Origin of the sequence: Enterobacter sp. PP-008-ECC_S150 (genome assembly GCF_045257065.1) — a bacterium.
Taxonomy (GTDB): Bacteria; Pseudomonadota; Gammaproteobacteria; order Enterobacterales; family Enterobacteriaceae; genus Enterobacter; species Enterobacter chengduensis.
Map to the genome: position 1 here is coordinate 1 of NZ_JBJHHG010000022.1, position 56,946 is coordinate 56,946.

General features: G+C 56.9%; 52 protein-coding genes, 6 tRNA genes and 1 rRNA gene (1 of these 59 only partly in view). 44 read left to right on the forward strand and 15 right to left on the reverse strand.

Going from position 1 to position 56,946, the window contains the following annotated elements; genetic code table 11:
• The 3 genes from rrf to ACJBF3_RS20635 form a co-directional block, all read left to right on the forward strand.
• Positions 1-113, forward strand: a 5S ribosomal RNA gene (gene rrf / locus ACJBF3_RS20625); the annotation flags it as partial.
• A gap of 56 nt (positions 114-169) precedes the next feature.
• Positions 170-246, forward strand: a tRNA-Asp gene (locus ACJBF3_RS20630).
• 53 nt (positions 247-299) lie between these two features.
• Positions 300-375, forward strand: a tRNA-Trp gene (locus ACJBF3_RS20635).
• Between the two features lie 97 nt (positions 376-472).
• Here the strand turns inward: ACJBF3_RS20635 and hdfR are convergent.
• The gene (gene hdfR / locus ACJBF3_RS20640) at positions 473-1,294 is read right to left on the reverse strand and encodes an HTH-type transcriptional regulator HdfR (protein WP_045330345.1); all 822 of its coding nucleotides are present in this window, start codon (positions 1,292-1,294) and stop codon (positions 473-475) included.
• A gap of 118 nt (positions 1,295-1,412) precedes the next feature.
• Between hdfR and ACJBF3_RS20645 the strand changes: the two genes are divergently transcribed.
• Positions 1,413-1,751: a DUF413 domain-containing protein gene (locus ACJBF3_RS20645; RefSeq protein ID WP_023309658.1), complete on the forward strand. Its 339-nt coding sequence runs from the start codon at positions 1,413-1,415 to the stop codon at positions 1,749-1,751.
• Between the two features lie 29 nt (positions 1,752-1,780).
• On the opposite strand, the gene ACJBF3_RS20650 is transcribed toward ACJBF3_RS20645, so the two are convergent.
• The gene (locus ACJBF3_RS20650) at positions 1,781-3,301 is read right to left on the reverse strand and encodes a YifB family Mg chelatase-like AAA ATPase (protein WP_045330343.1); all 1,521 of its coding nucleotides are present in this window, start codon (positions 3,299-3,301) and stop codon (positions 1,781-1,783) included.
• Between the two features lie 341 nt (positions 3,302-3,642).
• On the opposite strand from ACJBF3_RS20650, the gene ilvL reads away from it, so the two are divergent.
• The 7 genes from ilvL to ilvA all read left to right on the forward strand — a co-directional run bounded on the left by ilvL (position 3,643) and on the right by ilvA (position 10,193).
• Positions 3,643-3,741, forward strand: coding sequence for an ilv operon leader peptide (ilvL, locus tag ACJBF3_RS20655; RefSeq protein WP_001311244.1), 99 nt, complete (start codon positions 3,643-3,645; stop codon positions 3,739-3,741).
• 86 nt (positions 3,742-3,827) lie between these two features.
• Positions 3,828-3,878, forward strand: a complete 51-nt coding sequence (gene ilvX, locus ACJBF3_RS20660; RefSeq protein ID WP_166792073.1) for a peptide IlvX — start codon at positions 3,828-3,830, stop codon at positions 3,876-3,878.
• A 2-nt stretch (positions 3,879-3,880) separates the two neighbouring features.
• Positions 3,881-5,527, forward strand: a complete 1,647-nt coding sequence (gene ilvG, locus ACJBF3_RS20665; RefSeq protein ID WP_045330339.1) for an acetolactate synthase 2 catalytic subunit — start codon at positions 3,881-3,883, stop codon at positions 5,525-5,527.
• Positions 5,524-5,787, forward strand: coding sequence for an acetolactate synthase 2 small subunit (ilvM, locus tag ACJBF3_RS20670; RefSeq protein WP_045330336.1), 264 nt, complete (start codon positions 5,524-5,526; stop codon positions 5,785-5,787). The genes ilvG and ilvM overlap by 4 nt, the downstream gene beginning before the upstream one ends.
• Positions 5,788-5,805: 18 nt before the next feature.
• On the forward strand, positions 5,806-6,735 hold the full coding sequence (gene ilvE / locus ACJBF3_RS20675) for a branched-chain-amino-acid transaminase (RefSeq protein WP_023326297.1): 930 nt from the start codon (positions 5,806-5,808) through the stop codon (positions 6,733-6,735).
• Positions 6,736-6,795: 60 nt separating this feature from the next.
• Complete coding sequence (gene ilvD, locus ACJBF3_RS20680; RefSeq protein ID WP_045330334.1) at positions 6,796-8,646, forward strand: dihydroxy-acid dehydratase; 1,851 nt, start codon at positions 6,796-6,798, stop codon at positions 8,644-8,646.
• Positions 8,647-8,648: 2 nt separating this feature from the next.
• Positions 8,649-10,193, forward strand: a complete 1,545-nt coding sequence (ilvA, locus tag ACJBF3_RS20685) for a threonine ammonia-lyase, biosynthetic (RefSeq protein ID WP_088475394.1) — start codon at positions 8,649-8,651, stop codon at positions 10,191-10,193.
• A 38-nt stretch (positions 10,194-10,231) separates the two neighbouring features.
• Here ilvA and ilvY read toward each other — a convergent pair whose 3' ends face one another.
• Positions 10,232-11,122: an HTH-type transcriptional activator IlvY gene (gene ilvY / locus ACJBF3_RS20690; protein ID WP_045330332.1), complete on the reverse strand. Its 891-nt coding sequence runs from the start codon at positions 11,120-11,122 to the stop codon at positions 10,232-10,234.
• A gap of 150 nt (positions 11,123-11,272) precedes the next feature.
• Here ilvY and ilvC point away from each other — a divergent pair, with 150 nt between their 5' ends.
• Positions 11,273-12,748, forward strand: coding sequence for a ketol-acid reductoisomerase (gene ilvC / locus ACJBF3_RS20695; protein WP_021242831.1), 1,476 nt, complete (start codon positions 11,273-11,275; stop codon positions 12,746-12,748).
• A gap of 86 nt (positions 12,749-12,834) precedes the next feature.
• Here the strand turns inward: ilvC and ppiC are convergent, their stop codons facing one another.
• Positions 12,835-13,116 carry a peptidylprolyl isomerase PpiC gene (gene ppiC, locus ACJBF3_RS20700; protein WP_008501570.1) on the reverse strand — a complete coding sequence of 94 codons (282 nt, stop codon included), beginning with the start codon at positions 13,114-13,116 and terminating at the stop codon, positions 12,835-12,837.
• Between the two features lie 85 nt (positions 13,117-13,201).
• Here ppiC and rep point away from each other — a divergent pair, with 85 nt between their 5' ends.
• Complete coding sequence (gene rep, locus ACJBF3_RS20705; RefSeq protein ID WP_028014817.1) at positions 13,202-15,226, forward strand: DNA helicase Rep; 2,025 nt, start codon at positions 13,202-13,204, stop codon at positions 15,224-15,226.
• Between the two features lie 56 nt (positions 15,227-15,282).
• Here rep and gppA read toward each other — a convergent pair whose 3' ends face one another.
• Complete coding sequence (gene gppA / locus ACJBF3_RS20710; RefSeq protein ID WP_045330330.1) at positions 15,283-16,767, reverse strand: guanosine-5'-triphosphate,3'-diphosphate diphosphatase; 1,485 nt, start codon at positions 16,765-16,767, stop codon at positions 15,283-15,285.
• A 6-nt stretch (positions 16,768-16,773) separates the two neighbouring features.
• Positions 16,774-18,042 carry an ATP-dependent RNA helicase RhlB gene (gene rhlB / locus ACJBF3_RS20715; RefSeq protein WP_045330327.1) on the reverse strand — a complete coding sequence of 423 codons (1,269 nt, stop codon included), beginning with the start codon at positions 18,040-18,042 and terminating at the stop codon, positions 16,774-16,776.
• A 144-nt stretch (positions 18,043-18,186) separates the two neighbouring features.
• Here rhlB and trxA point away from each other — a divergent pair, with 144 nt between their 5' ends.
• From trxA to ACJBF3_RS20800, 17 genes are all read left to right on the forward strand, one after another.
• Complete coding sequence (gene trxA / locus ACJBF3_RS20720; RefSeq protein WP_006179218.1) at positions 18,187-18,516, forward strand: thioredoxin TrxA; 330 nt, start codon at positions 18,187-18,189, stop codon at positions 18,514-18,516.
• 346 nt (positions 18,517-18,862) lie between these two features.
• Positions 18,863-20,122 (forward strand): transcription termination factor Rho, encoded by a 1,260-nt coding sequence (rho, locus tag ACJBF3_RS20725; RefSeq protein ID WP_008501566.1) that lies wholly within the window; start codon positions 18,863-18,865, stop codon positions 20,120-20,122.
• Positions 20,123-20,363: 241 nt separating this feature from the next.
• The gene (gene wecA, locus ACJBF3_RS20730; protein ID WP_045330319.1) at positions 20,364-21,467 is read left to right on the forward strand and encodes a UDP-N-acetylglucosamine--undecaprenyl-phosphate N-acetylglucosaminephosphotransferase; all 1,104 of its coding nucleotides are present in this window, start codon (positions 20,364-20,366) and stop codon (positions 21,465-21,467) included.
• A 13-nt stretch (positions 21,468-21,480) separates the two neighbouring features.
• Positions 21,481-22,527 carry an ECA polysaccharide chain length modulation protein gene (gene wzzE, locus ACJBF3_RS20735; protein ID WP_045330317.1) on the forward strand — a complete coding sequence of 349 codons (1,047 nt, stop codon included), beginning with the start codon at positions 21,481-21,483 and terminating at the stop codon, positions 22,525-22,527.
• Between the two features lie 56 nt (positions 22,528-22,583).
• Entirely contained in the window at positions 22,584-23,714 is a 1,131-nt protein-coding gene (gene wecB / locus ACJBF3_RS20740; protein WP_045330315.1) for a non-hydrolyzing UDP-N-acetylglucosamine 2-epimerase, read from the forward strand.
• A complete protein-coding gene (wecC, locus tag ACJBF3_RS20745) occupies positions 23,711-24,973 on the forward strand; it encodes a UDP-N-acetyl-D-mannosamine dehydrogenase (protein ID WP_045330313.1) in 1,263 nt (420 codons plus the stop codon). Before wecB ends, wecC begins: the two co-directional genes overlap by 4 nt.
• A complete protein-coding gene (rffC, locus tag ACJBF3_RS20750) occupies positions 24,970-25,647 on the forward strand; it encodes a dTDP-4-amino-4,6-dideoxy-D-galactose acyltransferase (protein WP_045330310.1) in 678 nt (225 codons plus the stop codon). Before wecC ends, rffC begins: the two co-directional genes overlap by 4 nt.
• 4 nt (positions 25,648-25,651) lie before the next feature.
• A complete protein-coding gene (rffA, locus tag ACJBF3_RS20755) occupies positions 25,652-26,782 on the forward strand; it encodes a dTDP-4-amino-4,6-dideoxygalactose transaminase (RefSeq protein ID WP_045330307.1) in 1,131 nt (376 codons plus the stop codon).
• A 1-nt stretch (position 26,783) separates the two neighbouring features.
• The gene (wzxE, locus tag ACJBF3_RS20760; RefSeq protein WP_045330304.1) at positions 26,784-28,034 is read left to right on the forward strand and encodes a lipid III flippase WzxE; all 1,251 of its coding nucleotides are present in this window, start codon (positions 26,784-26,786) and stop codon (positions 28,032-28,034) included.
• Positions 28,031-29,110, forward strand: a complete 1,080-nt coding sequence (locus ACJBF3_RS20765; RefSeq protein WP_045330301.1) for a TDP-N-acetylfucosamine:lipid II N-acetylfucosaminyltransferase — start codon at positions 28,031-28,033, stop codon at positions 29,108-29,110. The genes wzxE and ACJBF3_RS20765 overlap by 4 nt, the downstream gene beginning before the upstream one ends.
• On the forward strand, positions 29,107-30,459 hold the full coding sequence (wzyE, locus tag ACJBF3_RS20770) for an ECA oligosaccharide polymerase (protein WP_045330299.1): 1,353 nt from the start codon (positions 29,107-29,109) through the stop codon (positions 30,457-30,459). The genes ACJBF3_RS20765 and wzyE overlap by 4 nt, the downstream gene beginning before the upstream one ends.
• Positions 30,460-30,471: 12 nt before the next feature.
• Positions 30,472-31,212 carry a lipopolysaccharide N-acetylmannosaminouronosyltransferase gene (gene wecG, locus ACJBF3_RS20775; RefSeq protein WP_045330297.1) on the forward strand — a complete coding sequence of 247 codons (741 nt, stop codon included), beginning with the start codon at positions 30,472-30,474 and terminating at the stop codon, positions 31,210-31,212.
• A gap of 197 nt (positions 31,213-31,409) precedes the next feature.
• Positions 31,410-32,795 (forward strand): amino acid permease, encoded by a 1,386-nt coding sequence (locus ACJBF3_RS20780; protein ID WP_045330294.1) that lies wholly within the window; start codon positions 31,410-31,412, stop codon positions 32,793-32,795.
• 102 nt (positions 32,796-32,897) lie between these two features.
• A tRNA-Arg gene (locus tag ACJBF3_RS20785) sits at positions 32,898-32,974 on the forward strand.
• 64 nt (positions 32,975-33,038) lie between these two features.
• Positions 33,039-33,114: transfer RNA gene (locus tag ACJBF3_RS20790), tRNA-His, on the forward strand.
• 22 nt (positions 33,115-33,136) lie between these two features.
• Positions 33,137-33,222: transfer RNA gene (locus ACJBF3_RS20795), tRNA-Leu, on the forward strand.
• Between the two features lie 46 nt (positions 33,223-33,268).
• Positions 33,269-33,345: transfer RNA gene (locus ACJBF3_RS20800), tRNA-Pro, on the forward strand.
• 505 nt (positions 33,346-33,850) lie between these two features.
• Here the strand turns inward: ACJBF3_RS20800 and ACJBF3_RS20805 are convergent.
• The 5 genes from ACJBF3_RS20805 to hemC all read right to left on the reverse strand — a co-directional run bounded on the left by ACJBF3_RS20805 (position 33,851) and on the right by hemC (position 39,331).
• Positions 33,851-35,062 (reverse strand): MFS transporter, encoded by a 1,212-nt coding sequence (locus ACJBF3_RS20805; protein WP_045330290.1) that lies wholly within the window; start codon positions 35,060-35,062, stop codon positions 33,851-33,853.
• Between the two features lie 171 nt (positions 35,063-35,233).
• Positions 35,234-36,433, reverse strand: a complete 1,200-nt coding sequence (gene hemY, locus ACJBF3_RS20810) for a protoheme IX biogenesis protein HemY (protein ID WP_047723317.1) — start codon at positions 36,431-36,433, stop codon at positions 35,234-35,236.
• A 2-nt stretch (positions 36,434-36,435) separates the two neighbouring features.
• Complete coding sequence (gene hemX / locus ACJBF3_RS20815; RefSeq protein ID WP_045330280.1) at positions 36,436-37,632, reverse strand: uroporphyrinogen-III C-methyltransferase; 1,197 nt, start codon at positions 37,630-37,632, stop codon at positions 36,436-36,438.
• A gap of 20 nt (positions 37,633-37,652) precedes the next feature.
• Positions 37,653-38,393 carry a uroporphyrinogen-III synthase gene (gene hemD / locus ACJBF3_RS20820; RefSeq protein ID WP_045330279.1) on the reverse strand — a complete coding sequence of 247 codons (741 nt, stop codon included), beginning with the start codon at positions 38,391-38,393 and terminating at the stop codon, positions 37,653-37,655.
• Positions 38,390-39,331, reverse strand: coding sequence for a hydroxymethylbilane synthase (gene hemC / locus ACJBF3_RS20825; RefSeq protein ID WP_045330277.1), 942 nt, complete (start codon positions 39,329-39,331; stop codon positions 38,390-38,392). Before hemC ends, hemD begins: the two co-directional genes overlap by 4 nt.
• A gap of 350 nt (positions 39,332-39,681) precedes the next feature.
• Here hemC and cyaA point away from each other — a divergent pair, with 350 nt between their 5' ends.
• On the forward strand, positions 39,682-42,222 hold the full coding sequence (gene cyaA / locus ACJBF3_RS20830) for a class I adenylate cyclase (protein ID WP_406545244.1): 2,541 nt from the start codon (positions 39,682-39,684) through the stop codon (positions 42,220-42,222).
• A 138-nt stretch (positions 42,223-42,360) separates the two neighbouring features.
• On the opposite strand, the gene cyaY is transcribed toward cyaA, so the two are convergent.
• The gene (cyaY, locus tag ACJBF3_RS20835) at positions 42,361-42,681 is read right to left on the reverse strand and encodes an iron donor protein CyaY (protein WP_032644796.1); all 321 of its coding nucleotides are present in this window, start codon (positions 42,679-42,681) and stop codon (positions 42,361-42,363) included.
• A 135-nt stretch (positions 42,682-42,816) separates the two neighbouring features.
• Between cyaY and ACJBF3_RS20840 the strand changes: the two genes are divergently transcribed.
• The 8 genes from ACJBF3_RS20840 (at position 42,817) to corA (ending at position 49,776) form a co-directional block, all read left to right on the forward strand.
• On the forward strand, positions 42,817-43,020 hold the full coding sequence (locus ACJBF3_RS20840) for a lipoprotein (RefSeq protein ID WP_032646076.1): 204 nt from the start codon (positions 42,817-42,819) through the stop codon (positions 43,018-43,020).
• A 35-nt stretch (positions 43,021-43,055) separates the two neighbouring features.
• Positions 43,056-43,880 carry a diaminopimelate epimerase gene (gene dapF / locus ACJBF3_RS20845; protein WP_008501545.1) on the forward strand — a complete coding sequence of 275 codons (825 nt, stop codon included), beginning with the start codon at positions 43,056-43,058 and terminating at the stop codon, positions 43,878-43,880.
• Positions 43,877-44,584, forward strand: coding sequence for a DUF484 domain-containing protein (locus ACJBF3_RS20850; protein ID WP_045330274.1), 708 nt, complete (start codon positions 43,877-43,879; stop codon positions 44,582-44,584). The genes dapF and ACJBF3_RS20850 overlap by 4 nt, the downstream gene beginning before the upstream one ends.
• Positions 44,581-45,483: a tyrosine recombinase XerC gene (gene xerC / locus ACJBF3_RS20855; protein WP_045330271.1), complete on the forward strand. Its 903-nt coding sequence runs from the start codon at positions 44,581-44,583 to the stop codon at positions 45,481-45,483. The genes ACJBF3_RS20850 and xerC overlap by 4 nt, the downstream gene beginning before the upstream one ends.
• Positions 45,483-46,199, forward strand: a complete 717-nt coding sequence (gene yigB, locus ACJBF3_RS20860) for a 5-amino-6-(5-phospho-D-ribitylamino)uracil phosphatase YigB (protein ID WP_045330268.1) — start codon at positions 45,483-45,485, stop codon at positions 46,197-46,199. The genes xerC and yigB overlap by 1 nt, the downstream gene beginning before the upstream one ends.
• A 107-nt stretch (positions 46,200-46,306) precedes the next feature.
• Entirely contained in the window at positions 46,307-48,469 is a 2,163-nt protein-coding gene (gene uvrD, locus ACJBF3_RS20865) for a DNA helicase II (protein ID WP_406545245.1), read from the forward strand.
• 149 nt (positions 48,470-48,618) lie between these two features.
• Positions 48,619-48,675 (forward strand): YsgD/CorL family protein, encoded by a 57-nt coding sequence (gene ysgD, locus ACJBF3_RS20870; RefSeq protein WP_212743980.1) that lies wholly within the window; start codon positions 48,619-48,621, stop codon positions 48,673-48,675.
• A gap of 150 nt (positions 48,676-48,825) precedes the next feature.
• Positions 48,826-49,776, forward strand: a complete 951-nt coding sequence (corA, locus tag ACJBF3_RS20875) for a magnesium/cobalt transporter CorA (RefSeq protein WP_008501540.1) — start codon at positions 48,826-48,828, stop codon at positions 49,774-49,776.
• An 84-nt stretch (positions 49,777-49,860) separates the two neighbouring features.
• Here corA and rarD read toward each other — a convergent pair whose 3' ends face one another.
• Together rarD and yigI are read right to left on the reverse strand one after the other, a co-directional pair.
• Positions 49,861-50,757 (reverse strand): EamA family transporter RarD, encoded by an 897-nt coding sequence (gene rarD / locus ACJBF3_RS20880; RefSeq protein WP_023309622.1) that lies wholly within the window; start codon positions 50,755-50,757, stop codon positions 49,861-49,863.
• A gap of 51 nt (positions 50,758-50,808) precedes the next feature.
• A complete protein-coding gene (yigI, locus tag ACJBF3_RS20885; protein WP_045330259.1) occupies positions 50,809-51,276 on the reverse strand; it encodes an acyl-CoA thioesterase YigI in 468 nt (155 codons plus the stop codon).
• A gap of 163 nt (positions 51,277-51,439) precedes the next feature.
• Here yigI and pldA point away from each other — a divergent pair, with 163 nt between their 5' ends.
• The 3 genes from pldA (at position 51,440) to rhtC (ending at position 54,911) form a co-directional block, all read left to right on the forward strand.
• Complete coding sequence (pldA, locus tag ACJBF3_RS20890; protein ID WP_045330257.1) at positions 51,440-52,309, forward strand: phospholipase A; 870 nt, start codon at positions 51,440-51,442, stop codon at positions 52,307-52,309.
• Between the two features lie 90 nt (positions 52,310-52,399).
• A complete protein-coding gene (gene recQ, locus ACJBF3_RS20895) occupies positions 52,400-54,229 on the forward strand; it encodes an ATP-dependent DNA helicase RecQ (RefSeq protein ID WP_045330254.1) in 1,830 nt (609 codons plus the stop codon).
• 61 nt (positions 54,230-54,290) lie between these two features.
• A complete protein-coding gene (gene rhtC / locus ACJBF3_RS20900; RefSeq protein ID WP_032644787.1) occupies positions 54,291-54,911 on the forward strand; it encodes a threonine export protein RhtC in 621 nt (206 codons plus the stop codon).
• On the opposite strand, the gene rhtB is transcribed toward rhtC, so the two are convergent.
• Positions 54,908-55,528: a homoserine/homoserine lactone efflux protein gene (gene rhtB / locus ACJBF3_RS20905; RefSeq protein WP_008501533.1), complete on the reverse strand. Its 621-nt coding sequence runs from the start codon at positions 55,526-55,528 to the stop codon at positions 54,908-54,910. The genes rhtC and rhtB overlap by 4 nt on opposite strands.
• Positions 55,529-55,637: 109 nt before the next feature.
• Between rhtB and pldB the strand changes: the two genes are divergently transcribed.
• Both pldB and yigL read left to right on the forward strand, forming a co-directional pair.
• A complete protein-coding gene (pldB, locus tag ACJBF3_RS20910) occupies positions 55,638-56,630 on the forward strand; it encodes a lysophospholipase L2 (RefSeq protein ID WP_045330252.1) in 993 nt (330 codons plus the stop codon).
• A 31-nt stretch (positions 56,631-56,661) separates the two neighbouring features.
• Positions 56,662-56,946: the 5' end (the start) of a sugar/pyridoxal phosphate phosphatase YigL gene (yigL, locus tag ACJBF3_RS20915; protein ID WP_045330249.1), read on the forward strand. The gene runs 516 nt beyond the window's last position; 285 of the gene's 801 nt are visible here — the first part of the coding sequence; its start codon is at positions 56,662-56,664; its stop codon lies off the right edge, out of view.

Here is a 56,946-nt window from a genome sequence, read left to right on the forward strand (position 1 = left end):
GGCGGCTTTAGCGCGGTGGTCCCACCTGACCCCATGCCGAACTCAGAAGTGAAACGCCGTAGCGCCGATGGTAGTGTGGGGTCTCCCCATGTGAGAGTAGGGAACTGCCAGGCATCAAATTAAGTAGTAAGCCGGTGCATAAATCCGGTGGTTACAAGCAGTCTTCGGTGGAGCGGTAGTTCAGTCGGTTAGAATACCTGCCTGTCACGCAGGGGGTCGCGGGTTCGAGTCCCGTCCGTTCCGCCACTTATTAAGACATTAAGCCTGCCTAACTGGCAGGCTTAATGGCAAAAAACTTTAGGGGCGTAGCTCAGTTGGTAGAGCACCGGTCTCCAAAACCGGGTGTCGCGAGTTCGAGTCTCTCCGCCCCTGCCATATATAATCCTTTGCTTCGGCAAAGGATTTTTTTTGCCTGAAATACGGCAGAAAACGTTCTTCTTAATTTCAGCCAGCATCCCTGCTGGCCGTTATATCAATCCATTACATTGATTTTTAGAAGATCTTTTATCTGCGATTGCTTATCGCTGTTTTGCAGCCAAATCGCATACAGCGGCCTGGTGAGCGTGGTGGAATCCATCACGGTGTGCAGCCCCGCTTTAGTGTTTGCCCAGCGAACAGGTAGCCAGGTACACCCTTTCAGCAAGGGTAGCTGCTGGCAGGCGATCTCTGCAGAGCTGGTCGTTAGTTGCGGAACATCATCTGGCGCAATCAATCCCGTCTCGTGCTGCTGGAAATCCGGCCCCCATTCCAGCCGTAAATAGGTCAGGTCTGCCTTCATCATCGAAGGTTCAGAGGCATAAAGCGCCAGGCCAAACTGACCCACAATCTGGCTGCTAAATTCGTCCATCTTGGGGGCTTCAGTTGTGATCAACAGATCAAGCTGGCGCTCATGAAGTTGCTTAACCAGCGACTGCCGCTGTGCAATTCTCGCTTCGAATTGCAGGTGCCCATGGGAATGATACAGCCGGGTAAGCCACTGACTTAGCATGCATTCCCACAGAGAAGCGCTGGCACCTATCGAGAACTCATTGTGCCTCGAGGTATGTGCTACCTCTTTACGTGCTGCCTGCCAGGTATTCATGAGCGTTTCTGCGTAAGGCAGCAGTTTCTCACCCGCCGGCGTTAAGCGAATATTGTTGCGATGGCGGGTAAAAAGATTCACACCCAGTTGATTCTCCAGCTGTCGAATACGAAAACTGACCGCTGACTGCGTCAGGTAAAGGGCTTCAGCTGCTCGCCCAAAGTGGCGCGTTCTGCTCACTTCAAGGAAAGTTTTAAGCAATTCCGTATCCACATCTTTCTCCGCAAAATTATTTGTCGTTATGATTTAAATGTTTTGTTTTACACTCTGTCAAGCGTAACTAATACTCCGCGCCATAAATAGCTCGGCCAAAGAATTAGGAGCGTGTAGGATGGCGGAAAGCTTTACGACGACTAATCGTTTTTTCGACAATAAACATTATCCGCGCGGGTTCTCTCGTCACGGCGATTTCACCATCAAAGAAGCTCAACTGCTTGAGCGCCATGGTTATGCCTTTAACGAGCTGGATCTGGGTAAGCGTGAACCTGCTACCGAAGACGAAAAACAGTTTGTTTCTGTTTGCCGTGGTGAGCGTGAGCCGGAGTCTGAAGCGGAACGTGTATGGATCAAGTACATGGCACGCATTAAGCGTCCAAAGCGCTTCCATACCCTGTCTGGCGGCAAGCCGCAGATGGAAGGTGCAGAAGACTACACCGAGTCTGATGACTAAAATGAAGAGAAGGGGCTACGGCCCCTTTTTTATGCCAGTAGTTTCTGCAAATGCAGCAGCAAACGATCGATGGCTCGGTAGCTCAGCGCCTCCTGCAGGTGTTTCCTCTCAATGTCAGTACATCCCTCCACGTCAGCAATGGTTCTGGCCACTTTTAGCAAACGCTGCCACGCACGTATAGACAGCCCAAAGCGCGTTAACGTCTCCTCAAGCCATACTGCATCCTCACTGTTAAGTGACCAAAACTGCCGGATCCCAGTATTATCCAGCCGCGCATTCAGCTTGTCCTGACGAGCGTATTGCCGCATCTGGGCAGCCATCACCCGCTCGCGTACCACTGCTGAGCTCTCCCCCGTTATGCCCGTTTGCCTGAGCAGGCCCGGCGGAGGAAGCGGGATTTCGAGGGATAAATCGAAGCGATCGAGGAACGGTCCGGAAAGCTTTCCCAGATAGCGCAACGTTTGTTCTGGCGTACAGCGGTTATGGTTGCCCTGGTAATGCCCCGTCGGGCTGGGATTCATCGCCGCGACCAGCTGAAACTGCGCGGGATAGCTTATTTTGGCGCGCGTGCGTGAGATATGTATCTCGCCGGATTCAATGGGCTCCCTCAGTGCATCCAGCACGCGGCGCTCAAACTCTGGCAGCTCATCGAGAAACAGAATGCCATGGTGTGCCAGCGAGATCTCTCCCGGCCCGGGGATAGACCCTCCGCCGACCATCGCCGTCAGTGAAGCGCTGTGATGTGGGGAACGAAAAGGGCGACGTCGCCACTGTTTTTGCAACGACGTAGAACCGATCAGGCTGTATATGGCGGCGCTTTCCAGCGCTTCACGATTATTGAGCGGTGGAAGCAACCCGCTCAACCTGCTTGCCAGCATGGTTTTACCCGTACCCGGCGGACCAATCAGCAGAAGATTGTGTCCACCTGCAGCCGTAATCTCCAGCGCCCTTTTCCCTTGCTCCTGCCCCATAATCTCGCGGAGATCCTCCGGAGCATCCGCGATAACATCATCACATTCCTCCGGCTCGGACAGTTCATGTCGCCCCTCGAGCCAGGCACACACTTCCTGTAAATGCCCCGCGACGAGACACCCTTTCTCGGCAATAAGACTCACTTCTAATGCGTTTTCATTGGCCACAATGATTTGCCGCCCTGCTCGTATGGCCTCCAGCGCGCCCGAGATCGCACCGGGAACGCCTCTTAACGCGCCTGTAAGCGCGAGTTCGCCAACGAACTCATACGAGCCTAGCCGTGTCGTATTAAGCTGCTCAGAAGCCGCGAGAAGGGCAATTGCGATAGGTAAATCGTATCGTCCCCCCTCTTTAGGAAGATCGGCGGGGGCAAGGTTGATAGTGATCTTCTTCGCGGGGAAGGTATAACCGCTATTTATTATTGCGCTGCGAACGCGATCCCTGGCCTCTTTTACCGTTGTTTCTGGCAACCCGACGAGCGTGAGTCCAGGCAGGCCATTACTTAAGTGAACCTCGACGGAAATCAGCGGTGCCTTCACCCCGAGCGCCGCACGCGTATAAACAACTGACAGTGACATTTGCACTACCTCCTGGTGTGACTATGCCAGCGCCTTTTTTGCCTGTTTAGCGTCATTTAGCGAATTTACGCTGCCTGTTCAGAGATTTTTAGCGCTTACTGCAACCCTTGCATAACCGTGGAAGCCTCCTCGCATACTGTAAAAAGTGCCGTTTTGTCGGTTAGAACTGCAGCAAAAAAATGAAAAAAATTCATTATCTATTTTCCGTATATAAAACAACGGTTTTAAGAAAAATGATTTGCGGGCTAATCAAATCCGTCATAAATAAATCTTGTGTTTAATTTAAAAACTGTGATACCTCTTTAGGTATTCCTTCGAACAAGATGCAAAAAGAACTGAAAATGACAGCCCTTCTACGAGTGATTAGCCTGGTCGTGATTAGCGTGGTGGTGATTATTATCCCACCGTGCGGGGCTGCACTTGGACGAGGAAAGGCTTAGAAATCAAGCCTTAACGAACTAAGACCCCCGCACCGAAAGGTCCGGGGGTTTTTTTATGACTAAAAAACGTAAATGAGGAGCAGAGAATGACGACTAGCACAAAATTCTGTTTCTCCCGATTTATGACGGGGAACTAACTATGAATGGGGCACAGTGGGTAGTACATGCGTTGCGCGCGCAGGGAGTCGAAACCGTATTCGGTTATCCGGGTGGCGCAATTATGCCGATTTACGATGCACTGTATGACGGCGGCGTGGAACATCTCTTGTGCCGACACGAGCAGGGCGCAGCGATGGCGGCCATTGGCTATGCCCGTGCGACCGGTAAAACCGGCGTGTGCATGGCGACGTCAGGCCCGGGCGCAACCAACCTGATCACCGGCCTGGCTGATGCGCTGCTGGACTCTGTTCCTGTTGTCGCCATCACCGGGCAGGTGGCATCTCCCTTCATCGGTACCGACGCCTTCCAGGAAGTGGACGTCCTCGGTTTATCGCTGGCCTGCACCAAACACAGCTTCCTCGTCCAGTCTCTGGAAGAGCTGCCGCGCGTGATGGCAGAAGCGTTCGACGTGGCAAGCTCCGGTCGTCCTGGTCCGGTTCTGGTCGATATCCCGAAAGATATCCAGGTGGCATTTGGCGATCTGGAACCGCACTTCTCTACCGTTGAAAACGACAATGCGTTCCCGCATGCAGAGGTTGAAGAGGCCCGTCAGATGCTGGCGCAGGCGAAACAGCCGATGCTGTACGTCGGCGGTGGCGTAGGCATGGCGCAGGCCGTTCCCGCCCTGCGCGAATTTATCGCAACTACCCAGATGCCAGCGACCTGCACGCTGAAAGGTCTCGGCGCTGTCGAGGCGGATTATCCCTACTATCTGGGCATGCTGGGGATGCACGGCACCAAAGCGGCAAACCTGGCGGTGCAGGCATGCGATCTGCTCATCGCCGTCGGCGCCCGTTTTGACGACCGCGTCACCGGCAAGCTGAATACCTTTGCGCCGAACGCTAAAGTTATTCATATGGATATCGATCCGGCGGAGATGAACAAGCTGCGTCAGGCGCACGTTGCGCTGCAGGGCGATCTCAACGCGCTGTTACCGGCATTGCAGCAGCCGCTGGACATCAGCGCATGGCGTCAGCACACCGCAGAGATGCGCACCGAGCACGCCTGGCGCTACGATCATCCTGGAGATGCTATCTACGCGCCGCTGCTGTTGAAGCAGCTGTCCGACCGTAAACCGGCAGATAGCGTCGTCACTACCGACGTCGGTCAGCACCAGATGTGGTCCGCGCAGCACATGACCTACACCCGCCCGGAAAACTTCATCACCTCCAGCGGGTTAGGGACGATGGGCTTTGGTCTGCCGGCAGCCGTTGGCGCGCAGGTTGCCCGACCGAACGATACCGTTATCTGTATCTCCGGTGACGGCTCCTTCATGATGAATGTCCAGGAGCTCGGCACCGTTAAGCGCAAGCAGTTGCCGCTGAAAATCGTCTTGCTCGACAACCAGCGCTTAGGGATGGTCCGCCAGTGGCAACAGCTGTTCTTCCAGGAGCGTTACAGCGAAACAACGCTCACCGATAACCCCGATTTCCTCACCCTGGCCAGCGCCTTTGGCATTCCTGGCCAGCACATCACCCGTAAAGATCAGGTTGAAGCGGCGCTCGACACCATGCTGAACAGCGATGGGCCTTACCTGCTTCATGTCTCAATCGATGAACTCGAGAACGTCTGGCCATTGGTACCGCCAGGTGCCAGTAACTCACAAATGATGGAGAAATTATCATGATGCAGCATCAGGTCGCCGTACAGGCTCGCTTCAACCCGGAAACCTTAGAACGCGTTTTGCGCGTGGTGCGTCATCGTGGTTTTCAGATTTGCTCTATGAATATGGAGACGGGCACCGACGCGCAGAACATCAGTATCGAATTAACCGTTGCCAGCCCGCGGCCGGTCGACTTACTGTTTAGTCAGTTATCAAAGCTGGTAGACGTTGCCCATGTTGCCATCTGCCAGAGCACAACCACATCACAACAAATCCGCGCTTAAGCGTGACAGGATGAAAAAATGACGACAAAAAAAGCTGATTACATTTGGTTCAACGGTGAGATGGTTCGCTGGGAGGACGCGAAGGTCCACGTGATGTCCCACGCGCTGCACTACGGTACCTCCGTCTTTGAAGGCATCCGCTGCTACGATTCTCACAAAGGGCCAGTGGTGTTCCGCCATCGCGAACACATGCAGCGTCTGCATGACTCAGCCAAAATTTATCGTTTCCCGGTTTCCCAAAGCGTCGACGAGCTGATGGAAGCCTGTCGCGACGTGATTCGCAAGAACAACCTGACCAGCGCCTACATCCGTCCGCTGGTGTTCGTAGGTGATGTCGGTATGGGCGTGAACCCGCCAGCCGGTTACAACACCGATGTGATCATTGCCGCGTTCCCGTGGGGGGCTTATCTCGGGGCTGAAGCCCTGGAGCAGGGGATCGACGCCATGGTCTCTTCCTGGAACCGCGTGGCGCCAAACACCATTCCGACCGCGGCGAAAGCGGGCGGTAACTATCTTTCTTCCCTGCTGGTCGGGAGCGAAGCGCGCCGTCACGGCTACCAGGAAGGTATTGCCCTGGACGTGAATGGCTACATCTCCGAAGGTGCGGGCGAAAACCTGTTTGAAGTGAAAGACGGCATCCTGTTCACGCCGCCGTTCACCTCGTCCGCGCTGCCGGGCATTACCCGTGACGCCATCATCAAGCTGGCGAAAGATCTCGGTATCGAAGTCCGCGAGCAGGTGCTGTCCCGCGAATCCCTGTATTTGGCCGATGAAGTCTTCATGTCCGGCACCGCGGCTGAAATTACGCCGGTGCGCAGCGTAGACGGTATCCAGGTGGGCGAAGGCCGCTGTGGCCCGGTCACCAAACGCATTCAGCAAGCGTTCTTTGGCCTCTTCACCGGCGAAACAGAAGATAAATACGGCTGGTTGGATCAGGTTAATCACTAAATATAAATTTGGGACGGCACGCACCGTCCCATGAAACAGTCAGACGGGAGTCAATAAAGCATGCCTAAGTATCGTTCAGCCACTACTACCCACGGCCGTAACATGGCGGGTGCCCGCGCATTGTGGCGCGCCACCGGGATGACCGACGCCGATTTCGGCAAACCGATTATCGCCGTGGTGAACTCCTTCACCCAGTTCGTGCCGGGCCACGTACACCTGCGCGATCTCGGCAAACTGGTTGCCGAGCAAATCGAAGCCTCCGGCGGCGTGGCGAAAGAGTTCAACACCATTGCGGTGGATGACGGTATCGCGATGGGGCACGGGGGCATGCTCTATTCACTGCCGTCGCGCGAGCTGATCGCCGACTCGGTGGAGTACATGGTCAACGCCCACTGCGCCGATGCGATGGTCTGTATCTCCAACTGCGACAAAATCACCCCGGGGATGCTGATGGCCTCCCTGCGCCTCAATATTCCGGTGATCTTCGTCTCCGGTGGGCCGATGGAAGCGGGGAAAACCAAGCTCTCCGACAAAATCATCAAGCTTGATCTGGTCGATGCGATGATCCAGGGCGCGGACCCGAAAGTCTCTGACGAGCAGAGCGACCAGGTGGAACGCTCCGCGTGTCCGACCTGCGGCTCCTGTTCCGGCATGTTCACGGCGAACTCCATGAACTGCCTGACCGAAGCGCTGGGCCTGTCGCAGCCGGGCAACGGTTCCCTGCTGGCGACCCACGCCGACCGCAAGCAGCTGTTCCTCAACGCCGGTAAGCGCATCGTTGAGCTCACCAAGCGCTACTACGAGCAGGACGACGCCAGCGCGCTGCCGCGCAGCATCGCCAGCAAAGCCGCGTTCGAAAACGCCATGACCCTGGATATCGCCATGGGCGGCTCCACTAACACCGTTCTGCACCTGCTGGCCGCCGCGCAGGAAGCCGAAATCGACTTCACCATGAGCGATATCGACAGGCTGTCCCGCAAGGTCCCGCAGCTGTGTAAGGTCGCGCCAAGCACCCAGAAGTATCATATGGAAGACGTACACCGCGCGGGCGGGGTGCTGGGCATTCTGGGCGAGCTGGATCGCGCCGGGCTGCTGAACCGTGACGTGAAAAACGTGCTCGGCCTGACGCTGCCGGAGTCGCTGGACCAGTACGACGTCATGCTGACCAAAGACGACGCGGTGAAAAAAATGTTCCGCGCGGGTCCTGCCGGGATCCGTACCACCCAGGCGTTCTCGCAGGACTGTCGCTGGGACACGCTGGACGATGACCGCGCCGAAGGCTGCATCCGCTCGCTTGAACATGCCTACAGCAAAGACGGCGGTCTGGCCGTGCTGTACGGTAACTTCGCGGAAAACGGCTGCATCGTGAAAACAGCAGGCGTGGACGACAGCATCCTGAAATTCACCGGCCCGGCGAAAGTGTACGAAAGCCAGGACGAAGCGGTGGAGGCGATTCTCGGTGGCAAAGTGGTGGAAGGCGACGTGGTTGTCATTCGCTATGAAGGTCCAAAAGGCGGCCCGGGCATGCAGGAGATGCTCTACCCAACCACCTTCCTGAAGTCTATGGGGCTCGGCAAAGCCTGTGCGCTGATCACCGACGGCCGTTTCTCCGGCGGTACGTCAGGTCTCTCTATCGGTCACGTTTCGCCGGAAGCGGCAAGCGGCGGCAACATCGCCATCATTGAAGACGGTGACCTGATTGAAATCGATATCCCGAACCGCGGCATTCAGCTCAAGCTGAGCGACCAGGAAATTGCGGCCCGTCGCGAGGCGCAGGAAGCGCGCGGCGACAAAGCCTGGACGCCGAAAGTCCGCCAGCGTGAAGTCACCTTCGCCCTGCGCGCCTACGCGAGCCTTGCCACCAGTGCAGATAAAGGCGCGGTGCGCGATAAATCGAAACTGGGGGGCTAATGATGGCCGAGTCACAACCCTTATCCGCCGCCCCAGAGGGGGCGGAATATCTGAGAGCGGTGCTGCGCGCGCCGGTCTATGAAGCGGCGCAGGTGACGCCGCTGCAGAAAATGGAAAAGCTCTCGTCGCGTCTCGACAACGTCATTCTGGTGAAGCGCGAAGACCGCCAGCCGGTGCACAGCTTTAAGCTGCGCGGCGCCTACGCGATGATGGCCGGGCTGACCGAGGAACAAAAAGCGCGCGGCGTCATTACCGCGTCGGCGGGTAACCACGCCCAGGGCGTGGCGTTCTCCTCGGCCCGTCTGGGGCTGAAAGCGCTGATCGTGATGCCGGTTGCTACCGCAGACATTAAAGTCGACGCGGTGCGCGGTTTCGGCGGTGAAGTGCTGCTCCACGGGGCTAACTTTGACGAAGCCAAAGCCAAAGCGATCGAGCTGGCGCAGCAGCAGGGCTTCACCTGGGTGCCGCCGTTCGATCACCCGATGGTTATTGCCGGTCAGGGCACGCTGGCGCTGGAACTGCTGCAGCAGGATGCCCATCTCGACCGCGTCTTCGTCCCGGTGGGCGGCGGCGGGCTGGCGGCGGGCGTGGCGGTGCTGATCAAACAGCTGATGCCGCAGATCAAAGTCATCGCGGTGGAAGCGGAAGACTCTGCCTGCCTGAAAGCGGCGCTGGAAGCCGGACATCCGGTGGATCTGCCCCGCGTTGGGCTGTTTGCCGAAGGCGTGGCGGTAAAACGCATCGGGGATGAAACCTTCCGTCTCTGCCAGGAATATCTCGACGATATCGTCACGGTGGATAGCGACGCTATCTGCGCGGCGATGAAAGATCTGTTCGAAGACGTGCGTGCGGTGGCGGAACCGTCCGGCGCGCTGGCGCTGGCGGGGATGAAAAAATACGTCGCCCAGCACAATATTCGCGGCGAGCGTCTGGCGCACGTGCTGTCTGGCGCCAACGTGAACTTCCACGGCCTGCGCTACGTGTCCGAGCGCTGCGAGCTGGGGGAACAGCGTGAGGCGCTGCTGGCGGTGACGATTCCGGAAGAGAAGGGCAGCTTCCTGAAGTTCTGTCAGCTGCTGGGCGGCCGTTCGGTGACGGAGTTTAACTACCGTTTTGCCGATGCCAAAGACGCCTGTATTTTTGTCGGCGTGCGCCTGAGCCGCGGCGTGGAGGAGCGTAAAGAGATCCTGAACCTCCTGCACGAAGGCGGCTACAGCGTGGTCGATCTTTCTGACGATGAGATGGCGAAACTACACGTGCGCTATATGGTCGGCGGACGTCCCTCGAAGCCGCTCAGGGAACGTTTGTTCAGCTTTGAGTTTCCGGAATCGCCGGGCGCGCTGCTCAAGTTCCTGCACACGCTGGGCACGCACTGGAACATCTCCCTGTTCCACTACCGCAGCCACGGCACCGACTACGGCCGCGTGCTGGCGGCGTTCGAGCTGGGCGAGCACGAGCCGGATTTCGAAACGCGGCTGAACGAGCTTGGCTATGAGTGTCACGACGAAACCCACAACCCGGCGTTTCGTTTTTTCCTCGCAGGTTAAGCGGATCGTAGGTCGGGTAGGCGCAGCGCCACCCGACTTCAATGATTGGGCAATATCTTCCAGAACGCGTCGATAAGCGGCTCATGCAGCCGCTTTTTTTGTGCGCACACGCCAAGTTCGAACGGCGTTTTCTCATCGCTGCGATCCAGAATCATCACGCGATTGCGCACCGGCTCCGGGCTGTTATCCAGCACTACCTCCGGCAGTAGCGCCACGCCGCAGCCGAGCGCCACCATCGACACCATCGCCTCATGGCCGCTGACCGTGGCGTAAATCGACGGGTTACTGATTTTCTGGCGGCGGAACCACAGCTCGATACGACGGCGCACCGGTCCCTGGTCGGCCATGATAAACGGCACCGTGGACCAGTCCGGTTTTTCCACCGACACCTGGTTACGCACCGGGCAGGGCAGCGCCGGGGCGATCAGCACCACCGCCAGATTCTCCAGCATCGAGAACGCTACCGCGCCCGGCAGGGTTTCTGGCTTCCCGGCAATGGCGAGATCCGCTTCGCCCGTCACCACTTTTTCCATTGCGTCGGAGGCGTCGCCGGTGGTGAGCTTAATTTCAACCGACGGATGCGCCGCGCGGAAACGGTCAAGAATGGGCGGCAAATGGCTATAGGCGGCGGTCACGGAGCAGAAAATATGCAGCTCGCCGGAAAGTGACGGCCCCTGCTGGTCAATCGAGTGCCGCAGCTGCTGGTACTGCAAAAGCGTCTGCTGGGCAAAAATGCGCAGCTCTTCACCCGCTTCCGTGAGGGTGACGGTGCGGTTATCGCGGACGAACAGCGGCTGGCCGAGATCTTCCTCAAGGCGCTGGATCTGGCGTGAAAGCGTGGAGGGGCTAACGTGCATCGCCCGGGCGCTGCGGCCAAAATGACGGCTTTCCGCCAGGTGAAGAAACATTTTCAGATCGCGTAAATCCACCGATTTCACTCCCTCTTTTTACATTGCAAAAATTGCAACATGACGTTGTGAATATATCAATTTCCGCAATAAATTTCCTGTCATATAGTAAGTTCATTCTCGCATATGCGAACCGAACAATAAGACACACAACATCACGAGGTATCACCCATGGCTAACTACTTTAATACACTGAACTTGCGCCAGCAGCTGGCGCAGCTGGGCAAATGCCGCTTCATGGCGCGCGATGAATTTGCCGATGGCGCAAGCTACCTTCAGGGTAAAAAAGTGGTCATCGTCGGCTGTGGCGCACAGGGTCTGAACCAGGGCCTGAACATGCGTGACTCCGGTCTGGATATCTCCTACGCCCTGCGCAAAGAAGCGATTGCCGAGAAGCGTGCTTCCTGGCGCAAAGCGACCGAAAACGGCTTCAAAGTGGGTACTTACGAAGAGCTGATCCCGCAGGCGGATCTGGTGGTTAACCTGACCCCGGACAAGCAGCACTCAGACGTTGTGCGTTCCGTACAGCCGCTGATGAAAGACGGCGCGGCGCTGGGTTACTCCCACGGCTTCAACATCGTTGAAGTGGGCGAGCAGATCCGTAAAGACATCACCGTGGTGATGGTGGCACCGAAGTGCCCGGGTACCGAAGTGCGCGAAGAGTACAAGCGTGGCTTCGGCGTGCCGACCCTGATCGCGGTTCACCCGGAAAACGATCCGAAAGGTGAAGGCATGGCGATTGCCAAAGCATGGGCAGCGGCGACCGGCGGCCACCGCGCGGGCGTTCTGGAATCCTCCTTCGTTGCCGAAGTGAAATCTGACCTGATGGGTGAGCAGACTATCCTCTGCGGTATGCTGCAGGCCGGTTCTCTGCTGTGCTTCGACAAGCTGGTGGAAGAAGGCACCGACCCGGCCTACGCGGAAAAACTGATTCAGTTCGGCTGGGAAACCATCACCGAAGCGCTGAAGCAGGGCGGTATTACGCTGATGATGGACCGTCTGTCCAACCCGGCAAAACTGCGTGCTTACGCGCTGTCCGAACAGCTGAAAACCATTATGGCGCCGCTGTTCCAGAAACACATGGACGACATCATCTCCGGCGAGTTCTCTTCCGGGATGATGGCGGACTGGGCAAACGACGACAAGAAACTGCTGACCTGGCGTGAAGAGACCGGTAAAACCGCGTTCGAAACCGCGCCACAGTATGAAGGTAAAATCGGCGAGCAGGAGTACTTCGATAAGGGCGTACTGATGATCGCCATGGTGAAGGCAGGCGTTGAGCTGGCGTTCGAAACCATGGTGGATTCCGGCATCATCGAAGAGTCCGCGTACTATGAATCTCTGCACGAGCTGCCGCTGATCGCGAACACCATCGCCCGTAAGCGTCTGTACGAAATGAACGTGGTGATCTCTGATACCGCAGAATACGGTAACTACCTGTTCTCTTACGCCTGCGTACCGTTGCTGAAAGAGTTTATGACCACGCTGCAGACGGGCGATCTGGGCAAAGCGATTGCGGAAGGTGCGGTGGATAACGCGCAGCTGCGCGATGTGAATGAAGCGATTCGCAGCCATCAGATTGAGAAAGTGGGTCACAAACTGCGTGGCTACATGACCGATATGAAGCGTATCGCGGTAGCGGGCTAAAAACCTTGTCGGGTGGCGTTTCGCTTACCCGACCTACAATACCGTAAGATGTAGGCCGGGTAAGGCGCAGCCGCCACCCGGCTTTTTTATTTGCGGTACAGAACCTTGATAACGTGGTAGCCGAACTGCGTGTGCAGCGGGCCGGTTGGCTCCAGCACCGGGCAGGAGAAGACCACTTTATCGAACGCCGGGACCATCTGACCCTGGCGGAATTCACCCAGATCCCCGCCGCGTTTGCCTGACGGACAGATAGAGTGTTTCTTCGCCAGCTTGCCGAAGTCGGCGCCGTTTTTGATCTGCTCCAGAAGATCCAGAGCCAGTTTCTCTTCTTTAACAAGGATATGCAGTGCTGCTGCTGTTTTTGCCATGATCGTGCCTTGAGTGGTATGGATTAGGCTCGCTATACTACCACGCTGTTATTCTCCCCTCCTGACTTTCATTGAGTGATCATTTATGCGTTTAAACCCCGGACAACAACAAGCCGTCGAATTTGTCACTGGACCCTGTCTGGTGCTGGCGGGCGCGGGATCCGGTAAAACGCGCGTGATCACCAACAAGATTGCCCACCTGATCCGCGGCTGTGGCTATCAGGCCCGGCACATTGCGGCAGTGACGTTTACCAACAAAGCGGCGCGCGAGATGAAAGAGCGCGTCGGCCAGACGCTGGGGCGCAAAGAGGCGCGCGGGCTGATGATCTCCACCTTCCACACGCTGGGGCTGGATATCATTAAGCGCGAGTACGCCGCGCTGGGAATGAAGTCCAACTTCTCGCTCTTCGACGACACCGATCAGGTGGCGTTGCTCAAAGAGCTCACCGAGGGGCTGATCGAAGATGACAAGGTGCTGCTGCAGCAGCTGATCTCGACGATCTCGAACTGGAAAAACGATCTGATGACCCCGGCTCAGGCCGCGGCGATCGCCAAAGGCGAACGGGATCGGATCTTCGCCCACTGCTATGGCCTGTACGACGCGCACATGAAAGCGTGCAACGTGCTGGACTTCGACGACCTGATCCTGCTGCCCACGCTGCTTTTACAGCGCAATGAAGAAGTGCGCGAGCGCTGGCAGAATAAAATTCGCTACCTGCTGGTGGATGAATATCAGGACACCAACACCAGCCAGTACGAGCTGGTGAAGCTGCTGGTGGGGCAGCGCGCGCGTTTCACCGTGGTAGGCGATGACGATCAGTCGATCTACTCCTGGCGCGGCGCGCGTCCGCAAAACCTGGTGCTGCTGAGCAAAGACTTCCCGGCGCTGCAGGTGATTAAGCTGGAGCAGAACTATCGCTCTTCCGGGCGTATTCTGAAGGCAGCCAACATCCTGATTGCCAATAACCCGCACGTGTTTGAGAAGCGTCTCTTCTCCGAGCTGGGCTACGGGACGGAGCTGAAAGTGCTCAGCGCCAACAACGAAGAGCATGAAGCGGAGCGCGTGACGGGCGAACTCATCGCCCATCACTTCGTCAACAAAACCGAATATAAGGATTACGCGATCCTCTATCGCGGCAATCATCAGTCGCGCGTCTTTGAAAAAATGCTGATGCAGAACCGCATTCCTTACAAAATCTCGGGCGGCACGTCGTTCTTCTCACGGCCAGAAATTAAAGATCTGCTGGCCTACCTGCGCGTGCTTACTAACCCGGATGACGACAGCGCGTTTCTGCGCATCGTGAATACGCCAAAACGCGAGATTGGCCCGGCGACGCTGCAAAAGCTGGGCGAGTGGGCGATGACCCGCAATAAAAGCCTGTTTACCGCCAGCTTTGATATGGGCCTGAGCCAGACGCTGACGGGGCGCGGGTACGATAATCTCACCCGCTTCACCCACTGGCTTGGCGAAGTGCAGCGTCTCGCGGAGCGCGAGCCGGTGGCGGCGGTGCGCGATCTTATCCACGGTATTGATTACGAATCCTGGCTATACGAAACCTCCGCCAGCCCGAAAGCGGCTGAGATGCGGATGAAAAACGTTAACCAGCTCTTTAGCTGGATGACCGAAATGCTGGAAGGCTCGGAAATCGACGAGCCGATGACCCTGACCCAGGTGGTCACCCGCTTTACCCTGCGCGACATGATGGAGCGCGGCGAGAGCGAAGAGGAAGCCGATCAGGTGCAGCTGATGACGCTGCACGCGTCGAAAGGTCTGGAGTTCCCGTATGTCTATCTGGTCGGCATGGAAGAGGGGTTATTGCCGCACCAGAGCAGCATTGATGAAGACAACGTCGACGAGGAGCGCCGCCTGGCCTACGTGGGGATCACCCGTGCGCAGAAAGAGTTGACCTTCACGCTGTGCAAAGAGCGCCGCCAGTACGGTGAGCTGGTCCGCCCGGAGCCGAGCCGTTTCCTGCTGGAACTGCCGCAGGATGACCTGATTTGGGAGCAGGAGCGCAAAGTGATTACCGCTGAAGAGCGGATGCACAAGGGCCAGGCTAACGTGGCGAATATCCGCGCCATGCTGGCAAAAGCCAAAGAGAAAGGATGAGTCCGAAAGGCTTGTAGGCCGGGTAAGCGTAGCGCCACCCGGCATTTTTCACGATCTTACTTCACTTCCAGCACCCAGTGCACATAGCTCTGCCACTGGCACTCCTGCTCGATCATCTCTGCCCCTAACGGGTGACGATCGATCCAGTTCTCCGGCAGCGTCAGCGAAAGCGTCTCTTCATTCGCCACCAGATTAATGGCAGGCAGCAGATCGTCGCGGCGACGGCTGGCAAACAGAATCGCCAGACGCAGCAGGCGGCACAGATGCTCGGCCACGCGCGGCGGTACGGCGTTTTGCTGATGCAGAGAGGAGAGATCGACGGCATTGGTCTGGTTCAGCAGCAGCGTTGCCAGCAATTTTTTCTGCGCGGGGGTATAGCCCGGCAGATCGAGATTTCGTACCAGATACGCTGCATGAGCCGGCGCCTGCTTAAAATCAATGCTTAGCCCCACTTCATGTAGCGCGCAGGCGCTCAGCAGCAGATCCCGGCTCAGATTATCAAGATCCCAGACGTTAGCGACCCGATCGGCGAAGCGTGATGCCAGCTGCGATACGCGTCCTGCCTGATCGATATCAACCAGAAAACGACGCTGCACGTTGCGCAGGGTACGGCTGCGGATATCCTGATCGACCGACAGATGCAACATCCCGTAGACCAGACCTTCGCGCAGCGCGCCGCCGGCCAGGGTCATGCACTGGATATTCAGCTCGGTGAAAATGGCGATAAGAATAGCCAGCCCGCTCGGGAAGACCAGGGCGCGTTCCAGCGTCAGGCCTTCAATTTCCAGCTCTTCCAGTCGTCCGCACTGGATGGCGCGCTGTTTCAGCTGCTGAAGTTTGACAAGCGTGATCCGCTCGTCCATTCCCTGCGCCATCATGATTTCCTGCAGAGCCTGCACGGTACCCGAGGCGCCCACGCAGACTTTCCAGCCGTGATAGCGCAGCTCGTCCATCACCGGACGCAACACGTCGCGCGCGGCGTTTTCCGCCTCGTCGAAGTTTTCTTTACCCAGATTACGATCGGTAAAGTAGCGCTCCAGCCAGGTTACGCAACCCATTGAAAGGCTAAACAGCGACGTTGCCTGCGCGCCGGTGCCGGTCACAAGCTCGGTACTGGCACCGCCGATGTCCACCACCAGACGGCGATCGTCACCCCCTGTGGTGTGTGCAACACCCTGATAAATCAGGCGAGCCTCTTCTTCACCGCTGATAACCTGTACCGGACAACCCAGAATTTCCTGCGCTTTGGCAATAAAATCCACGGCGTTAACCGCCAGGCGGAGCGTGGCTGTAGCCACCACGGTGATTTGGGCATGCGGGATATCCTGCAGACGCTCGGCAAAGAGTCGCAGACACTGCCAGCCACGTTCCATGGCTTCAGGTGAGAGGTGATTGTCGCTGCTCAGGCCCGCCGCGAGGCGGACCTTGCGCTTAATGCGCGTCAGCGTTTGTATGCTTCCCGCCACCTCGCGCACAACCAGCATATGAAAACTATTCGAACCGAGATCAATTGCCGCATAAAGCGAGGTGGAGCTAAGCATATTTTTTTAACCTGAACGACGACGATTACGCGGTGCGCCGCCTGAACGACGCGGACCATTGCCGGAGCGTGGGCGGGTAAGACGCTTAGGCGGCGGCAGTTCGCTTAACAGCGCTTCCGGATTATATTTGCTCTGCGGAATCGAGTGACCGATATACGTCTCGATGGCCGGAAGATTCAGCGCATACTCTTCACACGCAAGGCTAATTGAGTGACCGCTTGCGCCCGCACGACCGGTACGACCGATACGGTGTACGTAGTCTTCACAGTCGTCTGGCAGATCGTAGTTAAAGACGTGCGTCACGGCTGGAATGTGTAAACCACGTGCCGCCACGTCGGTTGCGACCAGAATATCAAGATCGCCACGGGTAAATTCGTCGAGGATGCGCAGGCGTTTTTTCTGCGCCACGTCGCCGGTCAGCAGGCCAACACGGTGACCGTCCGCAGCCAGATGGCCCCAGATCTCTTCACAGCGGTGTTTGGTGTTTGCGAAGATAATGGCGCGGTCCGGCCACTCTTCTTCGATCAGCGTTTGTAGCAGACGCATTTTCTCTTCATTAGAAGGATAGAAGAGCTCTTCTTTAATGCGGTGACCCGTTTTCTGCTCAGGCTCCACTTCCACGTATTCGGCGTTATTCATCTGTTCAAACGCCAGTTCACGCACGCGATAAGAGAGGGTGGCAGAGAACAGCATGTTCAGACGCTGATTGGCCGGCGGCATGCGGCGGAACAGCCAGCGGATATCTTTAATGAAGCCCAGATCGTACATGCGGTCGGCTTCATCAAGCACCACAACCTGGATTGCACCGAGGTTAATGTGGTTCTGTTTGGCGTAATCGATAAGACGGCCGGTGGTACCGATCAGGATATCCACGCCGCTTTCCAGCACTTTCAGCTGCTTATCGTAGCCGTCACCGCCATAGGCCAGGCCAAGCTTAAGACCGGTAGCCTGTGCCAGGGGTTCAGCGTCTGCATGGATCTGTACCGCCAGTTCTCGCGTCGGAGCCATAATGAGCGCGCGCGGCTGGTTAACTTTGCGGTCTGCAATCGCTGGGTGAGAAAGTAAATAATGAAACGTTGACGTCAAAAACGCCATCGTTTTGCCGGTACCGGTTTGCGCCTGCCCTGCAACATCGCGACCAGCCAGCGTCAGCGGCAGCGCGAGGGCCTGAATGGGCGTGCAGTTATGAAACCCTTTAGTTTCAAGGGCTTCGATCACTTTTGGGTGCAGGGCGAAGTCGGAAAACTTCTGTTCTGTTAAATGTGTTTTGCTCATAGTGTGGTAGAATATCAGCTTACTATTGCTTTACGAAAGCGTATCCGGTGAAATAAAGTCAACCTTTAGTTGGTTAATGCGACATCAACACGTCGTTGGTGGAGACAAAACCAACGTACCAGGCTTATTCCTGTGGAGTTATATATGAGCGATAAAATTATTCACCTGACTGACGACAGTTTTGACACGGACGTACTTAAGGCTGACGGGCTGATCCTCGTCGATTTCTGGGCTGAATGGTGTGGTCCTTGCAAAATGATCGCCCCGATTCTGGATGAGATCGCTGACGAATATCAGGGCAAACTGACCGTTGCCAAGCTGAACATCGACCAGAACCCGGGCACTGCACCAAAATACGGTATCCGTGGCATCCCGACCCTGCTGCTGTTCAAAAACGGCGAAGTGGCCGCGACCAAAGTGGGCGCGCTGTCCAAAGGTCAACTGAAAGAGTTCCTGGACGCTAACCTGGCGTAAGGTTTCTCCGCTGCGCGTTCAGAGCTCCCGGCTAAATGATGTGGAACTCTGGACGCCCGGCTGAAGTCGTGCTAAGTTAGCTATGACTTCGTTTTAAACATATCTTGTTGTTTGAATCTTGTTTTACCCGATACTTCCCGTTGTTGACATGAACAGTGCGTGAAGTGGCTAAATTCCGGGCTTGTCACTCAAATCCGTCTTGTCGTTTCAGTTCTGCGTTCTTTCCCTGTGACCAGACAGCGAACAGACATGAGTTGATGGCCGCTAAACAGGCATGGATGACCCTGCCATACCATTCACAACATTAAGTTCGAGAATCACCCCGAGTTTAAGAACCCACACCATTATGAATCTTACCGAATTAAAGAATACGCCGGTTTCTGAGCTGATCACTCTCGGCGAAAATATGGGGCTGGAAAACCAGGCTCGTATGCGCAAGCAGGACATCATTTTCGCCATCCTGAAGCAGCACGCTAAGAGTGGCGAAGATATCTTTGGCGACGGTGTGCTGGAGATATTGCAAGACGGATTTGGTTTCCTCCGCTCTGCAGACAGCTCCTACCTCGCCGGCCCTGACGACATCTACGTATCCCCCAGCCAAATCCGCCGTTTCAACCTCCGCACTGGTGACACCATTTCAGGTAAGATTCGTCCTCCGAAAGAGGGTGAACGCTACTTTGCGCTGTTGAAAGTCAACGAAGTTAACTTCGACAAACCTGAAAACTCGCGTAATAAGATCCTCTTTGAGAACTTAACGCCGCTGCACGCGAACTCTCGCCTGCGCATGGAGCGTGGTAACGGTTCTACCGAAGACTTAACGGCGCGCGTGCTGGATCTGGCATCACCTATTGGTCGCGGCCAGCGTGGTCTGATTGTGGCTCCGCCAAAAGCGGGTAAAACCATGCTGCTGCAGAACATCGCACAGAGCATCGCCTATAACCACCCAGACTGCGTGCTGATGGTACTGCTGATTGACGAACGTCCGGAAGAAGTGACCGAGATGCAGCGTCTGGTTAAAGGTGAAGTGGTTGCTTCAACCTTCGACGAGCCAGCCTCTCGCCACGTTCAGGTTGCGGAAATGGTTATCGAGAAGGCGAAACGCCTGGTTGAGCACAAGAAAGACGTGATCATTCTGCTCGACTCCATTACCCGTCTGGCGCGTGCCTACAACACCGTAGTTCCGGCGTCCGGTAAAGTGCTGACCGGTGGTGTGGATGCTAACGCCCTGCACCGTCCGAAACGCTTCTTCGGTGCCGCACGTAACGTGGAAGAGGGCGGCAGCCTGACCATCATCGCGACGGCGTTGATCGATACCGGTTCAAAAATGGACGAAGTGATTTACGAAGAATTTAAAGGTACAGGTAACATGGAACTGCACCTTTCTCGTAAGATCGCTGAAAAACGCGTCTTCCCGGCTATCGACTACAACCGTTCCGGTACCCGTAAAGAAGAGCTGCTCACCACCCAGGAAGAGCTGCAGAAAATGTGGATCCTGCGCAAAATCATCCATCCAATGGGTGAAATTGACGCGATGGAGTTCCTCATTAACAAACTGGCGATGACCAAAACCAACGACGATTTCTTCGACATGATGAAGCGCTCGTAACGGAAATAAAGCCAGTGAACGCCACGTTTTTACGTGGCGTTTTTCTTTTATGGATTATACGCTAGTACCTCTACTCCCAATTTTGACCGGTCGGTGCGACAATAGGACCGTTTGGGCAGCAAAAGAAATAATTGATTGAAAAACATACAAAGGGAGTTGTAAGAAGCCATCTTTATTACTTCTGAGGCGGTGGCTTCATGGTTATACTTCCAGGACTAACATTTGTTGAGAGCAATTCATTGTGAATCTATTCACCGCCGTTACTGAACTGATCAGTATTTTTTTATTCACAACCTGTTTTTTGTTCATTGCGCGTAAGGTGGCAAAACGAATAGGGTTGGTGGATAAGCCTAATTTTCGTAAACGCCATCAGGGACTTATTCCTTTAGTCGGCGGGATTTCTGTTTATGCAGGAATTTGCTTTACGTTTGGGATTGCCGATTATTATATTCCACATGCCGCCCTCTACATTGCCTGCGCTGGTGTTCTGGTGTTAGTGGGGGCGCTTGATGATCGGTTCGATATCGCGGTGAAAATACGCGCCACCGTTCAGGCGGCCATTGGCGTGGTGATGATGGTTGTAGGCGGGCTGTATCTGCGAAGCCTCGGCTATGTCTTTGGCCCATGGGAGTTAGTCCTGGGTCCATTTGGCTTCTTCCTGACGCTCTTTGCCGTCTGGGCGGCAATCAATGCTTTCAACATGGTGGATGGAATTGACGGTCTGCTTGGTGGGTTGTCATCCGTCTCCTTTGCCGCTATCGGTATTATTTTATGGTTTGACGGCCAGTACAGTCTGGCAATGTGGTGTTTTGCCATGATTGCCGCCATCCTGCCTTATATCCTCTTAAACCTTGGTGTGCTGGGCCGTCGTTATAAAGTCTTTATGGGTGACGCGGGCAGTACGCTGATTGGTTTTACGGTCATCTGGATCCTGCTGGAAACCACACAGGGTCAAACTCACCCAATTAGCCCAGTAACCGCGCTGTGGATTATTGCCATTCCATTAATGGACATGGTGGCGATTATGTATCGCCGCCTGCGTAAAGGGATGAGTCCTTTCTCTCCCGACCGCCAACACATTCATCATCTCATCATGCGTGCGGGTTTTACTTCTCGTCAGGCGTTTGTGCTGATTACTCTGGCCGCCGCTATTTTGGCCGCAATTGGTGTTGCTGCAGAATATTCTCATATCATTCCTGAATGGGTTATGTTGGCATTATTCTTGCTAGCATTTTTCCTGTACGGCTACTGCATTAAGCGCGCATGGAAAGTGGCGCGATTTATTAAACGTCTTAAACGCAGGATGCGTCGGAACAGTGGCAAAAATACACCATTAACTAAGTAAAACCGGGACTATGATGACTCAACCGTTGGCGGGAGCGAAATCAGTGGTAACTGAGAATGAACTGGATATTCGGGGTTTGTTTCGCGTGTTATGGGCAGGCAAACTTTGGATTGCGGGGATCGCGCTGGGGTTTGCCCTGCTGGCGCTGGCCTATACGTTCTTTGCAAAGCAAGAATGGAGCACCACGGCAATCACCGATAAACCAACGGTTAACATGCTCGGGGGATACTATTCCCAGCAGCAATTCCTGCGAAACCTGGATATTAAAGCCAGCCTCGCGACGCCGGACCAGGCCTCCGTTATGGATGAAGCCTATAAAGAGTTTGTGATGCAGCTGGCTTCATGGGATACCCGCCGCGATTTCTGGTCCCAGACGGATTACTACAAGCAGCGCCGGGTGGATAACACCAAAGCCGATGCCGCCCTGCTGGACGATCTGATCAACAATATTCAGTTTATGCCGGGCGACGCGCTGCGTAACGTGAATGACAGCGTCAAGCTGATTGCAGAAACCGCGCCGGACGCCAACAACCTGTTGCGTCAGTACGTCGCGTTTGCCAGCCAGCGTGCCGCAAGCCATCTTAACGAAGAGCTTAAGGGTGCCTGGGCAGCCCGCACGATCCAGATGAAAGCGCAGGTGAAGCGTCAGGAAGAGGTGGCGAATACCATTTTTGGTCGCCGTGTGCATAACATTGAGCAGGCGCTGAAAATTGCTGAGCAGCACAATATTTCCCGTACTGAAACGAACGTGCCGGCTGATGAGCTGCCTGACTCCGAAATGTTCCTCCTGGGTCGTCCTATGCTGCAGGCGCGTCTGGAAAATCTGAAGGCCGTTGGGCCTGATTTTGACCTCGATTACGATCAAAATCGCGCGATGCTCAATACGCTCAATGTCGGTCCATCCCTGGACCCGCGTTTTCAGACCTATCGTTATTTGCGAACGCCTGAAGAACCTGTAAAACGCGATAGTCCGCGTCGTGCATTCCTGATGATCATGTGGGGGATTGTAGGCGCACTGACGGGCGCTGGCGTGGCGTTAACGCGTCGTCGCAAAAACTAAGAATGCCGTCTACGATGAAGGCTGCGGCCTTCATCGCCTAATCGAAGAGAATCGATGTGAAAGTACTAACCGTATTTGGCACCAGGCCGGAGGCCATTAAGATGGCACCTCTGGTACATGCGCTGGCCTGCGATCCTGATATAGAAGCGAAAGTGTGCGTCACGGCCCAGCACCGTGAGATGCTCGATCAGGTTTTAACGCTCTTTTCCATCGTCCCGGATTACGACCTTAATATTATGAAACCGGGGCAAGGGTTGACGGAAATAACCTGCCGTATTCTGCAAGAGCTTAAGCCGATCCTGGAGTCATTCAAGCCAGACGTGGTGCTGGTACACGGCGACACCACCACGACCGTTGCGACCAGTCTGGCCGCGTTTTACCAGCGTATTCCTGTGGGGCATGTCGAGGCGGGTCTGCGTACCGGCAATCTTTATTCGCCGTGGCCGGAGGAGGCCAACCGCACGTTAACGGGCCATCTGGCGATGTACCACTTTGCGCCAACGGAAAACTCGCGTCAGAACCTGCTGCGTGAAAATATCGCCGATAACAAAATCTTTGTCACCGGCAATACGGTCATTGATGCATTAATTTGGGTACGTGACCGCGTCCTCGCCAATGACGATCTTAAAAAAGAACTCGCTGCCCGCTATCCGTTCCTCCACAACGGCAAAAAAACCATCCTGGTCACTGGCCATCGGCGCGAAAGCTTTGGCCGCGGTTTTGAGCAAATCTGTCACGCGCTGGCGGAAATCGCCGCGCAGAACGACGATGTGCAGATTGTCTATCCGGTCCACCTCAATCCTAACGTCAGCGAGCCGGTTAACCGCATCCTCGGTCATGTCGACAATGTCCTGCTGATCGAGCCTCAGGATTACCTGCCGTTTGTCTGGCTGATGAACCATGCCTGGCTGATCCTCACCGACTCCGGCGGCATTCAGGAAGAGGCGCCCTCCCTCGGTAAACCGGTGCTGGTGATGCGTGAAACGACCGAACGTCCTGAAGCGGTCAAAGCGGGTACGGTGCGTCTGGTCGGCACCAACGCACAGCTTATTGTCCAGGAAGTCACGCACCTGCTGCACGACGATGAAGCCTATCAGGCGATGAGCCGGGCCCATAATCCGTACGGAGACGGGCAGGCCTGTGGCCGTATTTTGCATGCACTTAAACACAATCGGGTATCGCTATGAGTTTTTCTACCATCTCTGTCATTGGTCTTGGCTATATTGGCCTGCCCACCGCGGCGGCGTTTGCCTCTCGTCAAAAACAGGTTGTCGGTGTCGATATCAACACCCGCGCGGTGGAAACCATTAACCGTGGCGAAATTCATATTGTGGAGCCCGATCTTGACCGCGTGGTGAAAGAGGCGGTGGAGGGGGGCTTCCTGCGTGCCAGCACGACCCCAGTCGAAGCGGATGCCTTCCTGATTGCCGTTCCAACGCCCTTTAAGGGCGACCACGAGCCCGACATGGCGTTCGTCGAGGCGGCGGCAAAATCCATCGCACCGGTGCTGAAGAAAGGGGCGCTGGTGATCCTGGAGTCGACCTCTCCGGTGGGGGCCACCGAGCAAATGGCGCAGTGGCTGGCCGACGCGCGTCCTGATTTACGTTTCCCGCAGCAGGCGGGGGAGCAGGCGGATATCAACATTGCCTACTGTCCGGAGCGCGTGCTGCCGGGCCAGGTCATGGTCGAACTGATTAAAAACGACCGCGTCATTGGCGGTATGACGCCCGTCTGTTCCGAACGCGCTAGCGCGCTGTACAAGATTTTCCTTGAAGGCGAGTGCGTGGTGACCAACTCCCGCACCGCTGAAATGTGCAAGCTGACGGAAAACAGCTTCCGCGACGTGAATATCGCTTTTGCGAACGAGCTGTCGCTGATCTGTGCCGATCAGGGGATTAACGTCTGGGAGCTGATTAGCCTGGCGAACCGCCATCCGCGTGTAAACATTCTCCAGCCGGGCCCGGGCGTGGGCGGGCACTGTATCGCCGTCGACCCGTGGTTTATCGTGGCGCAGAACCCGGCGCAGGCGCGCCTGATTCGCACCGCGCGGGAAGTGAACGACAGCAAGCCTCACTGGGTACTTAATCAGGTTAAGGCGACGGTTGCGGACTGTCTGGCGGAGAGCGGCAAGCGCGCCAGCGAACTCAAAATTGCCTGCTTTGGTCTGGCGTTTAAACCCAATATTGACGATCTGCGTGAAAGCCCGGCGATGGAAATTGCCGAGATGATTGCCGAATGGCACAAGGGTGAAACGCTGGTGGTTGAGCCGAATATCCACGAATTACCGGCAAAACTGGCGGGGCACTGCACGCTGACGGCGCTGGACGACGCGCTGGCGACGGCGGACGTTCTGGTGCTGCTGGTGGATCACAAAGAGTTTAAAGCGACGTCCGGGGATGCCGTTCGTCAGCAGTTTATTGTCGACACCAAAGGCGTCTGGCGTTGAACAACCTGAATGGGGTCATCGAGTCCCTGCAGTGGGAGAGTGCCTTTTTCGGCCTGCCGTCGGCCATCGTGCGTCTGCGCGATGACGCGCCGGTACTGGCTGAATCGGATTTCACCGCCTGGCAACGGGTGCAGGCGAAGATACCGGCGGAGCGTGCCGATCTGCTTGACGCGCTCCAGCAACGCGGCTTTCAGCTGGTTGAAGGGGAGGTCGATCTTTCCATTACCCTTTCCCGGCACGATGCGGCTGGCGCGGAAATTGCAAAGGAACAGGACATCCCCGTGCTGCGGCAGATGGCGGCTCAGGCCTTTGCGCAGAGCCGCTTTCGCGCGCCCTGGTACGCGCCGGACGACAGCGGACGTTTCTATGCCCAGTGGATAGAGAATGCGGTTAAAGGCACCTTTGACCACGTCTGCCTGGTTTTCCGCGCAGGAGAGGGCCAGATACAGGGGTTTGTTTCTCTGCGTAAGCTCAACGCGCGCGAGGCGCGTATTGGCTTATTAGCCGGGCGCGGCATGGGTGAGAAACTCATGCAGGCGGCGCTGCACTGGGCGCAGCAGCAGCAGCTTGTGACGCTGCGGGTAGCGACCCAACTGGGCAACACCGCCGCGCTTAAACGTTATATTGCGAGTGGTGCCAACATCGACGCCACCGCCTACTGGTTATACAGGTGACAAGATGATTCCATTTAACGCTCCCCCCGTCGTCGGCACGGAACTCGACTATATGCAGTCTGCCATGGGCAGCGGCAAGCTCTGCGGTGACGGCGGTTTTACCCGTCGCTGCCAGCAGTGGATGGAACAGCGTTTTCGCAGTGCCAAAGTGTTGCTAACCCCGTCCTGCACGGCATCCCTGGAGATGGCGGCGCTGCTGCTGGATATCCAGCCCGGCGATGAAGTGATCATGCCGAGCTATACCTTCGTCTCCACCGCGAACGCGTTTGTCCTGCGCGGGGCGAAAATCGTCTTTGTGGATATCCGCCCGGATACCATGAACATTGATGAGACGCTGATTGAAGCGGCGATCACCGACAAAACTCGCGCGATCGTGCCGGTTCACTACGCGGGCGTGGCCTGTGAAATGGACACCATTATGGCCATCGCCAAAAAACATAACCTGTTTGTGGTGGAAGATGCCGCGCAGGGCGTGATGTCCACCTACAAGGGGCGCGCGCTGGGCACCATCGGCCATATCGGCTGCTTTAGCTTCCATGAGACCAAAAACTACACGGCGGGCGGTGAAGGTGGCGCGACGCTGATTAACGACCGGGCGCTCGTGGAGCGTGCGGAAGTGATCCGCGAAAAAGGCACCAACCGCAGCCAGTTCTTCCGGGGACAGGTAGACAAATACACCTGGCGCGATATTGGCTCCAGCTATCTGATGGCGGATCTGCAGGCGGCGTACCTGTGGGCGCAGCTGGAAGCCGCGGAGCGTATCAACCTGCAGCGTCTCTCCCTGTGGCAAACCTATTATGATGCGCTTGCGCCTCTGGCTAAAGCCGGTCGTATCGAGCTGCCGACCATCCCGGCAGACTGCGTCCACAACGCGCATATGTTCTACATCAAGCTGCGCGATAACGACGACCGCAGCGAGCTTATCGCCTGGCTGAAAGAGGCCGAAATTATGGCGGTGTTCCACTATATCCCGCTGCACTCCAGCCCGGCCGGGGAAGCGTTTGGCACGTTTGCGGGTGAAGACCGTTACACTACGAAAGAAAGTGAGCGTTTGCTTCGCCTGCCGCTGTTCTACAACCTCGCGCCAGTTAACCAGCGCACGGTGATTAATACCCTTCTGAGCTATTTCGGCTGATATGTCTCTGGCAAAAGCATCGGTGTGGACCGCCGCGTCCACGCTTGTAAAAATTGGCGCCGGGCTGCTGGTCGTCAAGCTGCTGGCCGTCTCATTTGGCCCGTCTGGCGTGGGGCTGGCGGGGAATTTTCGCCAGCTTGTCACGGTCCTTGGGGTGCTGGCCGGTGCCGGGATCTTCAACGGCGTGACCAAATACGTTGCTCAGTATCATGATGATGCGGCCCAGCTGCGCAGGGTGGTGGGCACCTCTTCGGCTATGGTCACGGGTTTTTCGACCCTGATGGCGATTATCTTTCTGCTGGCGGCGGCGCCCATTAGCCAGGGATTGTTCGGACACGCCCATTACCAGGGGCTGGTGCGTCTGGTTGCGCTGGTTCAGATGGGGATTGCCTGGGCGAACCTGCTGCTGGCGCTGATGAAAGGCTTTCGCGATGCCGCCGGGAACGCGCTGGCGTTAATCCTGGGCAGCATCATCGGCGTTATTGCGTATTACTTCTGCTATCGCCTGGGTGGCTATGAAGGCGCTCTGCTGGGCCTGGCGCTGGTTCCGGCGCTGGTTGTTGTGCCTGCGGCGTTGATGCTGATGCGTCGGGGCGTTATTCCTCTGAGCTACCTCAAACCGCAGTGGGACAAGGTGCTTGCCAGCCAGCTGGGGAAATTCACCCTGATGGCGCTGATTACGTCCGTCACGCTGCCGGTGGCCTACGTGATGATGCGAAACCTGCTGGCGGCGCACTACAGCTGGGATGAAGTGGGGATCTGGCAGGGCGTGAGCAGCATTTCCGACGCCTACCTACAGTTTATAACGGCTTCCTTTAGCGTTTATTTGCTGCCAACCTTATCGCGCTTGACGTCCAGACAGGATATTACGCGTGAGATTTTCCGATCGCTGCGCTTTGTGTTGCCGGCCGTCGCGGCGGCCAGCTTTACCGTCTGGCTATTGCGTGATGTCGCCATCTGGCTGCTGTTCTCGGCGAAGTTTACCGCCATGCGCGATCTCTTTGCCTGGCAGCTGGTGGGCGATGTGTTGAAAGTAGGTGCTTACGTTTTCGGCTATCTGGTGATAGCAAAAGCGTCCCTGCGGCTGTATATCCTGGCGGAAATTAGCCAGTTTGTATTACTGACGTCGTTCTCGCACTGGCTGATACCCGCGCACGGTGCGCTGGGGGCGGCTCAGGCCTATATGGCAACCTATATTGTTTATTTCGCTGCCTGTTGCGGCGTATTTTTATTGTGGCGTAAACGCGCATGACTGCACTGATTCACATCCTGGGATCGGATATCCCACACCATAACCAGACCGTTTTGCGGTTCTTCAACGACGAACTGGCACCGGGTAATCCTGATGCGCGTGAGTTTATGGTTGCAGGTCAGGATAAGGGCCTGAGCGAGGCGTTTCCGGCGCTGACGATTCGCTTCTGGCCGGACAAGGCCGCGCTGGCGAAGGCGGTCGTAGCTAAAGCGAAAGCGGACCGCGAACAACGATTCTTCTTCCACGGACAGTTCAATACTGGCCTGTGGCTGGCACTGCTCGGCGGGGGAATCAAGCCTTCCCAGTGCAGCTGGCATATCTGGGGGGCCGATCTTTACGAAGTCTCCCGCGGCTGGAAATTCCGTCTTTTCTATCCTCTGCGCCGCATGGCCCAGGGGCGCGTGGGCTGCGTTTTTGCTACCCGCGGCGATCTCAACTATTTTGCTAAACAGCACCCGAACGTGCGCGGCGAGTTGCTCTATTTCCCCACCCGGATGGATCCGTCGCTGAACGCCCTGGCGAATGACGCGGTGCGTGAAGGCAAGCTGACCATACTTGTGGGAAATTCCGGCGATCGCAGTAACGAACACGTCGCGGCGCTGCGGGCGGTGCATCAGCAGTTTGGCGACACGGTGAACGTGGTGGTGCCGATGGGCTATCCGGCCAACAACGACGCCTACATCAATGAGGTTCGCCAGCAGGGGCTGGCGCTGTTTAGCGCTGAGAACCTCAACATCCTCAGCGAAAAGCTGGAGTTTGAGGAATATCTTGCGCTGCTGAGAAAATGCGATCTCGGCTATTTCATCTTTGCCCGACAGCAGGGAATCGGTACGCTGTGTCTGCTGATTCAGGCGGGGGTACCGTGCGTGCTCAACCGCGACAACCCGTTCTGGCAGGACATGGCCGAGCAGCATATTCCGGTGCTGTTTACCTCAGACGCGCTGAACGTTGATGTCGTGCGGGAAGCCCAGCGCCAGCTCACGCTGGTGGACAAAAATAGCATCGATTTTTTCAGTCCGAATTACCTCACGCCGTGGCACCGCGCACTGCGTATCGCTTCAGGAGACAAAGCATGAGTCAGTTGCAATTCAGCGGCTTACTGGTTGTCTGGCTTCTGAGCACCCTGTTTATCGCCACGCTGACCTGGTTTGAATTCCGCCGGGTGCGCTTCAACTTTAACGTGTTTTTCTCGTTACTTTTTCTGCTGACCTTCTTTTTCGGCTTCCCGCTCAGCAGCATTCTGGTCTTCCGTTTTGACGTGAGCGTCGCGCCGCCGGAAATCCTGCTCCAGGCGCTTCTGGCGGCGACCTGCTTCTATGCGGTTTACTACGTCACCTATAAAACGCGTCTGCGTTCGGCGCAGGCCGCGGCCCCGCGTCGGGCGCTTTTTACCCTGAATCGGGTGGAAACCCACCTGACGTGGGTGATGCTGATGACCATCGCCCTGGTCAGCGTCGGCATCTTCTTTATGCATAACGGCTTTCTGCTGTTTAAGCTCCACTCCTACAGCCAGATTTTTTCGGCCGAGGTCTCGGGCGTGGCGCTTAAGCGTTTCTTCTACTTCTTCATCCCGGCGATGCTGGTGATCTTCTTCCTGCGCCAGGACAGCAAAGCGTGGCTGTTCTTCCTGGTGAGCACCGTCGCGTTTGGCATCCTGACCTACATGATTGTGGGCGGTACGCGCGCGAACATCATCATCGCCTTCGCCATCTTCCTGTTCATCGGCATCATCCGCGGCTGGATCTCGCTGTGGATGTTGGTTGCGGCAGGCGTGTTTGGCATTGTGGGGATGTTCTGGCTGGCGCTGAAGCGCTATGGGATGAACGTGGCGGGTGATGAAGCGTTTTACACGTTCCTCTACCTGACGCGCGATACGTTCTCGCCGTGGGAAAACCTGGCGCTGCTGCTGCAGAATTACGACAAGATTGATTTCCAGGGGCTGGCGCCGATTGTTCGCGACTTCTACGTGTTTATTCCGACCTGGCTATGGCCGGACCGGCCTGGCGTAGTGCTCAATACCGCGAACTATTTTACCTGGGAAGTGCTGAATAACCATTCCGGCCTGGCAATTTCACCGACGCTGATCGGTTCCCTGGTGGTGATGGGCGGGGCGTGGTTCATTCTGCCCGGTGCGGTTGCCGTGGGGTTGATTATTAAGTGGTTCGACTGGCTTTACCTGCGCGGTAACGAAGAGACCAACCGCTACAAAGCGGCTATTTTGCACAGTTTCTGCTTTGGTGCCATTTTCAATATGATCGTTCTGGCGCGTGAAGGACTGGATTCATTCGTTTCGCGCGTGGTGTTTTTCATGGTCGTTTTCGGCCTCTGCCTGTTGCTGGCCAAACTGCTGTACTGGCTGTTTGACAGCGCTGGGCTTGTGCACAAGCGCGAGCGGCAGGGCAGCACAACGCTGTCGCAAGTCTGAGTAAGGATAGTAATGACTGATAATACTTCTGCACCGCGCTATGCGCTTCGTGGTCTGCAGCTTATTGGCTGGCGTGATATGCAGCACGCGCTGGATTTTCTGTTCGCCGACGGCCAGATGAAATCCGGTACGCTGGTGGCCATCAACGCGGAAAAGATGCTGGCGGTGGAAGACAACGCCGAGGTCAAAAGCCTGATAGACGCGGCCGAATTTAAATACGCGGACGGCATCAGCGTGGTCCGCTCTATCCGTAAAAAGTATCCTGACGCTAATGTTTCCCGCGTGGCGGGTGCCGACCTCTGGGAGCAGCTTATGGCCCGCGCGGGCGCGCAGGGCACGCCCGTGTTCCTGATTGGTGGGAAGCCCGGGATTCTGGCCCAGACGGAGGAGAAACTGCGTCGACAATGGAATGTTAATATTGTCGGCAGCCAGGACGGTTACTTCAAGCCGGAAGATCGGCAGGCGCTGTTTGAGCGCGTTCGCGACAGCGGGGCGAAAATTGTCACCGTGGCGATGGGGTCCCCGCGCCAGGAGATCCTGATGCGTGACTGCCGTCTGGTCTGTCCGGATGCCCTCTACATGGGCGTCGGCGGCACCTACGACGTCTTTACCGGCCACGTTAAGCGTGCGCCAAAGGTCTGGCAAAATCTGGGGCTGGAGTGGCTGTACCGCCTGTTATCGCAACCGACGCGTATTAAACGACAGATCCGACTGCTTCGCTATCTCGCCTGGCATTACTCCGGCAAAATGTAATCAAAATGTAGCGCGATATGCTATTCGCGCTGCAACTCGCCTGCAAAACTGCTGATAATCTGTGCAATGCATTCATTTTTTTAATGCATCGTTTGCCATTTGGTCGATTTTAAGAAACCATTCGCACCGTATTTTAGTCCCCCTAAAAAACAATACCCGGTATTAAGCCGGGAAACAGCAAACACAATCGAGGATCTATGGCAGAGAAAAAACCGGAGCTACAGCGTGGGCTGGAAGCTCGTCATATTGAACTGATAGCGCTGGGCGGCACTATCGGCGTGGGCCTGTTTATGGGCTCCGCAAGCACGCTCAAGTGGGCAGGCCCTTCCGTTTTACTGGCGTACATTATCGCCGGGCTGTTTGTTTTCTTCATCATGCGTTCCATGGGCGAAATGCTCTTCCTGGAGCCGGTAACTGGCTCCTTCGCCGTATACGCGCACCGTTATATGAGTCCCTTCTTCGGCTACCTGACGGCCTGGTCATACTGGTTTATGTGGATGGCGGTGGGCATCTCAGAGATCACCGCGATAGGGGTCTACGTGCAGTTCTGGTTCCCGGACATGGTCCAGTGGATACCGGCACTCATTGCCGTGGGGCTGGTGGCGCTGGCAAACCTGGCTGCCGTGCGCCTTTACGGTGAAATTGAGTTCTGGTTCGCCATGATCAAGGTCACCACCATTATCGTGATGATTGTCGTCGGCCTGGGCGTGATTTTCTTCGGCTTTGGCAACGGTGGACACGCTATCGGCTTCGGCAACCTGACCGAAAACGGCGGCTTCTTTGCCGGCGGCTGGAAGGGCTTCCTGACGGCGCTGTGTATCGTTGTGGCTTCGTATCAGGGCGTGGAGCTGATTGGGATTACCGCCGGTGAAGCGAAAAATCCTCAGGTCACACTGCGTAGCGCAGTAGGCAAAGTGCTTTGGCGTATCCTGATTTTCTACGTGGGCGCAATCTTCGTTATCGTGACCATCTTCCCGTGGAATGAAATAGGCTCGACGGGCAGCCCGTTCGTTTTAACCTTTGCCAAAATTGGTATCACGGCAGCGGCGGGTATTATCAACTTTGTGGTTCTGACGGCCGCCTTGTCTGGCTGTAACAGCGGAATGTACAGCTGTGGCCGCATGCTCTATGCGCTCTCGAAGAATAACCAGCTGCCTGCAGCGATGAGTAAAGTCTCACGTGCCGGCGTGCCGGTAGCGGGCGTGGCGGTTTCTATTGCGATCCTGCTGATTGGCTCTTGCCTGAATTACATCATTCCTAATCCGCAGCGCGTGTTTGTTTACGTCTATAGCGCCAGCGTCCTGCCGGGCATGGTGCCGTGGTTTGTTATCCTCATCAGCCAGCTGCGTTTCCGTCATGCGCATAAAAAGGCAATTGAAAGCCATCCGTTCCGCTCCATTCTGTTCCCCTATGCGAACTATTTGACGATGGCGTTCCTGATTTGCGTATTAATCGGGATGTACTTTAATGAAGATACCCGCATGTCGCTGTTTGTCGGGGTGATCTTCCTGGCGGCCGTGACGGCTGCGTATAAGCTTTTTGGACTGGGTCGCCGCGCCACCACGCAGAAAGTGGAGGAATAAGCGGCAAAATGTGCAAACCATAACCAAACGCGCATTTTTTTCAAAAAAGCACTAGACAGCGGGGACGGAGGTACGTAATATCCAGCCCCGCAACGGCGCTAAGCGCCCGTAGCTCAGCTGGATAGAGCGCTGCCCTCCGGAGGCAGAGGTCTCAGGTTCGAATCCTGTCGGGCGCACCATTAACCCGGTGCTGGAGCTGCGGTGGTCTGAGAATTAGTCAGTACCGCGTGAAAGAATACAGTGGTGGCTATAGCTCAGTTGGTAGAGCCCTGGATTGTGATTCCAGTTGTCGTGGGTTCGAATCCCATTAGCCACCCCATTATTTGAAAGAGTTGTGAATTGCGAAGGTGGCGGAATTGGTAGACGCGCTAGCTTCAGGTGTTAGTGTCCTTTGGATGTGGGGGTTCGAGTCCCCCCCCTCGCACCACGACTTTTTAAATGAATTGAACTAAAAATTCAAAAAAGCAGTACATCGGCGAGTAGCGCAGCTTGGTAGCGCAACTGGTTTGGGACCAGTGGGTCGGAGGTTCGAATCCTCTCTCGCCGACCAATTTTGAACCCCGCTTCGGCGGGGTTTTTTGTTTTCTGCCACTTTTTATCCCTGTAGTGATTCCCCGACAGCGCCCTGTTTCATTGTCGCGATTCAGCGACATCCAATCGATTGAAAATGAAAGAATTATTCTTTTATCTGTTTTGCTGTCTCCGCCTGGCGACAGATTTCTGCCTTTATCGGCACATTGTGGGGCGTAAGACGCCGCTTACAGCATAATTTCCTTTTATCTTAAAATGTTGCGTTATGTAAAAGTTCCTGGTGTTATGTTGGCACGTTACGTGCAATAATATGCGTGTAGATGCTCATTCCATCTCTTATGTTCGCCTTAGTGCCTCATAAACTCAGGAATGACGCAGAGCCATTTACGGTGCTTATCGTCCACTGACAGATGTCGCTTCGGCCTCATCAGACACCATGGGCATAACGTTGAGTGAAGCACCAAATATGTTGTCTTACAGACCTGTTTTAACGCCTGCTTTTATAGCAGGCGTTTTTTTATGCCTTATTCCTGATACCGGCTCACGATCGGGGCAACTATCAACAGGGCCACTGACGAGACAGCATAGAGCGCCTCTACTGAGCCAAACGCTGAAGCGACCACCGCTGCAATGCCGGTGAAAAGAGAGGCGCTGAGCGTTTGCCAGCGCCAGGCTTTACCGCTGGCCGAAGCGGTTTGCGTGATATGAAAACTACTGAGTACGCCAAACGTCCCGGCCGCAAAGAGAACATTCGAGGCCAGATGCGCGATAAATATCGCCCCCAGTGCACATGCCGTCCACCCGGACAACATCGGCAGCATTCCATACGCGGTCAGAAAGATGCTGAGACAAACGATGATGCGCGGCGTGTTAGCCGCAATGCGCGTCAGGCTCTCTTTTTTTAGCAGCAGGGGGCCGCATAGCTGCCCCATGCTCCTCGCGAACAGCAGCGGCAGAGCAAGGCCCGCCGAATCCTGAGGATGGAGTTGCTGCGCCAGGGCAGGAAGCAGCGCCATGGCCGGTGAGCCGACGGCGGCCAGCGCTGGCAGAATAAGCAGGCTGCGTTTTTGCCGAACGGATAATGTCCGCCAGCGTAATGCCGCAGGTGCCTCCTCGTCACCGGGTGCAGGGAGCGATGGCGAAGAAAACCGGCGCCCAGCCAGCCATAGCAGTAACAATGCCCCCAAAAAGCTGGCGGCGTCGATGGCCAGCAGGGTAAACACGGATGTCTTCTGGAACAGCATCACGCCAAGGCCAGTCCCTAACAATACCTGAGAAGCAAAAATCACGTTTTCCAGACAGGTTGCCGCAGGCAGTTCGGCTTCGCTAAGTCCGCGCTTAAACAGCAACGTCAGGGCGGGCCAGCTCATCCCGCTGAGCAGCGCTTCGGCGGACTGCACGGCGAGTAGTGCGGCAACGCTGTGGTAACCCACGCCAAGCAGGGGAAAGAGCAGTGCGATCAGACCCAGCCCCTCGGTCAGCATCAGCAGGGATATCGGAGAATAGCGTGAGCACAGCTTTTCGCCGATTGTGCTGCCGATGAACCCCGGTAACGTAGCGAAAAGAAAAGCGAGGGTGAGCAGGGCGGGCGGGGCTGACCACGCTAACAGCAAACCGAAGACCACAACCTGGGTTAAGCCATTCCCCAGCGAAGAAAAGATAAAAGCACAGGCAAGCAGGCGCAGCCAGCGGTGGCAGCGCAGCGCCTGGATAAGCGCATACAAAAGCGAGTTCATGACGATTTCCTTTCAAAAACGATTTAGTCCACGCTGCAAAATGTGCGCGTGTGTGAAAAAAGGTTAATGAAAAGACATCGTTACATTGGCGGGTTCGTTTCCGGATGTGGGTGTAAAGAATGTAGCAGGAGAAAGGCGATAAAAAAAGAGGCCATTTGGCCTCCCGATAGATTACTGCTGCGTACCGTTATTTTGCAGCGTCAGCAGCAGCCCATCACGCCGCATGGCGGCAGCCTCCTCCGGCTTATGCTGCTTATCCAGCGTATCGGCAAGCCACGCGTAGTCGAAAGCATCAGGACGCTGCTTCAGCGCCGCGCGGAAGGCGAGGCTCGCCTCTTGCCATTCGCCGTGCTTCATCAGCGACTGACCGAGCGTGCTCCACAGCAGCGGGCGGTCGCCGACGGTTTTGATCTGCTGGCGCAGCACTTTCTCGACTTGCTCCGGGTTATTGGTTTTCAGGCGCGGGATCACCATCACCAGACGATCGTCGTACTGGCGCTTGAGACCGTCAAGGAGGATCTCCTGGGCGGTGTCATGGTCGTCACATTCAATAAGATGCTCCGCCATTGCCACCTGCAGAGGAACCTGCTGACGCGTTTTCCGGCTCTGATTCTTCCACCACGTTTTCAGGCCATCGCTGCCCAGGTCGGCGCGCGCCTGATCCATCAGGCCAATCCACGCCAGACGCTGAAGCTCGTCACGATGTTCATCGTCGCCTACCCCGGCTTTCGCCATGGACGGAATGATGTCCAGCAGCGAGCCCCAGGCGCCGGTACGAATATAGGCCTGCTCGGCAAGACGCAGCACTTCCGGATGACGCGGTGCGACTTCCAGCAGACGGTCGATGCCGTGGCGAGCCGCGTGATTCTCGTTGCGCGCCAGCTGCAGACGAACGCGCGTGATTTCCACCGGAATCGGGTCGCCGTGAGCCAGCTCAGCCGCCCGCTCCAGGTGCTGATTGGCGCGGGCTTCGTCACCGCGCTGCTGCGCCGCTTCGGCCGCCAGCAGATAGTTCACCACCGGCTGTTCGGCGTGATCGGCGTTTTTCGACATCAGCTTTTCAACCTGCTGATAGTCACCCTCTGCAAGCTTCAGCAGCGCCTGCTCGGTCTGTTTACGGGCAAGGCGGCGTTTACGGCCGACGAACCAGCCGCGCGTATGGGCACCGGTACGGAAAATACGGCGGAGGATCCATTCGATCGCAAACAGCACCACCACGCCGAGGATCAGAATAATCACCAGGCCCGTTACGCTGGTTTCGATGTTGTAATTATCCGTCTGGATCAGGACATAGCCCTGATGACCTGCAAGCATCGGCCCCAGCACGATCCCGGCGATCAGCAGAATGAAGAGTAAGAGGACTTTTAGCATCATTACTCTCCTTGTGGTGCGCTTTCAGGCGTGGGAGCCGGAGCGGGCGCCGCTCCGCCCGTCTGCTCGGCCGGTACGCCCGGCTGTGCCAGCAGGTTACGCACGCGCGTCTGCATCAGCTTCTCCAGAATCGGCTGGCTGGCCAGCTTGTCCGGCACGTTCATGGTGATGTTCTGCTGGCTCAGCTTGTCGATATCTTCGAGGAACGCGGTGGTCGTCGCATCATCGGTGTTGTAGTAAGCGCGCACCCACGTTGAGACGTTATCCAGCGCCTGTTTGTAGGTCTCTTCCTGATGACGCGGCACGGCCTGCGCCGCCACCAGCAGGCGGGAACGGATGTTCTCGCGCAGATAGATATCCTGATTAGGCGCTAACAGCGGCACGGCGGTTTCATCGCGACGACGAATGGTGATAAAGCTGTCCATAAAGTTCTGCCAGCTTTTCTGCAGGTTGATGCGCCATTCGCTCAGGGAGCTGGAAAGCTCGGTACCGTCGGAGTCCATCGGGGAGTCGTCGTCGTTATTATCCGCCAGCTGCAGGTTATCGATCTGGTTCGAAAGCTGGTTCACTTTGAGGATAATGCCGTCGTAATCCACCTGCGAGACGGCGGAGAGGCTGGCGATATCTTCGGTAATCGCGCGACGGGCGGTGATAAGGCTCGGGTCGTTCATGTCTGCCAGGCTTGCATCGGCGCTTTTCAGCAGCGCGGCGGCAGTGGTGACGTCCTGATCGCTCCACAGCTTACGCCCGGCGAGCTTCACCAGGAAATCAGCCTGCGAGAGCAGCCAGGTTTTGGCGTCGGTGCCGGAAATCGTTGCGACTTTCTGCTGCACGTCGCCCAGCTGTTTGGTCAGCGCTTCCTGCTTGCTGTTCGCTTCGGCAAGCGCGGCGGCCTGCTGCTTAATCACCGTTTCCAGCTCGGTTTTCTGCGTTTCCTGCGCTTTTTGCAGGGCGGTGAGCTGATTGACCAGCGCGTCGTTAGTGGACGTCTGATTCGCGCTCTGTTGCTTCACCAGCCCATACAGGCCAACGCCTGCTGCCAGCGCAATGGCGATGGCAATCGCGCTCAGCGCGAGGCTGGTTTTGTTGCTGCCGTTTTTCTTCTCAGCGGTTTTCTCAGTCGTCTCTGGCTGTGGCGTCGTCTCCACAGTCTCCCTGGTCTCTTCAACCACGGCGGAGGATTTGTCGTGTTCCGTCATTATGGCTTCCCATTTGAGAGTTATTGTAATGCGCGCAGCAGCGCATCGTTGTCGGCGTTATCAGCGATCCGAATATCCTGCCAGCCCAGTTCCCGGGCCTGGTTCGCCAGACGCTCACTGACGACAAGAAGCCGACAGCGGAGTAACCAGTTTTCGCGATACCAAAGCGGTATCAGCGCCCAAAGCTGTTGTAACATTTCACCGCTGGTGACCACCAGCGTATTGATGCCCCGCGCGTGCCAGCGCATCGCCTCTTCCGCGCCATCGTAGTGCTTTGCGCAGCGCTGATAGCACTCAACGAACGTCACGTTCGCACCCCGTTCACGCAGCGTTTCACCCAGCAGCTCGCGGCCACCGTTGCCGCGTAAAATGAGCGCACGCTTGCCGGCAACGGTTTGTAATTCAGGTAATTGTAGCAAGACTTCACTGATTTCCCGATCTAACGGGTAACGAACGTCCGCGCCGCTTACGGTATGCAGCGCCAGCGCCGTTGTGCGGCCAATCGCGAAATAACGGGGGGCGGTTGGCCAGGCCAGGCCCTGCTGCTGCAGCTGCCCGTGGGCAAAATCCACGGCATGCTGCGACAGCGCAAACAGCAGGTCGCCTTCCTGAAGGGTATTCATCTGGTCGACGAGCGCAGAGAGCTCGCGGCCGGGGGAGAATTCAATGAGCGGAAAACTCCAGGCCACCTGCCCCAGTGTGCGCAGACGGCTCACTAACTGCTCTCCTGCGGGAGAAGGGCGGGTGACGAGAATACTCATGCAGGGGGTTCTCCATTATAAACGTCAGCCAGGATCTCGCGGGCGCCGTTATCCAGTAATTCTTCCGCCAGCGACACGCCAAGCTGCTCGGCATCTTGCGCTTTGCCGCGACGTTCGCCGCGCACCATCTGCGAACCGTCCGGGGCGCCCACCAGCGCGCGCAGCCACAGCTCGCCATTCGTTAATTCAGCATAGCTGCCAATCGGCACCTGGCACCCGCCTTCGAGGCGGGTATTCATCGCCCGCTCGGCTTTTACGCGGGTCGCGGTTTCGTCATGGTTCAGCGGGGCAAGGAGCTCCCGGGTACGCGCATCGTCCAGACGGCACTCAATGCCGACGGCACCCTGGCCCACGGCCGGCAGCGACAGCTCTGGCGGCAACGCCACGCGAATGCGCGACTCCAGACCCAGACGCTTCAGGCCAGCAACGGCGAGAATAATGGCATCGTAATCGCCGTTATCCAGCTTGCCCAGACGCGTACCGACGTTACCGCGCAGCGAGCGAATGATTAGATCGGGACGACGCTCCGCCAGCTGACACTGACGGCGTAAACTGGACGTGCCAACCACGCTACCTTCTGGCAGCGCGTCGAGCGAGTCATAGCGGTTAGAGACAAACGCATCGCGCGGATCTTCGCGCTCGCAGATGGTCACCAGCCCCAGCCCTTCCGGGAATTCGACGGGCACGTCTTTCATCGAATGTACGGCGATATCGGCACGGTTCTCAAGCAATGCCAGTTCCAGTTCTTTGACAAACAGGCCTTTGCCGCCCACTTTCGCCAGCGGCGTATCGAGGATCACGTCGCCGCGCGTGACCATCGGCACCAGCTCGACGCGCAATCCACTGTGGCAGGCTTCAAGGCGCTGCTTCACATAATGTGCCTGCCAGAGCGCAAGAGGGCTTTGGCGTGTGGCAATTCTCAAAACATTGTCTAACATGCTTGTTACCGTCATTATCAATCGCTAACCATCCTAACATTGTTGACTCTGGGATGGCAGTTTTACGGTTGATGAAGCGAGAGAGGGACAAGGTGGCGGATTCGTCAGCCATAGCCGTATTCAGGAATTTACACGTACAGAACGGTGCTACACTTGTATGTAGCGCATCTTTCTTTACGGTCAACCGGCAAGGTGTTAAATTGATCACGTTTTAGACCATTTTTTCGTCGCTACCACTAAAAATGATAAGGGCGAAAAAGGGTAACGGTTATCTTTTTGAAATACTGCGGGCCCGCTGTTATTCGTGTTCTGAATAGCTTGCGACACCCGGAAACATCAGGCGATACGTCTTGTACCTCTATATTGAGACTCTGAAACAGAGACTGGATGCCATAAATCAACTGCGTGTGGATCGCGCGCTAGCTGCTATGGGCCCTGCTTTCCAGCAGGTATACAGTCTGCTGCCGACATTATTGCACTATCACCACCCGCTGATGCCCGGCTACCTTGACGGTAACGTTCCCCAGGGCATTTGCCTTTTCACGCCTGATGAAACCCAACAGCATTATTTGAACGAGCTGGAGCTCTACCGCGGCATGCCGCCTCAGGAGTCCCCGAAGGGTGAACTGCCGATTACCGGCGTTTACTCCATGGGGAGTACCTCATCGGTAGGGCAAAGCTGTTCTTCGGACCTGGATATCTGGGTCTGCCATCAGTCCTGGCTCGATAATGACGAGCGTCAGCTGCTGCAGCGTAAATGCAGCCTGCTGGAAAGCTGGGCGGCATCGCTCGGCGTGGAAGTGAGCTTCTTCCTGATTGATGAAAACCGTTTCCGTCATAACGAAAGCGGCAGTCTGGGCGGTGAAGACTGCGGCTCGACCCAGCACATCTTATTGCTGGATGAATTCTACCGTACTGCCGTGCGCCTGGCCGGGAAGCGTATTCTGTGGAATATGGTCCCGTGTGAAGAGGAAGAGCATTACGACGATTACGTCATGTCGCTTTATGCTCAGGGCGTGCTGACGCCAAACGAATGGCTGGACCTCGGCGGCCTCAGCTCGCTGTCTGCGGAAGAGTACTTTGGCGCAAGCCTCTGGCAGCTCTACAAGAGCATCGACTCGCCGTACAAAGCGGTGCTCAAAACGCTGCTGCTGGAAGCCTATTCCTGGGAATACCCTACGCCGCGCCTGCTGGCGAAAGATATCAAGCAGCGACTGCACGACGGGGAGATCGTCTCCTTCGGGTTAGACGCCTACTGCATGATGCTGGAGCGCGTGACCGAATACCTGAAAGCCATTGATGACACCACGCGTCTTGACCTGGTGCGTCGATGTTTCTATCTCAAAGTGTGTGAGAAGTTGAGCCGCGAGCGCGCCTGCGTGGGCTGGCGTCGTGAAGTGGTCAGTCAGTTAGTAAAAGAGTGGGGATGGGACGAAGCGCGTCTGTCCATGCTCGACAACCGGGCCAACTGGAAAATCGATCAGGTGCGTGAAGCGCACAACGAACTGCTTGATGCCATGATGCAAAGCTACCGTAACCTGATCCGCTTTGCGCGCCGTAACAACCTCAGCGTTTCCGCCAGTCCGCAGGACATCGGGGTATTGACCCGTAAGCTGTACGCCGCGTTTGAAGCGCTGCCGGGCAAAGTCACGCTGGTTAACCCGCAGATTTCGCCAGACCTGTCAGAACCGAACCTGACCTTTATCTATGTTCCGCCGGGCCGCGCGAACCGCACCGGGTGGTATCTGTACAACCGTGCGCCAAGCATGGACTCCATCATCAGCCATCAGCCGCTGGAATATAACCGCTATCTGAACAAGCTGGTGGCCTGGGCCTGGTTTAACGGCCTGCTGACCTCGCGCACGCGCCTGTTTATCAAAGGCAACGAGGTGGTCGATCTCGCGAAGCTGCAGGAGATGGTGGCGGATGTCTCGCACCACTTCCCGCTGCGTCTGCCTGCCCCAACGCCAAAAGCGCTCTACAGCCCGTGCGAGATTCGCCCTCTGGCGATTATCGTCAACCTGGAATACGACCCGACGGCGGCCTTCCGCAATCAGGTGGTCCATTTTGACTTCCGCAAGCTGGACGTCTTTAGCTTTGGCGAGCAGCAAAACTGCCTGGTGGGCAGCGTAGACCTGCTGTATCGCAACTCGTGGAACGAAGTGCGTACCCTGCACTTCAACGGCGAGCAGGCGATGATCGAAGCGCTGAAAACCATTCTCGGCAAGATGCATCAGGATGCCGCGCCGCCAGACAGCGTCGAAGTGTTCTGCTACAGCCAACATCTGCGTGGCTTAATTCGTACCCGCGTGCAGCAGCTGGTCTCTGAGTGTATCGAACTGCGCCTCTCCAGTACCCGTCAGGAAACCGGGCGCTTTAAGGCGCTGCGCGTCTCCGGCCAAACCTGGGGTCTGTTCTTCGAGCGCCTGAACGTGTCGGTACAGAAGCTGGAAAACGCCATTGAGTTCTACGGCGCGATTTCGCACAACAAGCTGCATGGCCTGTCGGTGCAGGTGGAAACCAACCACGTTAAGCTGCCGCAGGTGGTGGACGGATTCGCCAGTGAAGGGATCATTCAGTTCTTCTTTGAAGAGTCGGGCGACGATGCCGGGTTCAACATTTACATTCTGGATGAGACCAACCGCGCCGAGGTGTATCACCACTGTGAAGGCAGCAAAGAGGAGCTGGTGCGCGACGTCAGCCGCTTCTACTCCTCTTCGCATGACCGCTTCACCTACGGCTCAAGCTTTATCAACTTTAACCTGCCGCAGTTCTACCAGATTGTGAACGTGGACGGGCGAGCGCAGGTGATTCCGTTCCGAACCCAGACGATAGCGCCAGTTCCCGCAAACCAGGATACCGCCCCGCTGTTGCAGCAGTATTTCTCCTGAGCCTTTTCGCCGGGTTGCGCTAACGCTTACCCGGCCTACGGTCCGAGTCGCTGTTGCCGGGTGGCGCTGACGCTTACCGGGCCTACGGTTTGAGCCGTTGTAGGCCCGGTAAGGCGTAGCCGCCACCGGGCAACAAAACTACCTGAAACGCACGTCCTCACCCGCTTGCGCGGTCGCTGCCTGTTCCAGCAGATCCCAGAACGGCACGCCGCTGCGGTCGCAAACCCATTCCCCGTCTTTCAGATCGAAATGATAGCCGCCCTGCTTAGCCGCCAGCCAGACCTGGTGAAGCGGCTCCTGGCGGTTAATAATAATTTTGCTGCCATTTTCGAAGCTCAGGGTCAGAATGCCGCCGTTGATTTCACAATCGATATCGCTGTCGCCGTCCCAGTCGTCAATACGCTCTTCAATGGTCATCCACAGGTTGTCGGCAAGGCGATGGAATTCACTGTCGTTCATGGTTTTGTTCCTGTTTTTCGTGATGCCGGCAGTATAACCCTAAATAATTCCCGTTGCAGGAGAGCGGCAAACTCTTGCTTTTGTGTCTTCTCCTGCGATGATAGAAACAGATTTGAACTTACGGGCATCTTTATAATGAAAAACGCTTTCCGAACGCTTGCCGTTCTCATCACGCTGTTTAGCCTGACGGGCTGCGGACTGAAGGGACCACTGTACTTCCCACCTGCGGATAAAACCGCACCGCCGCCGACGAAACCCGTTAACAGCGGCATTGAGTCTTCCACGCCAAATACGAACGACCGTGGCGACAACGGCGGCCCGACTCAGGTTAATCTCTGACGACAACGTTCTGTACCCGCGCAATGGAGCAAATGATGCAGTTCTCTAAAATGCATGGCCTTGGCAACGATTTTATGGTCGTCGACGCGGTAACGCAGAATGTGTTTTTCTCCCCGGAACTGATCCGTCGCCTGGCAGATCGGCATCTGGGCGTGGGGTTCGATCAGCTGCTGGTGGTTGAGCCACCGTACGATCCCGACCTCGATTTTCACTACCGTATCTTTAACGCCGACGGCAGCGAAGTTAACCAGTGCGGCAACGGCGCGCGCTGCTTTGCCCGCTTTGTTCGCCTGAAAGGGCTGACCAACAAGCGTGATATTCGCGTCAGTACCGCCAATGGCCGCATGGTGCTCAGCGTCACTGACGATGAGCTGGTGCGCGTGAACATGGGCGAGCCTAACTTCGAGCCCTCCGTCGTGCCGTTTCGCGCAAACAAAGCGGAAAAGACCTATATTATGCGTGCGGCCGAGCAGACAGTATTGTGCGGCGTCGTCTCAATGGGTAACCCACACTGCGTGATTCAGGTTGATGATGTGGAAACCGCGGCGGTCGAAACGCTCGGCCCGGTGCTGGAAAGCCACGAACGTTTCCCGGAGCGTGCGAACATCGGCTTTATGCAGGTGGTGAAGCGCGAGCACATTCGTCTGCGGGTTTACGAGCGCGGCGCGGGTGAGACTCAGGCCTGCGGCAGCGGTGCCTGTGCGGCGGTGGCCGTGGGCATCTCCCAGGGGTTACTGGCAGAAGAGGTTCGCGTGGAATTACCGGGCGGTCGGCTTGATATCGCCTGGAAAGGACCGGGTCATCCACTGTATATGACTGGCCCGGCGGCACATGTCTATGACGGGTTTATCCATCTATGAAACAACCAGGGGAAGAACTGCAGGAAACAGTGACGGAACTGGACGACAGAGCCGTTGTTGATTATCTGCTGCGCAATCCTGAGTTTTTTATTCGCAATGCACGCGTCGTCGAAGAGATGCGCGTGCCGCATCCGGTTCGCGGGACCGTGTCGCTGGTCGAATGGCACATGGCGCGCGCGCGCAACCACATCAATCAGCTTGAAGAGAACATGACGCTGCTGATGGAGCAGGCCAGCACCAATGAAAGCCTGTTTTATCGTCTGCTGCATCTGCAGGCGCGTCTGGCGTCGGCGCACAGCCTTGACGAGTTCCTCAGCCGCTTCCACCGCTGGGCGCGCGAGCTGGGGCTGGCGGGCGCAACGCTTCGTCTGTTCCCTGACCGCTGGCGCATTGGCGCGCCGTCGGGGTTTACCCATCTGGCACTCAGCCGTCAGGCGTTTGAACCGCTGCGCATTCAGCGTCTGGGGCATGAGCACCACTATCTGGGGCCGCTGAACGGACCCGAGCTGCTGGTGGTGCTGCCGGAGGCCAAGGCGATTGGCTCGGTGGCGATGTCGCTGATGGGTCGCGATGGCGATCTGGGCGTCATCTTATTTACCAGCCGCGACGCGCATCACTATGAGCAGGGGCAAGCCACCCACCTGCTGCAGGAGATCGCCCTGATGCTGCCCGAGCTGCTGGAGCGCTGGATTGAGCGCGTATGACGGACGGACTGCTCGCCACTGACGTCTCGCGCTTTCTGCGCTATCTCGGCGTGGAACGTCAGCTTAGCCCCATTACGCTGCTTAACTATCAGCGTCAGCTTGATGCCATCATGCAGATTGCCGAAGAGATCGGCCTGAAAAGCTGGCAACAATGTGACGCCGCCACGGTGCGCGGGTTCGTCGTGCGTAGCCGTAAAAAAAATCTCAGCCCGGCGAGCCTGGCGCTCAGGCTCTCCGCGCTGCGCAGTTTCTTCGACTGGCTGGTCAGCCAGGGTGGCTTAAAAGCCAACCCGGCGAAAGGGATCGCCACGCCGAAAGCCCCGCGCCATCTGCCGAAAAATATCGACGTCGACGACGTCAATCGCCTGCTGGATATTGACCTTAACGATCCGCTCGCCGTGCGCGACCGTGCGATGCTGGAGGTCATGTACGGTGCCGGGCTGCGTCTGTCTGAACTCGTCAACCTCGACCTAAAGCATCTCGATCTGGAATCGGGCGAAGTGTGGGTAATGGGCAAGGGCAGCAAAGAGCGCCGCCTGCCGATTGGCCGCAACGCGGTCTCGTGGATTGAGCACTGGCTTGACCTGCGCGGGCTGTTTGGTGCGGACGAAGATGCGCTGTTCCTGTCGAAGCTCGGCAAGCGGATATCGGCGCGTAACGTGCAGAAGCGCTTTGCGGAGTGGGGCATTAAGCAGGGGCTGAACAGCCACGTTCACCCGCACAAGCTGCGCCACTCCTTTGCGACACACATGCTTGAGTCGAGCGGCGATCTGCGCGGCGTGCAGGAACTGCTCGGCCACGCGAATCTGTCGACGACTCAAATCTATACCCACTTAGACTTCCAGCACCTTGCCTCGGTGTATGACGCGGCGCATCCACGCGCCAAACGGGGGAAATAATGCGTTTTTACCGCCCACTGGGTCAGATCTCCGCGCTGACGTTTGACCTTGATGACACCCTTTATGACAACCGCGAGGTGATCCTGCGCACGGAGCAGGAGTCGCTGGCGTTTGTGCAGAACTACCATCCCGCGCTCAAGGCGATACAAAATAAGGACTTCCAGAAGCTGCGTCAGTCCCTGCGGGAGACCGAGCCGGACATTTACCACGACGTGACCGAATGGCGTCGCCGTGCGGTGGAGCAGGCGATGCTGAATGCGGGTCTGAGTGCCCAGGATGCTGCCATCGGTGCCGAAGCGGCAATGGAAAACTTTGCCAAATGGCGCAGCCGTATCGACGTGCCGCAGGAGACCCACGACACGCTGGCGAAGCTTGCCGAAAAGTGGCCGCTGGTGGCCATCACCAACGGCAACGCCCAGCCGGAGCTGTTTGGCCTCAGCGATTACTTTGAATTCGTGCTGCGCGCAGGCCCACACGGGCGCGCGAAGCCGTTCAGCGATATGTATCATCTGGCGGCGGAAAAGCTGAATTTGCCGCTCGGCCAGATCCTGCACGTAGGGGATGACCTGACCACGGACGTGGCCGGAGCCATCCGCTGCGGCATGCAGGCCTGCTGGATCAAGCCGGAAAACGCCGACCTGATGATTGCCTCCGACAGCCGTCTTCTGCCGCACGTGGAAATTTCGCGGTTGGCATCCCTCACGACGCTGATATAATCACCAGTAATATTGTATAAATTACCAGGGTTTTGAAGTTGTAGGCCCGGTAAGCGTAGCGCCACCGGGCGTTTTGCTCTGTTCCTGAATACTATGTGACGGTGCCAATGGACGTTTCTTACCTGCTCGACAGCCTTAATGACAAACAGCGTGACGCGGTTGCCGCCTCGCGCACCAACCTGCTGGTGCTGGCTGGAGCGGGCAGTGGTAAGACGCGCGTGCTGGTTCACCGTATCGCCTGGCTGCAGAGCGTGGAGAACTGCTCCCCGTATTCCATCATGGCGGTGACGTTCACCAACAAGGCGGCGGCGGAGATGCGCCACCGTATCGCCCAGCTGATGGGTACCAGCCAGGGCGGCATGTGGGTCGGCACCTTCCACGGTCTGGCGCACCGCCTGCTGCGCGCGCACCACATGGATGCCAACCTGCCGCAGGATTTTCAAATTCTCGACAGCGAAGACCAGCTCCGCCTGCTGAAGCGCCTGATCAAGGCGATGAATCTCGACGAGAAGCAGTGGCCGCCGCGTCAGGCGATGTGGTACATCAACGGCCAGAAAGACGAAGGGCTGCGCCCGCACCATATCCAGAGCTTCGGCAACCCGGTGGAGCAGACCTGGCAGAACGTCTACAAAGCCTATCAGGAAGCGTGCGATCGCGCCGGTCTGGTGGATTTCGCCGAGCTGCTGCTGCGCGCCCACGAGCTGTGGCTCAACAAGCCGCACATCCTGCAGCACTACCGTGAACGCTTTACCAATATCCTGGTGGACGAATTCCAGGATACCAACAACATCCAGTACGCGTGGATCCGCCTGCTGGCCGGTGAAACCGGCAAGGTGATGATCGTGGGTGATGACGACCAGTCAATCTACGGCTGGCGCGGGGCGCAGGTGGAGAACATCCAGCGCTTCCTCAACGACTTCCCCGGCGCGCAAACCATCCGTCTGGAGCAGAACTACCGCTCGACCAGCAACATCCTGAGCGCGGCCAACGCCCTGATTGAAAACAACAACGGGCGTCTGGGTAAAAAGCTGTGGACCGACGGCGTCGACGGCGAGCCGATTTCGATTTACTGCGCCTTCAACGAGCTCGACGAAGCGCGCTTCGTGGTCAACCGCATTAAAACCTGGCAGGACAACGGCGGCGCGCTGGAGCAGTGCGCCATTCTCTACCGCAGCAACGCCCAGTCGCGCGTGCTGGAAGAGGCGCTCTTGCAGGTGGGCATGCCGTACCGCATTTACGGCGGCATGCGCTTCTTCGAACGTCAGGAAATCAAAGACGCGCTCTCGTATCTGCGTCTGATTGCGAACCGTAACGACGACGCGGCGTTTGAACGCGTGGTCAACACGCCAACCCGCGGCATCGGCGACCGCACGCTGGACGTGGTGCGCCAGGCCTCGCGCGACCGCCAGCTGACGCTGTGGCAGGCATGCCGCGAGCTGCTGCAGGAAAAAGCCCTCGCCGGACGTGCCGCCAGCGCCCTGCAGCGCTTCCTTGAGCTGATTGACGCCCTGGCGCAGGAAACCGCCGACATGCCGCTGCACGTGCAGACCGACCGGGTGATTAAAGACTCCGGCCTGCGCACCATGTACGAGCAGGAAAAAGGCGAGAAGGGCCAGACCCGAATCGAGAACTTAGAGGAGCTGGTCACGGCAACGCGCCAGTTCAGCTATAACGAAGAAGACGAAGACCTGATGCCGTTGCAGGCGTTCCTGTCACATGCCGCGCTGGAAGCGGGGGAAGGGCAGGCGGACACCTGGCAGGATGCGGTTCAGCTGATGACGCTGCACTCCGCTAAAGGCCTGGAGTTCCCGCAGGTATTTATCGTCGGCATGGAAGAGGGGATGTTCCCGAGCCAGATGTCGCTGGATGAAGGCGGCCGTCTGGAAGAAGAGCGTCGTCTGGCCTACGTGGGCGTGACGCGTGCGATGCAAAAGCTGACGTTAACCTACGCCGAAACCCGCCGTCTGTACGGGAAAGAGGTCTATCACCGTCCGTCGCGCTTTATCGGCGAACTGCCGGAGGAGTGCGTGGAAGAGGTGCGTCTGCGGGCCAGCATCAGCCGTCCGGTCAGCCATCCGCGTATGGGCTCACCCATCTCTGAAACCGACACCGGCTACAAGCTGGGCCAGCGCGTGCGCCATTCAAAGTTTGGCGAAGGGACCATTGTGAATCTGGAAGGCAGCGGCGAGCACAGCCGCCTGCAGGTGGCGTTCCAGGGGCAGGGGATCAAATGGCTCGTGGCGGCCTATGCGAAGCTGGAAACAGTCTAACTTTCAGAAAAATATCATTATTTTGTAATAATCTGCTAGCCTTATACGGTGAAGGTCAATTAATGCCCTTCAGCGTTCCGTTGCGTGTTGACGCCACAGTTATAGCTGGCGTAACATGCGCGCACGATTACGCTAAGAGGACATTCGCCTTGGACACACCCAGTAGATACTGGCTCAATTCCCTGTCATCCAGGAACAACTCCTAAGGCTATCTCCTCTTGCTGATGGCCTTAGTGGTTGTCAGCGACTGCACTATTCCCGTCGCGCTGAGTCAGGCTGTTTAATGGTCTGAAACCCAATTTGTTTCTGTGTGCCCACCGAACTGTCCGATATTTTTTGCATTGGGAGTCCCGGTCATGTTGAGCGCATTTCAACTCGAAAATAACCGACTGACTCGGCTTGAAGCCGAAGAGTCACAGCCCCTCATTGATGCCGTATGGGTGGATCTGGTCGAGCCGGACGACGATGAGCGCCTTCGCGTACAATCTGAGCTGGGGCAAAGCCTGGCAACCCGCCCGGAACTGGAAGACATCGAAGCCTCCGCGCGTTTTTTTGAAGACGAAGACGGCCTGCACATTCACTCCTTCTTCTTCTTTGAAGATGCGGAAGACCACGCGGGTAACTCCACCGTGGCGTTTACCATTCGCGACGGCCGTCTGTTTACCCTGCGCGAGCGCGAACTTCCGGCCTTCCGCCTCTACCGCATGCGCGCCCGCAGCCAGGCGATGGTGGACGGTAACGCCTACGAGCTGCTGCTCGACCTGTTCGAAACCAAAATTGAACAGCTGGCGGACGAAATTGAAAACATCTACAGCGATCTGGAAAAGCTGAGCCGGGTGATCATGGAAGGCCATCAGGGCGATGAGTACGATGAAGCGCTCTCCACGCTGGCGGAGCTGGAAGATATCGGCTGGAAGGTGCGTTTGTGTCTGATGGATACCCAGCGCGCGCTGAACTTCCTGGTGCGCAAGGCGCGTCTGCCGGGCGGTCAGCTGGAGCAGGCGCGTGAGATCCTGCGCGATATCGAATCCCTGCTGCCGCACAACGAATCCCTGTTCCAGAAGGTGAACTTCCTGATGCAGGCGGCGATGGGCTTTATCAACATCGAGCAGAACCGCATCATCAAGATCTTCTCGGTGGTATCCGTGGTGTTCCTCCCGCCGACGCTGGTGGCATCGAGCTATGGGATGAACTTTGAGTTTATGCCGGAGCTGAAGTGGAGCTTTGGCTACCCGGGGGCGATTATCTTTATGATCCTCGCGGGGCTGGCGCCGTATCTGTACTTTAAGCGTCGTAACTGGCTGTAAAAATCTGGCGGGTGGCGCTGCGCTTACCCGCCCTACAGAACGTGTAGGCCGGATAAGGCGCAGCCGCCATCCGGCAAAAAGGCCCTACAGCCCTTTACGCACTCTGCGCTGGGTATAAATCGCATCGGCAACGAAAATCGCCAGCGCCACCCAGATAAAGGCGAACGTCACCATCTTATCTGCACCCGGCACTTCGCCGTAAAACACCACCGCCAACAGGAACATTAGCGTCGGGCCAATGTACTGGAAGAAGCCCAGCGTGGAGAGACGCAGGCGCGTTGCCGCGCCGGTGAAGCACAGCAGGGGAATGGTGGTCACCACGCCCGCCGCCATCAGCATCAGGTTCAGCGACCACGGGTTGCTGCCCATGTGGCTGGTGGCGCTGTCGGCGATGCCAAAGAGATAAATCGCCGCCACCGGCAGCAGCCACAGGGTTTCAAACAGCATCCCCGTCTGCGCTTCCACCGCAATCTTCTTACGCACCAGACCGTAAAACGCAAAGCTGAACGCCAGGCCGAGGGCGATAATCGGCAGCGAGCCGAAGGTCCAGAGCTGCACCAGCACGCCGCAGAAGGCCAGGATCACCGCCACCCACTGCATCCGGCGGAAGCGCTCACCGAGGAAAATCATCCCCAGCACAATGTTCACCAGCGGGTTAATGAAGTACCCCAGGCTCGCTTCGAGCATGTGATGGTTATTCACCGCCCAAATAAACAGCAGCCAGTTGCCGCCAATCAGCACGGCAGAGAGCGCCAGCAGGAAGATCTTCTTCGGCGTTTGCAGCAGCGTTTTGACGCCCGACCACTGACGGCTGAGGCTCATCAGCGCAATCATGAAGAAAAACGACCAGATAACGCGGTGAGTGAGGATCTCATCGGCCGGAACGTAGGCGATAAGCTTGAAGTACGCCGGGGCGATACCCCAAATAAAATAAGCGGCAAGGGCGAGTAAAACGCCCTGCCGCGTCTGTTTAGCATCCATCGGGAAAATCCGTTACAAGAAAGTGAATCAATTTTACCCGATTTTGCCGCCTCAACCCACCATATAAGTGGCGGTTGCGCTGGCGATATAAACCTGTTCTTCGTTGTGTAATTCAACGCGCGCCACGGCAACTTTATTCCCCGCGCGCAGCAGGCTGCTGGTGCAGGTGAAGCGATTTCCGCGCCCCGGGCGAAGATAGTCGACGCGCAAATCAATGGTGCCCATGCGCGCCAGACGCTGGCGGAGTTCGTCTTCGTTGATGGTTTCATGGCGGGTCAGCGTACTGCCAACGCAGACCAGACCTGCCGCCACGTCGAGCGCGGAGGCAATCACGCCGCCGTGCAAAATACTTTGCGCCCAGTTACCGACCATCATCGGCTGGTTGTTGAAGCTCAGCTGGGCGAAGTCTTTCTCGTAACGCTCCAGCTCCAGTCCCAGCGCGCGGTTGAACGGCATATGGTAAACAAAAATCTCGCCCACAAGTTTTAACACTTCTTCGGCGGTAAGCATGGCTGACATGAGGCATCACATCCCTATTGTTAATGAAATGTTGATTTTATGCCTCAACAATACGGATTTCCACTTTCAGAAACGAGGATGCAGCAGTTGTCGCAGAAGTCTGTAGAATGTTCGCCACATAACTATTCAATCAATTTTACTCTTTAGCAGGAGAACACCACCGATGCGGACGTATCTGGCCTGGTTACTGGCGGCGGTTTCGCTGCCCCTCACAGCCTATGCGCAGGAAGCGACAATCAAAGAGGTGCATGATAAGCCTGCCGTTCACGGTAGTATTATCGCGAACCTTCTTCAGGAGCATGACAATCCGTTCACGCTCTATCCGTACGACACCAACTACGTGATCTACACCCAGACCAGCGATATGAACAAGGAGGCAATAAGCTCCTATAACTGGTCTGATAATGCGCGTAAAGACGAGGTGAAGTTCCAGCTGAGCCTTGCCTTCCCGTTCTGGCGCGGTATTCTGGGGCCAAACTCGGTGTTTGGGGCTTCTTACACGCAGAAATCCTGGTGGCAGCTCTCAAACAGCGCGGAGTCCTCGCCGTTCCGTGAAACGAACTATGAGCCGCAGCTGTTCCTCGGCTTCGCAACGGATTATGAGTTTGCGGGCTGGACGCTGCGCGATGTTGAAGTGGGCTTTAACCACGATTCTAACGGACGCTCCGATCCAACCTCCCGCAGCTGGAACCGCGCCTATACGCGTCTGATGGCGCAGAACGGTAACTGGATGGTGGAAGTGAAGCCGTGGTATGTGGTTGGCAGCACGGATGACAACCCGGATATCACCAAATACATGGGCTATTACCAGCTCAAAGTCGGCTACCAGCTAGGTGATGCCGTGCTGAGCGCGAAAGGGCAGTACAACTGGAACACCGGTTACGGCGGTGCGGAAGTGGGCTTAAGCTATCCGGTAAGCAAGCATGTCCGCCTTTATACGCAGGTTTACAGCGGCTACGGCGAGTCGCTTATCGATTACAACTTCAACCAGACTCGCGTCGGCGTGGGCGTAATGCTGAACGATATTCTCTAGGCTGCTCGAATGTTTTTGCGTTAAACGTTGAAGTTTCTCTCTCAGGCGCTGAAAATAGCGCCTGTTTCATTTCTGGCATATGGGGTTAACGTGGCGCAGGCGGAAGTATTGAATCAGGAGTCGCTGGCTAAACAGGTTTTGCATGAAACCTTTGGCTTCCAGCAGTTCCGCCCTGGCCAGGAAACCATCATTGAAACGGTGCTGGAAGGTCGTGATTGCCTGGTGGTGATGCCGACCGGCGGCGGGAAATCCCTCTGCTATCAGGTGCCCGCGCTGGTGCTTAACGGCCTGACGGTCGTGGTATCTCCGCTCATTTCGCTAATGAAGGACCAGGTTGACCAGCTGCTCGCCAACGGCGTGGCGGCGGCCTGCCTTAACTCCACGCAAACCCGGGAGCAGCAGCAAGAGGTGATGGCCGGGTGCCGCACCGGGCAGATCCGCCTGCTGTATATCGCCCCGGAACGCCTGATGCTGGATAACTTCCTCGACCATCTTGCGCACTGGAACCCGGTCCTGCTGGCGGTGGATGAAGCGCACTGTATCTCCCAGTGGGGGCACGATTTCCGCCCGGAATACGCCGCCCTCGGCCAGCTCCGTCAGCGCTTCCCCGAGCTGCCTTTTATGGCGCTGACCGCCACGGCGGATGACACCACCCGCCTGGATATCGTTCGCCTGCTCGGGCTGAACGACCCCTATATTCAGGTCAGCAGCTTCGACCGCCCGAACATCCGCTACATGCTGATGGAAAAGTTCAAGCCGCTGGATCAGCTTCTGCGCTACGTCCAGGAGCAGCGCGGCAAGTCCGGCATTATCTACTGCAACAGCCGTGCGAAGGTGGAAGACACCGCCGCGCGCCTGCAAAACCGCGGCTTTAGCGCCGCCGCGTATCACGCCGGATTAGAGAACCACATCCGCGCCGACGTGCAGGAGAAATTCCAGCGTGACGACCTGCAGATTGTGGTCGCGACGGTGGCGTTTGGCATGGGCATCAACAAGCCCAACGTGCGCTTTGTGGTGCACTTCGACATCCCGCGCAATATCGAATCCTACTATCAGGAAACCGGCCGCGCCGGGCGCGACGGTCTGCCTGCGGAAGCGATGCTGTTTTACGATCCGGCCGATATGGCGTGGCTGCGCCGCTGTCTCGAGGAAAAACCGCAGGGACAGCTGCAGGATATCGAACGCCACAAGCTCAACGCGATGGGCGCGTTTGCCGAAGCGCAAACCTGCCGTCGTCTGGTACTGCTCAACTACTTTGGCGAAGGGCGGCAGGAGCCGTGCGGCAACTGCGATATCTGCCTGGATCCGCCAAAGCAGTACGATGGCCTGATGGACGCGCGTAAGGCGCTCTCAACCATTTACCGCGTGAATCAACGCTTCGGGATGGGCTACGTGGTGGAAGTGCTGCGCGGCGCGAATAACCAGCGCATCCGCGACATGGGTCACGACAAGCTGCCTGTCTACGGTATTGGCAAAGACCAGAGCCACGAGCACTGGGTCAGCATTATTCGCCAGCTGATCCACCTCGGCTTTGCCACGCAGAACATTGCTCAGCACTCCGCGCTTCAGCTGACGGAAGCGGCGCGTCCGGTACTGCGCGGTGACGTTGAGCTCAAGCTCGCCGTGCCGCGCGTGGTCGCCCTCAAGCCTCGGGTGATGCAAAAATCCTACGGCGGAAACTACGACCGCAAGCTGTTCGCCAAACTGCGCAAGCTGCGTAAAGCCATTGCTGACGAAGAGAACATCCCGCCTTACGTGGTGTTCAACGACGCGACGTTGATTGAGATGGCCGAGCAGATGCCGCTCAGCGCCAGCGAAATGCTCAGCGTCAACGGCGTGGGAACGCGCAAGCTGGAGCGCTTCGGGAAAGAGTTTATGGCGCTCATCCGCTCTCACGCCGACGGTGATGATGAGGAGTAGTCAGCCGGGCAAAAAAGTGCCAGGATGATGACTCACTGAATTATTTCCCCGCGAGTTAATTATGCTGATGCTATTTCTCACCGTGGCGCTAGTGCATATCGTTGCGCTGATGAGCCCGGGCCCTGACTTTTTCTTCGTATCACAAACGGCCGTCAGCCGCTCCCGCAAAGAGGCGATGATGGGCGTGCTCGGTATCACCATGGGCGTTATGGTCTGGGCGGCGGTTGCGCTGCTCGGTCTGAACCTGATCCTGGCGAAGATGGCCTGGCTGCATAATATCATTATGGTGGGCGGTGGGCTGTACCTGTGCTGGATGGGCTACCAGATGCTGCGCGGGGCGCTGAAGAAAGAAGAGAAAAAGCCGGAAGAGCCAAAGGTGGAGCTGGCAACGGGCGGCCGCAGCTTTGTGAAAGGGCTGCTGACCAACCTGGCGAACCCGAAAGCGATCATCTATTTCGGCTCCGTGTTCTCGCTGTTTGTCGGCGATAGCGTTGGCGCGGGCGCGCGCTGGGGCATCTTCCTGCTGATCGTCGTTGAAACCTTTGCCTGGTTCACTGTCGTCGCCAGCCTGTTCGCCTTACCGGCAATGCGCCGTGGCTACCAACGCATTGCGAAGTGGATTGACGGCTTCGCCGGCGCGCTGTTCGCCGGCTTCGGCATTCATCTCATCATTTCTCGCTAAGCATGACGCGCTGACGCAAGCAGCGCGCCAACCAGCATAAACAGCGAACCAAAGACTTTATTCAGGGCCTTCATCTGCTTAGGCCCTTTTATCCACGCTGCAATCCGCTGCGCGAGCGTCGCGTAACCAATCATCACGATGATATCGACGATAATCGTGGTCGCGCCCAGCACCACGTACTGCATCACCTGGGGCTGATGCGGCACGATAAACTGCGGGAACAGCGCGGCGAGGAACACGATGCTTTTCGGGTTGGTCAGATTGACGAACACCGCACGCTTGAACAGATGGCCGCGGTTTTGCGTCTGAGCGAGCGTATTCAGGTTGATGGAGCCTGCCGCGCGCCACTGCTGAATGCCGAGCCAAATCAGATACGCCGCCCCGGCCCATTTCAGCACCTCAAACGCCAGTACGGAGCGGGAGAACAGGGTTCCCAGACCAATCCCGACCAGCACGATATGAATGCCTAGCCCGGTCTGCAAACCGGCAATGGATGCCGCCGCCCCGCGATACCCATGGTTGATGGAGGTGGTCATGGTGTTAATAGCGCCCGAGCCCGGTGAAAGACTGAGGATGATGGATGTCAGCAGGTAAGCGAACCACCACTCAAAGGTCATTTGAAACTCCCGAATTGTCTGTTTTTATGCCACAATACGCTATTGTTGAGTCATTTTGTGACCGGTGACGAAAAAACGATATTCCTTGGCTTAGGTGAGTAGAAACCCGATGTTTCAGCAGAAAAAGGACTGGGAAACACGAGAAAACGCATTTGCTGCTTTCTCCATGGGGCCGCTGACCGATTTCTGGCGCCAGCGTGAGGAAGATGAGTTTACGGGCGTCGGGGGCATCCCGGTACGCTTCGTTCGTTTCCGTGATGAAAAAAATGACCGGGTGATTGTGGTCTGCCCCGGGCGCATTGAAAGCTACGTTAAATACGCCGAACTGGCTTACGATCTGGTCCATATGGGGTTCGATGTGCTTATCATCGACCACCGTGGACAGGGGCTGTCCGGCCGCATGTTGCCGGACACGCACCGTGGGCACGTCGATCGCTTCAGCGATTACGTCGACGATTTCGCCGCGTTCTGGGAGCAGGAAGTGCAGCCCGGCCCCTGGCGTAAGCGGTACATCCTTGCGCACTCCATGGGGGGGGCGATATCGACGCTGTTTTTGCAGCGTTATAAACACCAGTGCGATGCCATTGCGCTGACCGCGCCGATGTACGGTATCGTCATACGTTTTCCCGACTGGATGGTCCGCCATCTTCTCGACTGGGCTGAGGGCCATCAGCGCATTCGGGAAGGCTACGCCATCGGAACAGGACGCTGGCGCGCGCTGCCGTTCGCCATCAACGTCTTAACCCACAGTCGGCAACGCTATCGCCGCAACCTGCGCTTTTATGCCGATGAGCCGCGTTTACGCGTGGGCGGCCCGACCTGGCACTGGGTGCGGGAAGGTATTCTTGCCGGCGAGCAGGTGCTGGCGGGTGTCGGCGATGACGACACGCCAACGCTCCTGATTCAGGCGGAAGAAGAGCGTGTGGTCGATAACCGCATGCATGACCGCTATTGTGAACTGCGCGCTGCCGCCGGTCACCCTTGTGAAGGGGGGAAACCGCTGGTTATTCACGGTGCGTACCATGAGATCCTTTTTGAAAAGGACGCTATGCGCTCAGTCGCGCTCAACGCCATTGTTGATTTTTTCAACGGGCATAATTGATTCTTGTTTTCCACCAGAGGTTGAAATCCCTATGTACCAGGTTGTTGCATCTGATTTAGATGGCACGCTGCTTTCCCCCGACCACACCCTGTCGCCTTACGCGAAAGAGACCCTAAAGCTTCTGACCGCCCGTGGCGTAAACTTCGTGTTTGCCACCGGCCGCCACCACGTCGACGTGGGGCAGATCCGCGATAATCTTGAGATCAAATCGTACATGATCACCTCCAACGGTGCGCGCGTGCATGATACTGACGGCAACCTGATTTTTACCCATAACCTGGATCGCGATATTGCCGCCGATCTGTTCGGCGTGGTG

What these genes read in the sequence shown, in the direction of transcription:
- ACJBF3_RS20645 (WP_023309658.1), top strand. Translation starts at nt 1,413, where the DNA reads ATGGCGGAAAGCTTTACGACGACTAATCGTTTTTTCGACAATAAACAT.
- ACJBF3_RS20650 (WP_045330343.1), bottom strand. Translation starts at nt 3,301, where the DNA reads ATGTCACTGTCAGTTGTTTATACGCGTGCGGCGCTCGGGGTGAAGGCA.
- ilvL (WP_001311244.1), top strand. Translation starts at nt 3,643, where the DNA reads ATGACAGCCCTTCTACGAGTGATTAGCCTGGTCGTGATTAGCGTGGTG.
- ilvG (WP_045330339.1), top strand. Translation starts at nt 3,881, where the DNA reads ATGAATGGGGCACAGTGGGTAGTACATGCGTTGCGCGCGCAGGGAGTC.
- ilvM (WP_045330336.1), top strand. Translation starts at nt 5,524, where the DNA reads ATGATGCAGCATCAGGTCGCCGTACAGGCTCGCTTCAACCCGGAAACC.
- ilvE (WP_023326297.1), top strand. Translation starts at nt 5,806, where the DNA reads ATGACGACAAAAAAAGCTGATTACATTTGGTTCAACGGTGAGATGGTT.
- ilvD (WP_045330334.1), top strand. Translation starts at nt 6,796, where the DNA reads ATGCCTAAGTATCGTTCAGCCACTACTACCCACGGCCGTAACATGGCG.
- ilvA (WP_088475394.1), top strand. Translation starts at nt 8,649, where the DNA reads ATGGCCGAGTCACAACCCTTATCCGCCGCCCCAGAGGGGGCGGAATAT.
- ilvC (WP_021242831.1), top strand. Translation starts at nt 11,273, where the DNA reads ATGGCTAACTACTTTAATACACTGAACTTGCGCCAGCAGCTGGCGCAG.
- ppiC (WP_008501570.1), bottom strand. Translation starts at nt 13,116, where the DNA reads ATGGCAAAAACAGCAGCAGCACTGCATATCCTTGTTAAAGAAGAGAAA.
- rep (WP_028014817.1), top strand. Translation starts at nt 13,202, where the DNA reads ATGCGTTTAAACCCCGGACAACAACAAGCCGTCGAATTTGTCACTGGA.
- gppA (WP_045330330.1), bottom strand. Translation starts at nt 16,767, where the DNA reads ATGCTTAGCTCCACCTCGCTTTATGCGGCAATTGATCTCGGTTCGAAT.
- rhlB (WP_045330327.1), bottom strand. Translation starts at nt 18,042, where the DNA reads ATGAGCAAAACACATTTAACAGAACAGAAGTTTTCCGACTTCGCCCTG.
- trxA (WP_006179218.1), top strand. Translation starts at nt 18,187, where the DNA reads ATGAGCGATAAAATTATTCACCTGACTGACGACAGTTTTGACACGGAC.
- rho (WP_008501566.1), top strand. Translation starts at nt 18,863, where the DNA reads ATGAATCTTACCGAATTAAAGAATACGCCGGTTTCTGAGCTGATCACT.
- wzzE (WP_045330317.1), top strand. Translation starts at nt 21,481, where the DNA reads ATGACTCAACCGTTGGCGGGAGCGAAATCAGTGGTAACTGAGAATGAA.
- wecC (WP_045330313.1), top strand. Translation starts at nt 23,711, where the DNA reads ATGAGTTTTTCTACCATCTCTGTCATTGGTCTTGGCTATATTGGCCTG.
- rffA (WP_045330307.1), top strand. Translation starts at nt 25,652, where the DNA reads ATGATTCCATTTAACGCTCCCCCCGTCGTCGGCACGGAACTCGACTAT.
- wzxE (WP_045330304.1), top strand. Translation starts at nt 26,784, where the DNA reads ATGTCTCTGGCAAAAGCATCGGTGTGGACCGCCGCGTCCACGCTTGTA.
- ACJBF3_RS20765 (WP_045330301.1), top strand. Translation starts at nt 28,031, where the DNA reads ATGACTGCACTGATTCACATCCTGGGATCGGATATCCCACACCATAAC.
- wzyE (WP_045330299.1), top strand. Translation starts at nt 29,107, where the DNA reads ATGAGTCAGTTGCAATTCAGCGGCTTACTGGTTGTCTGGCTTCTGAGC.
- wecG (WP_045330297.1), top strand. Translation starts at nt 30,472, where the DNA reads ATGACTGATAATACTTCTGCACCGCGCTATGCGCTTCGTGGTCTGCAG.
- ACJBF3_RS20780 (WP_045330294.1), top strand. Translation starts at nt 31,410, where the DNA reads ATGGCAGAGAAAAAACCGGAGCTACAGCGTGGGCTGGAAGCTCGTCAT.
- ACJBF3_RS20805 (WP_045330290.1), bottom strand. Translation starts at nt 35,062, where the DNA reads ATGAACTCGCTTTTGTATGCGCTTATCCAGGCGCTGCGCTGCCACCGC.
- hemY (WP_047723317.1), bottom strand. Translation starts at nt 36,433, where the DNA reads ATGCTAAAAGTCCTCTTACTCTTCATTCTGCTGATCGCCGGGATCGTG.
- hemX (WP_045330280.1), bottom strand. Translation starts at nt 37,632, where the DNA reads ATGACGGAACACGACAAATCCTCCGCCGTGGTTGAAGAGACCAGGGAG.
- hemD (WP_045330279.1), bottom strand. Translation starts at nt 38,393, where the DNA reads ATGAGTATTCTCGTCACCCGCCCTTCTCCCGCAGGAGAGCAGTTAGTG.
- hemC (WP_045330277.1), bottom strand. Translation starts at nt 39,331, where the DNA reads ATGTTAGACAATGTTTTGAGAATTGCCACACGCCAAAGCCCTCTTGCG.
- cyaY (WP_032644796.1), bottom strand. Translation starts at nt 42,681, where the DNA reads ATGAACGACAGTGAATTCCATCGCCTTGCCGACAACCTGTGGATGACC.
- ACJBF3_RS20840 (WP_032646076.1), top strand. Translation starts at nt 42,817, where the DNA reads ATGAAAAACGCTTTCCGAACGCTTGCCGTTCTCATCACGCTGTTTAGC.
- dapF (WP_008501545.1), top strand. Translation starts at nt 43,056, where the DNA reads ATGCAGTTCTCTAAAATGCATGGCCTTGGCAACGATTTTATGGTCGTC.
- ACJBF3_RS20850 (WP_045330274.1), top strand. Translation starts at nt 43,877, where the DNA reads ATGAAACAACCAGGGGAAGAACTGCAGGAAACAGTGACGGAACTGGAC.
- xerC (WP_045330271.1), top strand. Translation starts at nt 44,581, where the DNA reads ATGACGGACGGACTGCTCGCCACTGACGTCTCGCGCTTTCTGCGCTAT.
- yigB (WP_045330268.1), top strand. Translation starts at nt 45,483, where the DNA reads ATGCGTTTTTACCGCCCACTGGGTCAGATCTCCGCGCTGACGTTTGAC.
- uvrD (WP_406545245.1), top strand. Translation starts at nt 46,307, where the DNA reads ATGGACGTTTCTTACCTGCTCGACAGCCTTAATGACAAACAGCGTGAC.
- corA (WP_008501540.1), top strand. Translation starts at nt 48,826, where the DNA reads ATGTTGAGCGCATTTCAACTCGAAAATAACCGACTGACTCGGCTTGAA.
- rarD (WP_023309622.1), bottom strand. Translation starts at nt 50,757, where the DNA reads ATGGATGCTAAACAGACGCGGCAGGGCGTTTTACTCGCCCTTGCCGCT.
- yigI (WP_045330259.1), bottom strand. Translation starts at nt 51,276, where the DNA reads ATGTCAGCCATGCTTACCGCCGAAGAAGTGTTAAAACTTGTGGGCGAG.
- pldA (WP_045330257.1), top strand. Translation starts at nt 51,440, where the DNA reads ATGCGGACGTATCTGGCCTGGTTACTGGCGGCGGTTTCGCTGCCCCTC.
- rhtC (WP_032644787.1), top strand. Translation starts at nt 54,291, where the DNA reads ATGCTGATGCTATTTCTCACCGTGGCGCTAGTGCATATCGTTGCGCTG.
- rhtB (WP_008501533.1), bottom strand. Translation starts at nt 55,528, where the DNA reads ATGACCTTTGAGTGGTGGTTCGCTTACCTGCTGACATCCATCATCCTC.
- pldB (WP_045330252.1), top strand. Translation starts at nt 55,638, where the DNA reads ATGTTTCAGCAGAAAAAGGACTGGGAAACACGAGAAAACGCATTTGCT.